Here is a 57,671-nt window from a genome sequence, read left to right as displayed (position 1 = left end):
CCTCGTCCCGCTCGGCCAGCCGCGGGCCGGGCACGCCGCGCTGGTGCGGCAGCCCCGCCGCGTCCGGCGCGGTGGCCTCGACCGGCACCCGGCGTTCGTCGCTACCCGGCGAGCCCATGGGTCCTCTTCGGTGCCCCGGCGTCGGCGGCCCCCGCGCTCGCCCGCAGCGCCGCGGCCAGTTCGGCCCGGCTGTCCACGGCGAGCTTCCGGTAGACGTTGGTCAGGTGCAGCTCGACGGTCCGCGGCGAGACGAACAGGGCGCCCGCGACGTCGCGGTTGCTCGCCCCGCCGGCGACCAGCCCGGCCACCTCGCGTTCGCGCTCGGTCAGCACGTCGGCACGCGGTTTCCGCAGCCGGCCGCCCGACTCCTCGAGCAGCTCACGGGCGAGCGCGCCGATGGAGCACCACCCCGAACAGGCGGACAGCATCGCGGCCTGGCGCAGGTGCTGGCGCGCGGCCTTGCGGTCGCCGGCACACGTCAAAGCCTTGCCCAGCAGGTACTCCACCCGCGCGTACTCGATCCGGCATGGCGAAGCCGCCAGTACCCGGACCGCCTCCGCCAGCAGCTCCGCCGCCCGTGTCCCCGACGCGACCGCGCCACGAGCGGCCAGCACCAGGCCCCGGGCGGTCGCGGTCGGCCAGCTCCCGGCGAGCTCCTGCCCACGCTCGGCGTACGCGGCCGCTTCCTGGTGCCGGCCTTGCCGGGCTAGCAGCAGCGTCGCGGCGTACCACCACGGCGCGAACACCGGGTTGCCCACGCCGGCGTCGTCCTGCCGACGGCCGGATTCGAGCAGCAGTTCCAGCGCACCGTCCACATCGGAGCGCAGGACCCGGGCCCTGGCCAGGCCGAGCAGCCAGAAGTGGCGCTCCGCCGGCGCGGCGTCCAGTTCGTCCGGACGTGCCGCGCGCAGCAGCGCTTCGGCGGCAGCCGCTTCGCCGTCGTCGCAGAGGGCGGTCGCCAGCGCGATGCGGACTTCGAGTCCCGGGCGACGTCCGGCGTTCGCCAGCGCCGCGACGCGGATGTCGGCGAGCGCACCTTCGCGGTCGCCGCTCTCCCGCAGCGCGCCGTAGCGGGCGGCCAGCGCCCGGCCGAGCCCGGCCCGGTCGCCGCGCACCGCGGCTTCGGCCACCGCCCGGTCGAGGGCGCGCAAGGCGTTCGGCGCGTCGTCGACCAGCCGCAGGGTCCGCGCGGCGGCGAGCAGGTCGGCGCTCGAGGCGGCCGCCACCGGCAGCCGGACCACGGCGCGGGCGCAGGCCGCGGCGACCTCGCTGCCGCGCCCGGCGAGCGCGAGGGCGGCGGCCCGGTCCACGAGGTCCCGGGCGCCGGGGTGGCGGGCCGCGGCCGCGCGGGGGGCGGTCGCGGCCCGTTCCCGCAGCAGGCCGCGCGCGGCCTCCCGGGTCGTGGCCGCGGCGGCGAGCGCCGCCACGGGCACCGCGGGCGAGTCCGTGCCGAGCCGCGCGGCCAGCCGGTCGACCATGCCGCCGAGCGGGGCCTGCCGCCGGCCGGCGGCGTCCGCGGCGGTGGCCGCGAGCGCGAACAGCACGGCGACCGCGCAGTGGTCACGCGGGTCGCGGACGTGGCCGGCGGCCGTGCGCAGCTCCGTCATCGCCGCTTCCGGGTCGAGCTCGAGCCGGGCGGCGGCCAGGGCCAGCCGGACGTCGAGGCGGCCCGGCTCGGCGGCGGCCGCGCGGGAGAGGTGGGCGACCGCGGTCGCCGGGTCGCCCCGGTGCTCCGCGGCGGCCGCGGCTTCGAGCGCGAGGTCGATCATCCAGCGCTCGTCGAGCCGCGGCAGCGCGCCCAGGTGCGGGGCGACCTCCGCGGCGGGCCGCGCGTCGTCGTTGAGCACCCGGGCCGCCCGCAAATGCAGGTGAGCGAGTTCTTCGGCGGGTGTTTCCGCGAGCAGGCGGGATCGGACCGACCGGTCGAGCACGCTTCCGGCGAACAGATTCGCGCGTCGAATTCCGTCGATGGCGATCCGCACCGGCCGCGCGGGCAGCCCGCACAATGCGGCCACCCTCGTCACGTTCTGTTCGTCAAGCACGGCGACGGCGGTGGCCACCGTCCGTGCCTGCGCGGACAGCCCGGCCAGCGCGTCGACCGGCCGTGCCGCGGCGACTTCCCAGCGGTGGCACCGGTCCTGCGCACCGATCTGCCCCAGTGCCCAGCTGCCGGGGCCGGGCTCGTCGGGACGGCGGCAGAGGACCAGCAGAAACCGCTCTCCGCGACCGCACCGCAGCAGGAAGTCGAAGAACCGCACCGACGATTCGTCGCACCTTTGAGCGTCTTCGACGACGATCACGACATTCTTTTTCCGCAATGGCCCGGAAAGCAGCAATGACCGCAGAGTGCGGAATTTACGGTGGAGCGCGGAACCGTCTTCCGCGGGCAGTTCCAGGGTGCGCGCAATGGCGCCACCCGGATCAGCGTGCCCGGCGAACAGTTCGGTGAGCGCGTGGAACTCGGGAGCCTCGGCGAGAGCGTCACCGGAAATGCGAATAATATTCGCGGACCGGCCCGTTTCCGACCGCTCGAAGCTCGCCAGCAGAGCACGGACGCCGCCGTCGGGCGCCCCGTCCACCAGCGCGGCCTGCGCGGACTCCGTCCACGCGAGCACCGCACACCGGGACAATGCGCCCGAATACCCGGCGAAGACCGGATTCGGAGTGGGATCCGACATGCCGCCATCGACCTTTCCTGCAAGCCCGGCAATACCGAGCCCTTTTCCCGCAGCCCCCAGAGCCGCCGAAGGACCTGACCGTCCGAAACGCTATTGACACCGCCGCCGGGATGAAAACCACCGTCGGTGCCCGATCTGTGCCACTTCCTCCACTAACAGGTGACCGTACCAGGCGCGACGCATGCTGTCAGCGAGCGCCACCACCCGGCCGGGTGACATACTTGTAGCATTACCGAGCGTCGAAAACTGGACATTTAACCAAGACTTGAGGTCCCCCTTGTTGCCCGTGGGCCGACGGGGTGAAGGGGAACCAACGAAAGTTGTCGGTCCGTCCACCGGAGGGCAACTTTCGTCGCTAGTCCGGTCCGGGAACCGCCGGTCCACCTCCGGGACGCATCCCCGGGAGCTAACGTGGGGCCCGTGTCGGACGTCACTCCAGGTACTCGAACCACGCTGCGTGAGCACCTTGGCACCCGCGTAGGGCCCAAGCACGAACTGGCGACCCTGCTCAGCCTGGCGGTGATCTTCGGCGCGCTCGACGTGGTGATCAGCATCAACAGCCATCCCACCACCGGGTGGGCGGGCCCGCGCGCCGACCTGGTCCTCCAGCTGGTGGTCGACGTCTCGGTGCTCGGGCTGCGGCGCTTCCCGAAGACGGTCGCCGGCATCGCGCTGGCGGTGACCTTCGCGACGGTGCTGGCCGACGCGCTCGCCCCCGGCCTGCTCTCGCCGGAGGACCCGGCCAGCCCGCTGATCCTGCCGCGCGTCACGTCGGTCATCGTGATCTTCCTGGTCCGGCTGGAGAGCCCGCGCGTCGCGTACGCCTTCGTCGGCGCCTTCGCGGTCATCGGCAGCGAACCGTGGGCGCCCAGCTGGACCATCACCCCGGTCGGGCTGCTCAGCACGATCGGCCCGGCGGCGGTCGTGCTGTACCTCGACGCGCGCAAGCAGCTGCTGCAGGAGCTGCGCGACCGCGCCGAGCGGGCGGAACGCGAGACGCACCTGCTGGCCGAGCAGGCCCGGTTCGAGGAACGCCGCCGCCTCGCCGCGGAGATGCACGACGTCCTCACCCACGGGCTCAGCCTGATGGTCCTGCACGCCGGGGCGCTCGGCATCAGCTCGAAGGAACCCGACGTCCGCAAGGCCGCCGAGGAGATCCGCGCCCGCGGCGCGATGGCGCTCGACGAGCTGCGCGACCTGGTCGGGGTGCTGAACACGACGTCGGCCGACCTCTCCGAGCGGATGGCGAACCCGAGCCCCCGGACCGGCTCGGCGGGCACGCCGGACCAGGCGCCCGACCCGTCGACGCTGGTCGCCGAGTCGGTCGCGGCCGGGATCCCGGTGGAGCTGGACGTCGAGGGCGAGCGCTCCCAGATGTCCCCGACGATCGCGCGCACGGTCCACCGGATCGTGCAGGAGGCGCTGACCAACGCCCGCAAGCACGCGGCGGGCGCCGAGATCCGCGTCGAACTGCGCTACCGGCCCGACGGCGTCGGCATCCGCGTGGTCAACACCCCGCCGCGGCGGCAACCGGACGAGGTCCTGGCCGGCAGCGGCTCCGGGCTGGGGCTGTCGAGCCTGCGCCACCGGGTCGAGCTGGTCGGCGGCACCCTGCAGGCCGGGCCCACCCCGGACGGCGGGTTCCGGATCGCCGCCGACCTGCCGGCGTACGTGCCGACGACGGAGAACCGCCAGAAGCCCGCGCACCGCTGACCCCCGCGGCTCCCGCAGTGTCTTGAATGAGTCATTCAGGACGCCCGAAGACCTGAATGACTCATTCAGGACGGCTGCCGGGTCGGTGCGCCCCGCCGCCGCGAAGTCCGGCTCGGGCCTGCGCGCCGGACTTCGCCGAGCGGCTCCCGCGCTCGGCCCGGGTTCGGTGCCGCGAATGACTCATTCGGGACCTCCGACGCCGCCGATGAGTCATTCGCGACGTCCGGATCGCGGGCGAGCGGGCGCGGCACCGGCGGGCCTCCACACGGGAGCCCGGGCCAGGACTGGAGATTCTCCTACTACTCCCGCGCTTAAGGTCGGGCCGACCGCGATCCTTCCGACCGAGAACGTGGGGCCCACATGAAAGGCATCATCCTGGCCGGCGGCAGCGGCTCCCGACTGCATCCGGTCACGCTGGGCGTCTCCAAGCAGCTCGTCCCCGTCTACAACAAGCCGATGATCTACTACCCGCTCTCGGTCCTGATGCTCGCCGGCATCACCGAAATCCTGCTCATCTCGACCCCGCACGACCTGCCCGCGTTCAAGCGGCTCCTCGGTGACGGCGGCGAGCTCGGCCTGAAGCTCAGCTACGCCGAGCAGGCCCACCCGAACGGTCTCGCGGAGGCCTTCATCATCGGCGAGGAGCACGTCGGCGACGACACCTCCGCCCTCATCCTCGGCGACAACATCTTCCACGGGCAGGGTTTCTCGGACGTCCTGCGCGCCGCGACCCACGACCTCAAGGGCTGCGTCCTGTTCGGCTACGAGGTTTCCGACCCGCACCGCCACGGCATCGGCGAGTGCGACGCCGACGGCAACCTGATCTCCATCGAGGAGAAGCCGGCCAACCCGAAGTCGAACCGGGCGCTCACCGGCTTGTACTTCTACGACAACGACGTCGTCGAAATCGCCAAGGGGCTCAAGCCGTCCGCGCGCGGCGAGCTGGAGATCACCGACGTCAACAACGTCTACCTCGACCGGGGCCGCGCCAGCTGCATCGACCTCGGCCGCGGCTTCGCCTGGCTCGACACCGGCACGCACAAGTCGCTGCTGGACGCCGGGCAGTACGTGCAGACGATGGAGGCCCGCCAGGGCGTCCAGATCGCCTGCCTCGAAGAGATCGCGCTGCGCATGGGCTTCATCGACGCCGACCAGTGCCACGCGCTGGGCGAGCGGATCGGGAGCTCGGGCTACGGCGAGTACGTCATGGACTTCGCGCGCCGCGCGCGGCAGCTCACCACGGTCTGAACCCCCGGAGGATCCTTCCCATGCGCATGGTGGTCACCGGCGGCGCCGGTTTCATCGGCTCGGCCTACGTCCGCAACGTGCTTTCCGGCCACTACGCCGGGTTCGAGCCGGACGAGCTGGTCGTGCTCGACAAGTTCACCTACGCGGGCAACCGCGCGAACCTGGCACCGGTCGCCGCCGACGACCGCCTGCGCGTCGTCACCGGCGACATCTGCGACCCCGAGGTCGTCGAGCGGGAGCTGGCCGGCACCGACCTGGTCGTGCACTTCGCCGCCGAATCCCATGTGGACCGGTCGATCGCCGGGTCGGCGGAGTTCGTCCGCACCAACGTCCTCGGCACCCAGACCCTGCTGCAGGCCGCGCTGGAACGCGAGGTCGGCAAGTTCGTGCACGTCTCCACCGACGAGGTCTACGGCTCCATCGACGAAGGCTCCTGGCCCGAGGACCACCCGGTCGCCCCCAACTCGCCGTACTCGGCCTCCAAAGCGGCCTCGGACCTGCTGGTCCGCTCCTTCTTCATCACCCACGGCCTCGACGTCTCGATCACCCGCTGCTCCAACAACTACGGGCCGTACCAGTTCCCCGAGAAGGTCATCCCGCTGTTCGTCACCAACCTCGTCGACGGCCTCCAGGTACCGCTCTACGGCGACGGCCTCAACGTCCGCGACTGGCTCCACGTCGACGACCACTGCCGCGGCATCCAGCTCGTCGCCGAGCGGGGACGCGCGGGCGAGGTCTACAACATCGGCGGCGGCACCGAGCTGACCAACCGGGAGCTCACCGAGCGGCTGCTCGAAATCACCGGCCGCGACCACACCGCGATCCGGCCCGTCGAAGACCGCAAGGGCCACGACCGCCGCTACTCGGTGGACATCACGAAGATCTCCACCGAGCTCGGCTACACCCCGCGGGTCGGCATCGACACCGGCCTGCGCGACACCGTCGACTGGTACAAGAACAACCGCGACTGGTGGGAGCCGCTCAAGGGCTGAGTCACTGCGTGCGCAGCTGGGGCCACAACGCGTCCCACGCGGTGTTCCGTCCACTGAAGACGGTCATCAGCTGCGGCACCACGTCCTGGTGCCGGTCGAACGCCCCGGCCACCAGCGGGCTCGCGTCGCCGACGAACAGCACGCTGTCGACGCTCTCGTCCGGGTGCCCGAAGTAGAAGTACCCGCGGTGCGCGCTGTACACGTTCGGCAGCCCGCGTTCCGCGCCGAAGAGCTGGAGGTCGGCGGCGAAGGCGTAGCTGTCGGTCATGATCGCCGTCCGGGCCCGCTGCTCGGGCGGCAGCGACGCGTAGACCTTCACGACGGCGTCGGAAAGCTGGCCCAGCTGACCGTCGGACTGCACGAAGACCTTCGCCGTCAACGGCACCAGCGGCACGTCGGGAATGCGCTCGGCCCAGGACTTCGGGTAGATCGGCAGCGCCACGAGCGCCTGGAGGACGGACACCGCGACGAGCAGCCAGCCGACCGCCTTCGCGGCCGTGGGCCACTTGACGTCCTGCAGGCCCACCGCGCCGGCCGCGAACAGCAGCGCGTACAGGCTGTAGACGTAGTAGGAGCGGCCCGACGTCAGCAGGTAGGCCACGATCAGCAGCAGGAACGCGACGCCGAGGAAGCGGTAGGGCCGCAGGTCGCGGGCGGCGAGCAGGCGCCCGAAGCCGAACAGCGCGAGCGGCACGCCGATCACCAGGCCGGGCCCGGACAGCAGCTCGAGCAGGAACGGGCCGGTGCCGGGGAACTCGGCCGCGACGACCTCGGACATCCGGGCGTACGGCCAGCCGTGCACGGCCTGCCAGACCAGCGTCGGCACGGTGGTCAGCGTCGCGACCAGCGCGCCCGCCCACAGCAGCGGCCGGCGCACGAGGTCACGCGGCCCGAAGACCAGCGACGCGGCGGCGAGCGCCACCCACAGCGCGGGCACCAGGAACTTCGTCTGCAGCGACACGGCCGTGACGAGCCCGGCGGCGAACAGCAGCCGGTCGTCGGCCACGCCTTCGCGCCGCTGCCGCGTCCACCGCACGACCAGCCAGACGATGAGCGACCAGAAGAACGGGTCGATCGAGTAGGTCGCGAGGTAGTGGCAGATCAGCGTGGCGCCGGACATCGCGTACGCCGCCGCGGCGACGGTCTGCGCGACCCGGCGGCCGCCCAGCTCGCGGGCGATCAGCGCGCTCAGCACGATCCCGCCGACGGCGGCCAGCGTGGCGGGCAGCCGCAGGGCGAGCAAGGAGCCGGGGAACAGGTGGTCCAGCCCGGCGGCCAGGAACGGCACCAGCGGTGGCTGGTCGAAGTAACCCCACGCGGGGTGGTCGCGGCCGGCCACCACGAAGTAGGCCTCGTCGAAGGAGAACCCGTAGTTCCGGCTGGCGATGAGGAGCAGGGCTCCGGCGACTCCCGCGATCAGGAGAACCGGAGTCCGCGCGAACGCCGGGCGCGTGCGGCCCGGCCGGCTGTCGGTGGTCTCACTGGTAAGGGTCATACCTCAAGTAGACCCGGATGGACCTTGCGTTCTCGACGGCCGGGAGTCATCGATCCGAGCAACAAAAGTCGCGCGGGCCGCGCGGATCCGCAACCTTCGTAGTCACTCAGAAGTGATGTTTCACTACCGAAAGTGAGGGGTACCGACCTCGGGCAGTTTCCCTAGACTTCGCCGCGAAACCGCGTCCGGCCTGGGCTTTCTCGCGATACTCCAGCCATGACCCAGGGCCGGCACATCGTCTTCTTCAGCTTTCCGGGCGTCGGGCACATCAACCCGATGCTGGGCCCGGTCGCCGCGCTCGCCGAGCGGGGCCACCGGGTCACGTTCGCCGTCGCCGAGCAGTTCACCGGCCTCCTGCGCGACAGCCCGGCCGAGGTGCTGCCGTACCACTCGGACTTCCCCGCGTCGGTCACCAAGGTCGACAGCGCCGACGACGCGGTGACGATGATCATCGACCTCATGCGCGAAGGCTTCGCGGCGCTCGAACCGGCGCTGGAGCGGCTTTCCGGCGACCGGCCCGACCTCATCGTCCACGACACGATCAGCGGGAACGCCGCGCGCGTGCTCGCCCGCGCCTGGGACGTCCCGCTCGTCGAGAGCTGTCCCGTCTTCATCGAGAACGACGACGACGAGATCCCCGGCTCGCCCCAGCCGCCCGAGGACCACCCGGCCGCCACCGACTTCGACCACCAGGACCCGCGCCTGGCCCGGTTCGGCGAGGAGTTCGGCGCGGGCGTCTCGGCGCTGCTCATCCGCCACGGCCTGGACCCGAACCTGGCGATGGAAAGCCTGACGCCGACCGGCGAAGAGCCGCGGCTGGTGTACATCCCCAAGGCTTTCCACTACGGGAGCGAGACGTTCGGCCCGCGGTACCTGTTCGTCGGCCCGACCGCGGACTGCACCGTCCTCGAAGGCCACTGGACCCCGCCGGGCGGCGACCGGCCGGTGGTGCTGATCTCGCTGGGCACGTCGATGAGCAAGGACCTCGGGTTCTTCACCGGCTGCATCGAGGCGTTCCGCGGCACGCCGTGGCACGTGGTGCTGACGCTGGGGCGCGGCGCCGACCTGGCCGCGCTCGGCGAGCTGCCGCCGAACGTCGAGGCGCACAACTGGATGCCGCACCCGTCGGTGCTGAAGCACGCGTCGGCACTGGTGTGCCAGGCGGGAATGGGCAGCGTCCTGGAGGCGCTGCGCTACGAGGTCCCGATCCTCGCGGTGTCCCACAGCGGCGAGACCCTGGCCAACGCCCACCGCGTCGCGGAGCTGGGCCTCGGCCGGCACATCCCGGTCACCGAGGCGAGCGGGCAGGTGATCTTCGACGCGGTGACGGCGATGGCGGCCGACGACTCGCTGCCCACCCGGCTCGCGGTGATGGCCAAGGAGATCGAGCAGGCGGGCGGCGCGCCCGCGGCCGCCGACGCCCTGGCAGCCGTGCTCACGCAGCAGAAGTAAGCAGTCTGCCGCGGCTTGTCGTGAGTGGGAAACAGTGTTCTAACCCTGTTTCTCACTCACGACAGCCGCGGCAGACTCGAGACCTCAGGCGGAGCGGCGGAATCCCCTCGTGGCGACGATCGCACCCGTGAGCCCGATCAGGCCGGCCGCGCCCAGCGCCGCCAGGCCGCCGACGCCCACCGGGTTGCCCAGCGCCAGGTTGCGGGACGCGTCGACCGAGTACGTCAGCGGGTTCACCGTGGCCACCGCGCGCAGCCACGCCGGCAGCGACGACAGGGGGACGTAAGCCGACGAAGCGAACATCAGCGGGAACATCACCATCGACGTGACGCCCTGCATCACCTCGACGTTGGTGATCCAGACGCCGATGGCCATGAACATCCAGCTGAGCGACCAGCCCACCGCGATGCACATGAGCCACGCCAGCAGCACGCCGGTGAAGCCGCCGCCGGGTGAGAACCCGAACAGCGTCGCGGCCAGCACCAGCATGATCGCCAGCTGCAGCGCGTGCCGCACGACGTCGGCGAGGCTGCGCGCCACCAGCACCGACGCCGACGCGATCGGCAGCGTGCGGAACCGGGCCACGACGCCGTTGCGCATGTCGTCGAGCAGCCCGACGCCCGACTGCAGCGCCACCGACAGCGAGCCCATCACCAGCACCGCCGGCATCAGGTAGTCGATGTAGGACACCCCGGCCGGGAACGAGCTGGTGCCGGCCAGGCTCGCGAACACCTGGCTGAACAGGATCAGCACGATGAGCGGCTGCAGCAGGCCCAGCAGCACCAGCGCCCGGGACGCCACGACCGCCCGCAGCGAGCGGCCGGTCAGGATGATGATCTGCATCGGCACGCTGGTGCCGCGCCACGGACCGCCCCCGCCGGGTCCGGCCACAGAGGACCGGTCCGAAGCGGACAGTGTCGTCGGTGCGCTCATGGGTCAAGCCCTCTCGGTGACTGGGTGGGAATCCCGCGGCCCGGAGAGCGCGAGGTACACGTCGTCGAGCCGCGGGTCGACCAGCGCCAGCTCGACCGGGTCGACCTTGACGTCGTCGAGCGCGCGGACCACGCGCGCGAGGTCGGTGGACTTCTCGACCGGCACCGTCAGCGCGAGCCCGGCGAGTTCGTCCACTCCGGACACCCGCGCCTCCATCCCGGCGAGGCGCACTGCGTCCGCGGCACGTTCGGCGTCGGGCTTGTCCGCCAGCGTCAGGGTGACCGTGCGCTTGCCGACCTGCGCCTTGAGCGAGGCCGAGGTGCCCGCGGCGATCACCTTTCCGTGTGCCAGCACGACGATCTTGTCGGCGAGCCGGTCGGCCTCGTCGAGCATCTGCGTGGTGAGCAGCACGGTCGAGCCGTCGCGCACGAGCTGTTCCACGATCTCCCACATGGCGATCCGGGCGGCCGGGTCGAGGCCCGTCGTCGGCTCGTCGAGGAAGATCACGTCGGGGTGGCCGACCAGGCTGGCGGCCAGGTCGAGGCGCCGCCGCATGCCACCGGAGTACGTCTTCGCCTGGCGCCCGGCCGCGTCGCGCAGGCCGAACGCGGTCAGCAGCTCGTCCGCCCGCTCCTTGGCCGCCTTGGTGGAGGCGCCGAGCAGGCGGGCGATCAGGATCAGGTTGCGGAAGCCGGAAAGCTGCTCGTCGACCGAGGCGAACTGGCCGGTGAGCCCGATGCGGCTGCGCAGGGCGACGGCGTCGCGCTGGACGTCCAGCCCGGCGACACTGGCGCGGCCCGAAGTCGGCGTCACCAGGGTGGTCAGCACGTTGACCAAAGTGGTCTTGCCGGCGCCGTTGTGGCCCAGCAGCCCGCACACGGTGCCGCGCGGCACCTGCAAGCTGACGTCGTCCAGCGCGCGGACCTTGCCGAAGGTCTTGGTGATTCCCTCGGCCTCGACGAACAGGGTCACGGCCGCTTCCTTCCGCTGCGCCGAATCGGACATGGCAACAGTTAGCACAGGAGGAATCCCCTTTTCCCTGCTCACCGCGGGACCCGAGGGGTTCGCCTAGACATGGTTGACTGCCCGCCGCGCGCGACTAGCTTTCGAGGCATGACTCCCCCGCCGGGAAGCCACCTCGCCTTCCTCACCTATCCCGCCCACGGGCACCTCAACCCGACGCTGCCCGTGGCGGCCGAACTCGTGCGCCGCGGCCACCGGGTGAGCTACGTCGTGGCGGAGCAGTACGCCGATGCCGTGCGCGCCACCGGTGCCACCGTGCTGCCGTACGAGTCCCACGTGCCGAAGTCGTGGGACACCGTGGCGATCCCGGAGAAGATCACCGGCGACGTCGTCGCGGAGGCGGGCCTCGCGCAAGCGCTGGAAGGCTTCGCGCCGTTGCGGACCGCGCTCGGCGCCTTCGAGGACGACCGGCCGGACGTCTTCGTGTACGACGCTTTCGGTTACGCCACCGGACGTCTGCTGGCGCGCAAGTGGGAAATCCCGGCCATCCTGTCGTGTTCGACGTTCGTGGCGAACGAACGGTTTTCGCCGTACGCCTCGATGGCGGGCAAGGTCCCCGCGCCCGACCCGGACCACCCCGCGCTCGCCAAGGCCGCCTCGGTGGTCGGGGACGTGCTCGCCGAGCACCTGCCCGGCACGTCCGCGGCGGAGCTCGCGGAAGCGCGTGAGGACACCAAACTCGTGTTCCTGCCGAGAGAGTTCCAGCCCGGTGGCGACACCTTCGACGACGGGTTCGCCTTCGTCGGGCCTTGCCTGGGCGACCGCGCGGGCGGCTGGACCCCGCCGGACGACCGGCCGGTGCTGCTGATCGCCATGGGCAGCTTCGGCTATCACCACCAGCGCGAGTTCTTCGCTTCGTGCCTGGAGGCGTTCGCCGGGTCGCCGTGGCACGTCGTCATGACGATCGGGCGCCTGGTCTCGCCGGCCGAACTGGGCCCGGTGCCGCCGAACTTCGAGCTGCACCCGTGGGTGCCGCAGCCGGCCGTGCTGAGCCGGGCGAGCGGGTTCGTCTCGCACGCCGGGATGGGCAGCACCATGGAGTCGCTCGCGCTGGGCGTCCCGCCGGTGGTCGTGCCCCGCACGCTGGAGCAGGAGATCGTCGCCGACCGGCTGGCCGAGCTCGGCCTCGGCGTCCGGGTCGACCCGGACGACGTCGACGCGGCGTCGCTGCTCAAGGCCGTCTCCGGCCTCGCCGAGGACGCCGGCGCGCACGAACGCGTGGCCCGGATGCGCGAGCACATCACCGACGCCGGTGGCGCCGCGGCGGCCGCGGACCGCGTCGAGGCCCGACTGACCGCCTGATCTGGGAGTGAATTCGACGTGGACACCACCGAGCTGACCGCTGCCCCGGAAATCGCCCCGGACGGCGGCGCTTCCCTGCTCACCTGGCTGGAGAAGATGCGGGCGGACACGCCCGTGTGGCGCGACGATGCCGGGGCCTGGCACGTGTTCCGGTCCGCCGACGTCCGCCGGGTCAGCACCGACGCGCAGCTGTTCTCCTCGGACACGACGCGCCTGACCTCGCCCGGCGACCAGGCGCCTCCGGGCACCCTGCTGGTCATCGACCCGCCCGAGCACCGCAAGCTGCGCCGGCTGGTCAGCCAGGCGTTCACCCCCAAGGTGGTCGCCGACCTCGAGCCGCGGATCACCGAGCTGACCCGGGAGCTGCTGGCCGAGGTCAAGCCCGACGCGACGGAGTTCGACCTGGTCGACGTGCTGGCCTACCCGCTGCCGGTGATCGTCATCGCCGAGCTGCTGGGCGTGCCCGCCACGGACCGCGCGCTGTTCCGGGGCTGGGCCGAAGCGCTGATGGCCCTGCAGGTCGACGACCCCAGCACCGGCGAGAAGCTGGCCATCGCGATCGAGGAGATGGAGGCGTACCTCAACGCCCAGATCGCGGACCGGCGCGCGCAGCCGCGTGACGACCTGCTTACCCGGCTCGTGGAGTCCTCGATCGACGGCGAGCGGCTGACCGACGAGGAGGTCGGCAACTTCACCGCGCTGCTGCTGCTCGCCGGGCACGTCACCACCACCATGCTGCTCGGCAACGTGCTGCTCTGCCTGGAGGACGCCCCCGGCGTCTACGAGCGGGTGCGGGCCGAGCCGTCGCTGGTCGAGCCGCTGCTCGAAGAGGTGCTGCGGCTGCGGCCGCCGTTCCCCCGGGTGGTCCGGGTGACCACGGCCGACGTCGAGGTGGCCGGCACGGTGATCCCCGCCGACTCGATCGTCTGGGCGTGGGTGGTGTCCGCGAACTACGACGAGCGCGAGTTCGCCGGCCCCGCGCGGTTCGACCTGACCCGCAAGCCCAACGCACACGCCGCGTTCGGGCACGGCATCCACTTCTGCCTGGGTGCGCCGCTGGCGCGGCTCGAGGGGCGGATCGCGCTGGAGCTGCTGTTCGAGCGCTTCGAGCACCTGCGGATCGCCCCGGGCGCGGACGTGCCGTTCCACGCCGGCGGCGTGTTCGGCGTCCAGCAGCTGCCGGTCACGACGACCGCGGGCTGACCCGCCGGGGAACCGCTCGCGAGCGGAAAGTGAACGCCCGGATACCGCACTACCGAAGGTGCGGTCCGGGGTGCCGTACCTCCGGTGGTGCGGACCCCAGTGTTAGCCCCCAACCCCCCGACCGGCATTGACGGGCCATACCCCGTTGGCTAGCGTACGAGACGTCGTTTGGTTTGTTTCCAACGAAACGGACCGAAGCGCAGCTGGCCGGGTGGACTCGAGGATCCTTCTGGGGAAGGGCTCGAGGTTTCCGCTGGGGTGGTGTGAATAACCCACCCGGACAGCTGCCGCCGACCCTCTTGAGGGGAGCTCGGGGGTCGTCGACGCCTTTTGTCCGTGGACAATGCCTCGAAACGTAGAACGAATCTGGGGGTTCGAACTCGATGAACACGCGTGTCGATTCCTTGGCCGAGCGGCCGGCGGCGGTACCGCACGGCCTGCCGGCCGTCGCCGAAAGACAGAACCAGAACGTCCCCGCCTTCGACTTGTCCGATGTCTGCATCGCGAATCTGGGACCCGATCTCCGGGTGATCGAGGCCAATGGCGACTTTCTCCGTCAGCTGGGCCGGACCGCGTCCGAGGTTTTCGGACAGAGCTTTGTGGACTTCGTGCACCCGAGTGCCAAACAGTTCACCCTCCAGCAGCTGGCGCGCCTGAACGAAGGCCGCCGGGACCGCTTCAGCGCCCGCCTGGTGGGCGTGCGGCCGGCCCAGCCGGTGCTCTCGGGCGGGCTGACCGGCATCGCGGTGCGCAGCCAGTCCGGCCAGGTCACCACGATCGTCGTGCTGATCAAGCCGGACCGCGCCGCGGAGACCCCGCGGCCGGCGATCGAGAAGACCAAGCTCCTCAGCGAGCTCGACGCGAAGGTCCTCGAGGGCGTCGCGGCCGGGATTTCGACCGTGCAGCTCGCTTCGAAGCTGTACCTGAGCAGGCAGGGCATCGAGTACCACGTCGGCGCGATGCTGCGGCAGTTCAAGTCGCCGAACCGCTCGGCGCTGGTCTCGAAGGCGTACTCGCAGGGCATCCTGTGCATCGGCCAGTGGCCGCCGAAGGTGACCCCGCAGTACATCCGCTGATCGCTTCCCCCAGGGCCGCCCGAGTTGGGATCGATGTCCGGTTTACACCGGTATCGACCCGGTCCGGGCGGCCCTTTCCCATGCGGCGGGAACCCTCCGGGAAATCCCCTCGAATGCGCGTCGCGAAGGGTGCGCCCGGCAGTACCCTGCGCTATCCTGCGAAGGCAGCGACCGATTTCACGACGGCGGCCGGAACTGGGAAAGGTGAGGCGCAGTGGGTATTTTCGGGAAAAAGGAAGACGATTCCAAGAAGAAGCCGTCCGACTCCAAGGCGGACAACGCCAAGGCCGATGACGAAAAGAACCGCAAGCGCCGCAGCCGCCTTCTGGGCGGCGCGTACGGCGGCGGCAGCGGCGGCTGAGCCGGCACACCGCTGACCGGTGATCGGGTGGGACGAGGGAGACCTCGGACCACCCGATTCGCGTTTTCCGGGGGGTTTGGGCGCCGATGTGCCGCGAGTTCACGGGATGTTGGTCAGTTTCCACCAGTGATCCGTGACGGCTACTGTGTGGCAACGGCGGTCGCACGGGGCGTGACCGGTGTGGGCGGTTCAGGGGGTGGTCCGGCGTGGTCCGTAGGGGTTCGGTCCGGGGTAGCCCGCGCGGGTCAGTGGCGGCCGAGCGGGCAAAGGTCGCGAACGACCCGTTCACCTCGTCCGACGTCAGGGTCCGGCACCGTCGGGTTCCCGGCGGGTATTCCGGCGGGCGCAGGTCGGCGGCCTCGCCGGCGGTTGTCTTGAATGAGTCATTCAGGTCGTGGGAGGTCCTGAATGACTCATTCAAGACGTTCGGCCGGGGTCGCCTGCACCGGACCACGTCCGCTGAAGGCGACCTCTGGCCTCCGCCCCTACCTCAGCTCGCCCGGGGCACGACCGCCTCGGCCCACTCCGGCACGTCCAGGATCTCCACCACCGCACCGGCCACGCTGACCCCCGGCGCGATCCCGACCATCAGCACGTGGTCGCCCGGTGCCAGCTGGCCCGTCCCGAGCATGTTCGCCAGCGACGCCACCTGATCACTCGCCCCCAGGTGCCCGAGGCCGCGCCCGAAGTCCCAGTTCGACTTCTCCAGCGGGATGCCCAGCATCGCCAGCAGCCCGTCCTCGACGTACTTGCGCGAGCCGTGGTTGTACGCGATGCGGGTGACCCCGTCGATGCCGATGCCCGCCTCCGCCAGCACGCGGTCGATCAGCTCGGAGCGCGTCTTCAGCAGGTTCAGGCCACTGTGGAGCATCGTGTCGCGGTTCTCGAAGCCGAAGAAGTCGATGCGCTCGGCGAAGTCCATGAAGCGGCCGATCGTCGCGCCCGGCGGGAACATCGGCTCGTCACCGCGGTGCATGCCCTCCAGCTCCGGCACCGTGATCGAGCTCGCCGACTTCAGCCTCGCGAAGCCGGATGTCGTGTTCAGCACCACCGCCGTCGCGCCGTCGCCGATGACGAAGTCGGGACGCAGGCAGCGCCAGCGGTTCACCAGCGGGGACGTCGAGTTGTCCGACGCCACCGTCATCGCCGTGCCGCCGCCGCGGGCGATCAGGTACGTCGAGGCCAGCTCCAGCGCGCCGAACATGCCGTTGCAGCCCTGGCGCAGCTGCGCCGCCAGCAGGTCGCCGCCCACCAAGTGCCGTTGCAGCCAGAACTGCGGGAACCAGCCGTCCGGGCCCGAGTGGTAGTTGTCCGCGTACAGCAGGACGTCCAGCGCCTCCGGGTCGACGCCCGCGCGGGCCACGGCTTCCTGCCCGGCCCACAGCGCCATGTCCGGGGCCGGGGTCTCACCGGCGCAGGCCGCGCCGGTCAGGCCGGACGTCTCGGCGTCCTCGGCGGTCATCCACCCCTGCTCGATCGCCGCCTCGACGCCGGTGGTCGCCGGCACATACGTACCGATCCCGCTGAGGTAGACCTCCGCCAGCTTCACTTCGCCTCCACTTTCGTTCGGAGCCACGATTCGACGGCGTCGGCCGCACGGGTCTCCCCGCCGGCCAGCGCGACCTGCTCGCTCATCCACCGGACGCGCTGGGCGACCACGGGATCGGACGCGGTCGTGGCGACCGCTTCGAGCAGTTCGTCCTCGGTGACGTCGGTGCGCGACACCACCTGGCCCAGCCCGAGGTCGGCGATGCGGGCCGCGGTCACCACCTGGTCGCTCTGGGACGGCGTCACCACCATCGGGACGCCGTAGTGCAGCGCCTCCATGGCGCTGCCCAGCCCGCCGTGGGTGACGAAGACCTTGGTGTGCGGCAGCAGTGCCGCGTGCGCGACGAACGGGTGCGCCTCGATGTTGTCCGGCAACGGACCCAGCTCGGCCGGGTCGACCCACCGCCCGAGCGTCAGCACGACGTGGTAGGGCTGCCCGGTGAAGGCGGGCACGCACTTGCGGAAGAAACCCACCTGCTCCCGGCTGCGCGAGGTGCCCAGCGAAATCAGCACGAGCGGCAGCCCGTCGGCGGGCGGGGTCCACTCCCCCGGCGGCGCGGTCCGGTCGAAGCACGGCCCGATGAACGCGAAGCGGTCACCGAAGGTCTCGCCGTGGATCTGGAACGCCTTCGGCAGGTAGACGAGGTGGTACCCGGGATCGCCTACGCCGGTGTCTACATCGGACAGACCATGGCGCGCCAGCAGCTGCCCGGCGTGCTCCACGAACGCGGCCAGCGCGGGGTCGGTGAGGTCCGGCGGCGCGGCGGCGTCCGTCTCGGCCTGGGCCTCGTTCAGGCGGAAGTGCTCGTTGGAGGCGAACTCCGGGACCGACTGCACCGTCGGCACCGAGAACTTCCGCGCGATCAGCCGCGCCGTCTCGGACGCCGCGAGGTCGTGCACGACCAGGTCCGGCGGGTCGTCGGCGAACCGACGCATGGCGGCGTCCAGCGGTGCGAGGCCCTCGCCCATGAACGCCAGCATGGCCCGCAGCGCGTAGCCGTCGGAGGCGGTGTCGCCCAGCCCGGTCGCCCACGGGAACGTCGAGGTGTAGGGCAGTACTTCGGCGCCGGTCGCCGCCACCTTCGCGGCGAACTCGTCGACCACGGCGAAGGTCACCCGGTGACCGCGGCGCACCAGCTCGGCGACGATCGGGAGGACCGGCGCGACGTGCGCGTACGCGGGGAAACTGAAGACGGCGATGTGCCTGCTCACCGCTGCATCGTCGGCCACCGTGCCCGCGGAGCGCACCGGCTACCACGCAAGTTCTGGCGATTTCCCCCCAAAACCGCTTTGAACGTTTCTACGCCGGGACGACTAGGGGCTTCCACAGAGTTTCGCGGCAAGATCCGTCACTCGCGCGCGGCGTCCTTATCCTGCAGACGAACCGCACGAGGGGGATCTCGACACCTGTTGTAAAGCAACGAAATGCACGTCATCGCGGGAAAGGGCAGACCGCGACCCCTGGGGAAGGACCTTTCATGAAGACGAGCGTTGACGACCTGGCACTGTTCGGCGGCCCGATGGCCTTCGAGAAGACCCTGGTGGTGGGGAAGCCCAGCACCGGGGACCGGGCGAAGTTCTACGAGCGGCTCGAAGTCGCCCTCGACAGCGGGCGCCTCACCAGCGGCGGCCCGCTGGTCAAGGAGTTCGAGGCGCGGATCGCCGAGCACACCGGGGCCAAGCACTGCGTCGCCACCTGCAACGGGACGATCGCCCTCGAAGTGATGGCCCGGGCGGCCGGCCTCACCGGCGAGGTCATCATGCCGTCCATGACCTACGTCGCGACCGCGCACGCGATGCGCTACCTCGGCCTGACGCCGGTCTTCTGCGACCTCGACCCGGCCACCGGGTGCATCGACCCCGAGCAGGTCGAGCGCCTGATCACCGACCGCACGACCGGGCTGGTCGGCGTGCACCTGTGGGGCCAGCCGGCCGCCATCCAGGAGCTCGAGAAGATCGCCGAGCTGCACAACCTGACCCTGTTCTTCGACGCCGCGCACGGCATCGGCTGCAGCTTCGGCTCCCAGCCCCTCGGCGGGTTCGGCAAGGCCGAGATGTTCAGCTTCCACGCGGCGAAAGTCGTCACCACCTTCGAGGGCGGCGCGATCGTCACCAACGACGACGACTTCGCCCAGCTCGCCCGCTACACCCACAACTTCGGGTGGGGCGAGGAGCACGTCACCGAGTTCGCCGGCACCAACGCCAAGATGAGCGAGGCGTCGGCGGCCATGGGGCTGACTTCGCTCGACGCGCTGCCCGCCACCATCGCCGCCAACCGCGCCCACTACGAGCAGTACGCGGCCGAGCTGGCGGGGCTGCCCGGCCTGGAGATGCACCGCTACGACGAGGAGAACCGCAACAGCTACCAGTACAACGTCGTCAAGGTCGACGAAGCGGAGTGCGGGCTGTCCCGCGACACGATCCTCGACCTGCTGCGCGCGGACAACGTGCTGGCGCAGCGCTACTTCTCGCCGTGCGTGCACGAGTGCGAGCCCTACCGCACCGAGCGGCCGGTCTCGCTGCCCGCCACCGACGCGTTCTCCCGGCGCGTGCTGACGCTGCCGACGGGCCCGTCGGTCACCAGCGAGCAGGTCCGCGAAGTCTCGGCCCTGGTGGCCTTCGCGATCGAGCACGCCTCCGAGATCCGCCGCCGCCTAGCCTCCCGCGGCTGACGACGTCTTGAATGAGTCATTCAGGTCACCGGGTGACCTGAATGACTCATTCAAGACCGCTCGGCGACCAGCTTCTCGAGGTCGGCCACCAGCTCGTGCGGGGTCGGCTGGGCCAGCGCGAGGTCGCGCAGGCGACGCGCGTTGGCCGCGAACTCCGGTTCCCCGACCAGCCGGGCCACCGCGGAGCGCAGGTCCTCGGCCGTGAAGCCGTTGTGGGTGAACAACAGTCCCGCGCCTTCGTCGACCAGACGCTGGGGACGCACGAGGTGGTCGGCGATCGGCGTGGTCACCGTCAGCTGCGGGACGCCGGCCACCAGCGCCGCGCCGTAGCTGCCGAAGCCGCCGTGGTGCACGATCGCCGCACAGCTCGGCAGCACGGTGTGCAGTGCCACCGACTCGACGACCCGGACGTTCGCCGGGACCTCGTCCAACGCCTTGCGCTGCTCCGGAACCAAGGCCGCGACCACCTCGATGTCCAAAGTGGACAAGGCGGTCAGGATCTCCGGGATCGAGACGTAGTCTCCACCGAAAGCGTCCGTGTTGGACGAACCCAGCGTCAGGCACACCCGGGGCCTCGACGGCGGTTCGCGCAGCCAGTCCCACACCACCGCCCGGCCGTTGTAGGGCACGTGCCGCACCGGCAGCCGCCGGACGCCGGAGCGCGCGCCGAGCGACTCCGGCAGCGGGTCGATGGTGGCCTGGCCGGTGACGAGCTCTTCGTCGAAGTTCACCCCGTACGGCCGGCCGGTCAGGTCGAGCCAGTCGAAGAGCGGGTCTTCCTGCTCCTCCGGCGGCTGTTCGGCCATCAGCTTGAGGAAGGTCACGCGCATCGCGCACCAGACGTCGGCCCAGCACAGCTGCCGGACGTGCGCCGCACCGCAGGCCTTGGCCGCGATCGCCCCCGCGTAGGTCAGCGCGTCCCAGACGACCAGGTCGGGCTGCCACTCCCGCGCGTGCGCGACCAGGTCCCCGACCATCTCGTCGTTGTAGATGGCGAACCCGGCCCACACGGTGAACGTGTAGCGCTGGTGCAGCGCCTCCCAGGTGTGCGACGCCGGATCGGTGTCGTTCCAGTTCGCGATGTCGGCTTCCTGGGCGTCGCGGTTCTGCTTCATGCCCTCGTGCATCGTGTTGTCCACGCCGACCGGCACCGCGGTCAGCCCGGTACCGGTGACGACGTCGGTGAACCCCGGCGACGCGGCCACCCGCACCTCGTGCCCGGCCGCGACGAGCGCCCAAGCGGCCGGGACCATGCAGTACAGGTGGGACTTCTCGTCCAGCGTCACGAACAACACGCGCACGGGAGGGGCCTTTCAGTGGTGGCCGGAGAAGGTGCCCGCGAGCCGCGTGGAGATCAGCCGCAGCACCTCGCGCTGGTGGTCGGCGAGGAAGAAGTGCCCGCCGGCGAACACGTTCAGCTCGAACTCGCCGTCGGTGTGCTCCTGCCAGGCGCGCGCCTCGGCCAGGGTGGTTTTCGGGTCGGCGTCGCCGGTCAGCACGGTGATCGGCGTGCTCAGCTTCGGTCCCGGCTGCTGGACGTAGGTCTCCGCGGCCTTGTAGTCGTTACGGATGGCAGGCAGCGCCATCCGCAGGATCTCGTCGTCGCCCAGCACGGCCGCGTTGGTGCCGCCGAGCTTGCGCAGTTCGGCGAGCACGCCGTCGTCGTCGAGCTGGTGCACGGACTCGTCACGGCGGCAGGAGGGCGCTCGCCGGCCGGACGCGAACAGGTGCAACGGAGTCACGCCGGCCGCCTCCAGCCGCGTGGCGACCTCGAAGCCGAGCGTCGCGCCCATGCTGTGGCCGAACAGCGCGAACGGCTTGCGCGTCCGCTCCGCCAGCACCTCGGCGACCCGGTCCGCGAGCTCGGGAATGGTGTCGATGCCCGGCTCCAGCCGGCGGTCCTGGCGGCCCGGGTACTGCACGGACAGGACCTCGACCGAGCGGCCGAGCCCGGCGGACATCGGGAAGTAGAAGCTGGCCGAGCCGCCCGCGTGCGGCAGGCAGAACAGCTGGACGGCACCCTCGTCCGCGTCGTGGTAGCGGCGGAGCCACAGCTCCGGGTTCTCAGTCATGCGTGAACTCCGTCCTCAGGGTGGTCTCGAGCCAGCCGCGCACGGTCTCGGCGGTGGTGACGGCGTGGTCCTCGACCATGGTGAAGTGATTGCCGGGCACGTCGACGACGGTGTCGGCGGTGTCCCAGTGCGTCTGCCATTCCCCGGGGGCCAGCCGCTCGTCGGCGACCGGGGGTTCGGACGAGCGGACCAGCAGGAGCGGCACCGACAGCTTCGCCGGCGCCCAGCCGGCCATGAGCCGGAAGTACCAGCTCATCGCCGAGAGCCGGGCGACGTCCATCGGCGCGAAGACCTCCTCGCGGTCGAACATGCCGCCGAACAGCTCGTCGCGGAACCGGTCGAGCGGCGAGTCCTCGCGCGGCAGGTAGCTGTCGAGCAGCACGACGGCCAGGGGCGGCGTGCCCCGCTCTTCGAGGAGCTCGGCGGCGGCGTGCGCGAGCATCCCGCCCGACGACGACCCGAGCAGCACGAACGGCGCGCCGGCGGCGGCCCGCAGCACCGAGTCCGCCTGGACCTCGGCGACCGCGCGCACGCTGTTCGGCAGCGCCTCGCCCTTGACGAACCCCGGCGCCGGCAGCGCGTGCACGTCGAGGTCACCGCGGAACGGCGAGGCGAACCGGGCGTACTGGTGCACCCCGGCCAGGGCCACGTACGAGCTGAAGCAGATGAGCTTCGGCGTGCGCTCCCCCGCCGCGAGCTGGACCGAACCCGGCTGCCGGGCCAGGTCGGCGGCCGCGTCGAAGGTGGGCCGCAGCAGCGCCGCGTTCTGCAGCAGCTCGAAGCCCTCCTTCATCTTGCCGAGTTCGCAGGCCGTGCGGAACAACGCGCTGAGCGTCTCCCCGGAGTCCACAGTGGACACGGTCGGCGCGGCCGAGGTGACGTTCAGCTCGGTGCGCAGGTGCGCGGCGAGGTCCGCCGGCGCCGGGAAGTCGAAGACCAGCGTCGGCGGCAGCCGCAGGCCGGTGGCCGCGCCGAGGGCGTTGCGCAGCTCGACCGCGGTCAGCGAGTCGAAGCCGGCGACGAGGAACCCGACGTCCGGGCGCACGGCCTCCGGGCCGGCGTGGCCCAGCACCGTGGCCGCGGTGGCCCGGACCAGATCCAGCAGGATCGCCTGCTGGTCCGGCTCCGGCTTCCCGGCGAGGGCGGCGCGCAGGGCGGCCTCGCCGGACACCGCGGCGGCGGCCGACGCGGCCCGCCGGGCCGGCCGCACGAGTCCCTTGAGGACGGACGCGACCGAGCCGCCCAGCCCGGCGAGGTCGAGCTTCGCCGGGACGAGCGCGGGTTCGGCGAGCGAAGTGGCGGTGTCGAACAACGCCAGCCCCTGCTCGACGGGCAGCGCGTGGACGCCGCCGCGTGACATGCGCTTGCGGTCCGCCGAGTCCAGCGCGGAGCTCATCCCGGTCTCCCACAGGCCCCAGGCCAGCGCCTGGGCGGGCAGGCCGCGGCCGGCGCGATGGGCGGCGAGCGCGTCGAGGAAGGCGTTCGCCGCGGCGTAGTTGCCCTGCCCGGGCCCGCCGAACGTGGCCGAGACCGAGGAGAAGAGCACGAACGCCGAGAGGTTCCGGTCCGCGGTCAGCTCGTGCAGGTGCCAGGCGGCGTCGACCTTGGGCCGCAGGACGGCGTCCATCCGCTCGGGCGTGAGCGAGGACAGGACGCCGTCGTCGAGCACGCCGGCCGCGTGCACGACCGCGGCGAGGTCGGGGACGTCCGCCAGCAGTTCGGCGAGCGCCGCGCGGTCCGCGGTGTCGCAGGCGGCGAGCCGGACGTCCGCGCCCAGCGCGGTCAGCTCGTCCCGCAGGTCGGTGGCGCCGGCCGCGGTCCGGCTGGTCAGCACGAGCCGCCGGACGTCGTGCGCGGTGACCAGGTGCCGGGCCAGCACGCGGCCGAGGCTGCCGGTGGCGCCGGTGAGCAGCACCGTGCCGTCCGGGCCGAACGGGCGCTTCCCGGTGGCGGCTTCGGTGGTGGCCCGGGTCAGCCGGGCGGCGAGCAGGACGCCGTCGCGGACGGCGAGCTGGGGCTCGTCGGAGAGGACGGCGGCGGACAGTACGGCGGAGGACTCGTCGAGGTCGATCAGCCGGATCCGGCCGGGGTGCTCCGACTGCGCCGAGCGGACCAGGCCCCAGAGCGGCGCGCACGCCAGGTCCGGGACGTCGTCGCCGGCCGCGGCGGCCACCGCGCCCCGGGTCACCACGACCAGGCGGGACGCGGCGAACCGGTCGTCGGCCAGCCAGTCCTGCAGCAGCGAGAGCACGTCGTGCGCGGCCGCCCGGGCGACGTCCGGCAGCTCGCCGGCGGCCGGGGTGCGGACGGCCAGCACCGCTTCCGGCACGGCCATGCCGAGGTCCACCGCGGCCCCGAGCGCGTCGAGGTCCACATAGGACTCACAGGTGACGCCGCTCGCGTCGAGCACCGGCCCGACCTTGAGATCGTCGTCGCCCACGACGGCCCACCGCCGCGCTACGGCGTCGACCGGGGCCGCCGCGACCGGCCGCCAGTCCAGCCGGAACAACGACTCCGGCGCCTTTCGGACCGGCCGCACCGCCCCGGCGGCCAAGGGACGCAGGACCAGCGCGTCGACCGACGCCACCGGCCGGCCGGCCGGGTCGGCGAGACTCAGCTTGACGGTGTCGTGGCCGTTCGGCGTCACCGTGACGCGGACCGAGGTGGCACCGCTCGCGTGCAGCGTCACCCCGCTCCAGGAGAACGGGAGGTAGTTGCGGCCCGCCCACTCGGCGACCGTGCCGAGCACGTGCAGCGACGCGTCCAGCAGCGCCGGGTGCAGGCCGGACCGGGCCGCGTCCGCGTGCTCTTCGGGCCGCAGGGCCACTTCGGCGTGGACTTCGTCCCCGAGCCGCCAGGCCGCGTGCAGGCCCTGGAAGGCCGGGCCGTAGCCGAACCCGCCGTCCGGGCCGCCGGTGTAGAGGCCGTCGAGGTCCAAGGGCTCGGCCCCGGCCGGCGGCCACTCCGTCACGTCTTCGGGGACGGGACCGGGTTCGGCGGCGAGCCGGCCACTGGCGTGCCGGGTCCACGGCTCGTCGTCCAGTCGCGAGTGGACGGTCACCGGGCGCGTGCCCGACTCGTCCGGCGCGCCGAGGACGACCTGCAGCTGGACGCCGTCACGCGCGGGCAGCGGCAACGGCGTTTCGATGATCAGCTCGTCGATGCCGCCCGCACCGACCTGCTCACCCGCGCGCAGGACCAGCTCGACGAACCCGGTACCGGGGAAGAGCGTGCTGCCCGCGACGACGTGGTCGGCGAGCCAGGGGTGGGTGCGCGGCGAGACCCGCCCGGTGCACACTACGGCGCCGTCCTCGGCGTTCGTGACCGACGCACCGAGCAGCGGGTGGTCCGGGCGGTCGAGGCCTGCCATCGTGACGTCGCCGGCCGGGGTGAGGGAGAACTCGGGCCAGAACCGCTCGTGCTGGAAGGCGTAGGTGGGCAGCGCCGACGGGTCGCCCGTTCCCCCGAGGACGGTTCCCCAGTCCACTGTGGAGCCGGTGACGTGCAGTTTCGCCATTCCGGTCAGCAGTTCCCGCGGTTCGTCGCGGTCCTTGCGCAGCAGGGCGGTGACCATCGCGTCGTCGCCGAGGCTGGTCGCGGCCATCGCGGTGAGGACGCCGTCCGGGCCCAGTTCCACGAACCGGGTCACGCCCTGCCCGGCGAGGGTGGCGACGGCGTCAGCGAACCGGACCGTCCCCCGGGCCTGGCGCAGCCAGTACTCGGGCGAGGTGAGTTCATCGGTCGCGGGTTCGCCGGTCACCGTCGAGACGATCGGGATGGCCGGCGACGCGAACGTGACGCCCGCCAGGACCCGGCCGAACTCCCCGAGCATGGCGTCCATGTCCGGCGAGTGGAAGGCGTGCGAGACGCGCAGCCGGCGGGTCTTGCGCCCGGCCCAGTGCCGTTCGACCTCCAGGACGCCGGCTTCGGCACCCGAGACCACCACGGACGCGGGGCCGTTGACCGCGGCCAGCTCGACCCCCGCGGGCAGCGTCGGGACGACCTCGGCTTCGGTCGCCTCGACGGCGAGCATCGCGCCACCGGCGGGCAACGCCTGCATCAGGCGGCCACGCGCGGCGACGACGGCGCAGGCGTCGGGCAGCGACCACACGCCCGCGACGTGCGCCGCGGCCAGCTCGCCGATCGAGTGCCCGGCGAGCCGGTCGGGGCGGACGCCCCAGGACTCGAGGAGCCGGAACAGCGCCACTTCGAGCGCGAACAGCGCGGGCTGGGTGTAGCCGGTCCGGTCGAGCAGGTCGGTGTCGATGATCTCCAGGAGCGGCCGATCGAGGTGACCGTCGAACTCCGCGCAGACCTCGGCGAAGGCTGCCGCGAACACCGGGAACTCGCGACGCAGCCCGGCGCCCATGCCGAGCCGCTGCGCGCCCTGGCCGGTGAACAGGAACGCGGTGCCGCCCTCGGCACGCACGCCCGTGCTGACGCCGGGTGCGGGCCGGTCGGCGGCGACGGCGGCCAGCCCGCGGACCAGTTCGCCGTGGGCGGCGCCGACCACGACCGCGCGGTGGGCGAAGACGGTGCGGGCCGCCAGTGCGGTGCCGATCTCGGCGGTGTGGGCCGCGACGTGACCGAGCAGCCGCTCGGCCTGCCCCCGCAGGGCTTCCGGGGTGTGCCCCGACACTGCCCACACCGTCAGCTCGCGAGCGCCACTTTCACGTGAAAGTGGCGCTTCGGGTGAGGACTCGATGATGACGTGCGCGTTGGTGCCGCTCACCCCGAATGACGAGACGCCCGCGCGGCGGGGGCGATCGTCCGGCCATGGCACGGGCTCCGACAGCAGCCGCACCGAACCATCGCCCCAGTCCACATGCGACGAGGGAACGTCGGCGTGCAACGTCTGCGGCAGCAGGCCGTGGCGCAGGGCCAGCACCATCTTCATGACCCCGGCGACGCCGGCCGCCGCCTGCGTGTGGCCCACGTTGGACTTGATCGACCCGAGCCACAAGGGACGGTCGCGGTCCTGGCCGTAGGTCGCGATGAGCGCCTGCGCTTCGATCGGGTCGCCCAGTGACGTCCCGGTCCCGTGCGCCTCGACGGCGTCCACATCGGACGGTGTCAGGCCCGCGTTCGCCAGTGCCGCGCGGATCACGCGCTGCTGCGAAGGACCATTCGGCGCGGTCAGGCCGTTCGACGCGCCGTCCTGATTGACGGCGCTGCCGCGGACGATCGCGAGCACCGGGTGCCCGTTGCGGCGCGCGTCGGAAAGCCGTTCCAGGACCAGCATTCCGGAGCCTTCGCCCCAGCCGGTGCCGTCCGCGTCGTCGGAGAAGGCGCGGCAGCGGCCGTCCGGGGACAGCCCTCGCTGCCGGCTGAACTCGACGAACGAGCCCGGCGTCGACAGCACGGTGACGCCACCGGCGAGCACGAGCGAGCACTCCCCCGCGTGCAGGGCCTGGATCGCCCAGTGCAGCGCGACCAGCGACGACGAGCACGCCGTGTCCACGGTGACGGCCGGGCCTTCGAGGCCGAGCGCGTAGGAGATCCGGCCCGAGAGCACGGAAGCGGCGTTGCCGGTGCCGAGATAGCCTTCGGCGCTCTTCGGCGACAGCGCGAGCAAGGCGGGGTAGTCCTGGCCGTTGGTGCCGGCGAACACCCCGACGGGCTGACCGCGCAGCGAGTCCGGGTCGATGCCGGCGCGTTCCAGGGCTTCCCAGGACGTCTCGAGCAGCAGCCGCTGCTGCGGGTCCATGGCGAGGGCTTCCCGGGGCGAGATCCCGAAGAAGGCGGGGTCGAACAACGCGGCGTCGTCGAGGAAACCGCCTTCTCGGGCGTACGACGTGCCTTCGCTGTCGGGGTCCGGGTCGTAGAGTGCGTCGAGGTCCCAGCCGCGGTCGGCCGGGAAGCCGCCGATGGCGTCGCGGCCTTCGGCGAGCAGCGTCCACAGCTCGTCGGGCGTGTGGACGCCGCCGGGGAACCGGCAGGCCATCGACACGATCGCGATCGGCTCGTCGTCGGTGCGGGCGGCGACGGGTGCCGGTGCCGCCGTTCCCGCGTCGCCGGCCAGGTGCGCGGCCAGGGCGTTCGGGGTGGCGTAGTCGTAGATCAGCGTGGCGGGCAGCCGCTGCCCGGTGGCCGCGGCCAGCCGGTTGCGGAGCTCGACGGCGGTCAGCGAGTCGAAGCCGAGGTCCTTGAACGCCCGGTCCGGCGCGACGGCCGCCGCGTTCGCGTACCCGAGCACGAGCGCCACCGCCGTGCGGACGACGTCGAGCACGTCGGCCGGCCGGTCGGCGGCGGGTTCGGCGGTCTGCCGGGCGCGTGGCGGGACCAGCCCGGCGAACACCGGCGGCAGGACCGGGGCGGCGCCGAGCACGTCGAAGTCGAACCGGATCGGCAGCACCGCGGGCTCCCCGGCGCGGCAGGCCGCGTCGAACAGCCGCAGACCTTCCACTGTGGACAGCGGGATCATGCCGGTGGCGCCCAGCCGGCGGCGGTCGCGGTCGGCGAGTACGTCGGTCATGCCGCCGGACTGCTCCCACAGGCCCCAGCCGAGCGCGAGCGCGGGCAAGCCGTGGTCGCGGCGGTGGCGGGCCAGGGCGTCGAGCCAGACGTTGGCCGCGGCGTAGTTCGCCTGCCCGGCCGGGCCGAGCGTGCCGGAGATCGAGGAGAACACGACGAACGCGGTCAGCTCGGCACCGGCGGTCAGCTCGTGCAGGTTCGTGACGGCGTCGATCTTGGGGCGCAGCACGGCGTCCAGGCGCTCGGGGGTCAGCGCGGACACGACGCCGTCGTCGAGAACGCCGGCCACGTGGACGACACCGGTCAGCGGCCGGTCCGCCGGGATGGTTCCCAGCAGAGTCGCCAGCGCTTCGCGATCGGCGGCGTCACAAGCCGCGACGACCGGCTCAGCACCCAGCTCGACGAGGTCCGCGACCAGCTCGGCCGCGCCGTCGGCGTCGGGACCGCGGCGGCTCGCCAGGAGCAGGTGCCGGACTCCGTACCGAGTGGCCAGGTGGCGGGCGACCAGCGCGCCCAGCGCCCCCGTGCCGCCGGTGACCAGCACCGTCCCTTCCGGACCGAACGACGCGGACGGACCGGACTCGGCCGAAGTCAGCTTGGCCAGGCGCGCCGCCCGGATCTCGCCGTCGCGCAGCAGGAACTGGGGTTCGCCGGTGGCGAGCGCGGCGGGCAGCAGCCGCGCGGCCGCCGGGTCGTCGACGTCGGCCAGCACGAACCGGCCGGGGTTCTCGGCGGCGGCCGAGCGCAGCAGGCCCCACACCGGGGCCTGCGCGAGGTCCGTCACCCCGTCGGCGACGGCGGCGCCGCGGGTCAGCACCACCAGGGTCCGGCCGTCGAACCGCTCGTCGGCCAGCCAGGCTCGCACGAGCCGCAGCGCCCGGCGAGCCGCCTCGCCGGGAGTGTCCTCCTCGGACCGGGACAGGAACGGGGCGACGAGGACGTCGGGCAGCGCGCCCGCTTCCGCGACGCTGTCGAGGTCGGGGTGGCAGCCCAGCGCGCCCAGCTCGGCGAACAGGGCGGCGCCGAGCCCGCGGTGGCCGGAACCGAGCAGGGCCCACGCCGCCGGCGCCGGCTCCCCCGCCGGAACGGGCACCCAGTCGAGCTTGAGCAGCGCGTCGCGGGTGGCGCCGCCGACCGGCTTGGGCAGATCGGGCCAGTAGGATTCGCGCTGGAAGGCGTACGTCGGCAGGGCCTGTGCCCGCGCGCCGGTGAACAGCTCGCCCCAGGCGGCTCGCGCGCCGCGGACGTACATCGTCGCGACGGCGGCCAGCGCGGTCCGGACCTCGTCGCGGTCCTTGCGCAGCAGCGAGGCGACGGTCGCGCCGGGCAGGCACTCCTCGGTCATCGCGGCGAGGACGCCGTGCGGGCCCAGCTCGAGGAACCGGGTGGTCCCGGCGTCCGCGAGCGCCGCCACGGCGGCGGCGAACCGGACGGGCTCCCGGACCTGCCGCACCCAGTAGTCCGGGGTGGTCAGTTCGTCGGTGACCGATCGCCCGGTGACCGTCGAGATGATCGGCAGCTGCGGGCGGGCGTAGGTGATCCGTCCCGCGACCTGGGCGAACTCCGCCAGCATCGGGTCCATCAGCGGCGAGTGGAAGGCGTGGGAGACGGTGAGCCGCCGGGTCCGGCGGCCGAGGGCGGCGAAATGCTGTTCGATCTCGCTCGCGGCCGCTGCTTCACCGGACACGACGACGGAGTCCGGGCCGTTGACCGCGGCGAGCGAGACGGCGCCGGTGAGCAGCGGCGTCACCTCGTCCTCGGTGGCCTGGAGGGCGACCATCGCCCCGCCGGCCGGGAGGGCCTGCATGAGCCGTCCGCGCGCGGCGACCAGCTCGGCGGCGTCGGCGAGGGAGAACACGCCCGCGACGTGCGCCGCCGCCAGCTCGCCGATGGAGTGCCCGGCGAGGTGGTCGGGCGTCACGCCCCAGGACTCCAGGAGCCGGAACAGCGCGACCTCGACGGCGAACAGCGCGGGCTGGGTGTAAGCCGTCTCGTCGAGGTGTTCGCCCGAGGCGATGACCGTCTTGAGTGGACGGTCGAGGTGCCGGTCGAACTCCGCGCAGATCTCGTCGAACGCGGTGGCGTAAACGGGAAAACGGTCGTGGAGTTCGAGGCCCATGCCGACGCGTTGCGCGCCCTGGCCGGTGAACAGGAACGCGGTCAGCCCTTCGACGACCACGCCGCGGACCAGCCCGGACACGTCGTCGCCCTTCGCGAGCGCGCGCACGCCGTCGGCCAGTTCGGCCGCATCGCCGACCAGCACGGCGCGGTGTTCGAAGGCCGAGCGGGTCGTGGCGAGCGCCAGCCCGATCGCGGCGGGGTCGCCGTCGACACCGGCGAGCCGGGCGGCCTGGGCGCGGAGCGCGGCCTCCGACCGTCCGGAAAGGACCCACGGCACAACCGAGGTGATGGTTTCGTTTTCGGGTAAGGCTTCTTCGGCCGGAGGTGCGGCCAAGAGCACGTGCGCGTTGGTACCACTCACCCCGAACGCCGAGACGCCCGCGCGGCGCACCCGGCCGTCCTCCGGCCACGGGACCGGTTCGGTCAGCACGCGGACGTCGCCGGCCGACCAGTCCACTCGGGACGTCGGCTGCTCGACGTGCAAGGTCTTCGGCAGGACGCCGTTGCGTAGCGCGAGGGCCATCTTGATGACCCCGGCGACGCCCGCGGCGGCCTGGGTGTGACCGAGGTTCGACTTGATCGAGCCGAGCCACAGTGGACGGCCCGCGGGCCGGTGCTCGCCGTAGGTCGACAGCAGGGCCTGCGCTTCGATCGGGTCGCCCAGCGACGTCCCGGTGCCGTGCGCCTCGACGGCGTCCACATCGGACGGCGAGAGACCCGCGTCGGCGAGCGCGGCGCGGATGACCCGTTGCTGCGACGGGCCGTTGGGGGCGGTGAGCCCGTTCGACGCGCCGTCGGAGTTGATCGCCGAGCCCGCGACGATCGCGAGCACGGGGTGGCCGTGGCGCCGCGCGTCGGACAGCCGTTCCAGCAGCACGACGCCGGCGCCTTCGCCCCAGCCGGTGCCGTCCGCGCCGTCGGCGAACGCCTTGCACCGGCCGTCCGCGGCCAGGCCCTGCTGCCGGCTGAAGCCGATGAACGCGCCGGGTGTCGTCATGACCGTGACACCGCCGGCGAGCGCGAGGTCGCACTCCCCCTCGCGCAGCGCGTGCGCCGCCCAGTGCAGCGCGACCAGTGAGGACGAGCACGCCGTGTCGACGGTGACGGCCGGGCCCTCCAGGCCGAGCACGTAGGAGATCCGTCCGGAAAGGACACTGGCGGCGTTGCCCGTGCTCTCGTAGCCGTCGCCGACGCCGGGCACGAGGCTGAGCAGCCCCGGGTAGTCCTGGCCGTTGGTCCCGGCGAACACGCCGACCGGCTCGCCCCGCAGCGACTGCGGATCGATCCCGGCGCGCTCCAGGGCTTCCCACGACGTCTCGAGCAGAAGCCGTTGCTGCGGGTCCATCGCGAGAGCCTCGCGGGGCGAGATGCCGAAGAAGCCCGCGTCGAACGCGCCCGCGTCGCGGACGAACCCGCCCTGGCTGACGTAGCTCGTGCCCGGGTGGTCCGGGTCGGGGTGGTAGACCGTGTCGAGGTCCCAGCCGCGGTCGTCCGGGAAGTCCGTCAGCGTGTCGGTGCCGGTTTCGAGCACCCGCCAGAGGTCTTCGGGCGTCTCGACGCCGCCGGGGAACCGGCAGGCCATCGAGACGATCGCGATCGGCTCGGGCGTGGCGGATTCGGCCTCCCGCAGCCGTTCCCGGGTCTCGTGCAGGTCGGCGGTGACCTTGCGCAGGTACCCGAGCAGCTTCTCCTCGTTCACGTCGCACCCCGCCCGCCGGGGACCCCGCGCGTCACGCGAGTCCCAGCTCGTTGTCGATGAAGTCGAAGATCTCGGTTTCGCTGGCCGTCTCGAGCTTGTGCCGCGTGTTCTCCGCCGGGCCCGTGCCGAGCCGGGTCAGCAGCGCCTGCAGCCGGCTGGTGATCCGGGTGCCGGCCAGCTGCTCGGCGGTCAGCGCGGCGAAGGCCGCTTCGATCCGGTCCAGCTCGGCCTCGGCGGCCGCGGCCGGGTCGGCCGGGCCGAGCTCGCGGCCGAGGTGCTGGGCCAGCGCCGCCGGGGTGGCGTAGTCGAACCCGAGCGTCGCGGGCAGGGACAGGCCGGTGACGGCGGCGAGCCCGTTGCGCAGCTCGACCGCGGTGAGCGAGTCGAGGCCCAGTTCCTTGAACGCCAGCCCGGCGTCCACTGTGGACGGGCTCGCGTACCCGAGCACGGCGGCGACCTCGGCGCGCACCAGGTCGAGCAGCGCGCGCTCCCGCTCGGGGCCGGTCAGCGCGTCGAGCTTCGCCCGGAGGTCCGGCTTCTCCACCGGGGTGAGCGCCCGGCGGGCCTCGGGCAGGTCGTCGAGCAGCCGCGTGGTGGTGGTGAAGACGCTCCAGTCGACGTCGGCCACGGCGACGACCGGCTCGCGGCCGCTCAGCGCCCGGTGCAGGGCGGCGGTGGCCACGTCCGGAGCCAGCGGGCGGATCCCGCCGCGTTCGGCGCGGGTGCTGTTCCCGTCCGCCATGCCCGCGCCGGCCCACGGTCCCCAGGCAATCGAGGTGGCGGGCAGGCCGAGCCCGGCCCGGTGCTCGGCGAGCGCGTCCAGCACGGCGTTGGCCGCGACGTAGTTGCCCTGCCCGGCCGCGCCGAGCGTGGCCGCGAGGGAGGAGAACAGCACGAACGCGGACAGGTCACGGTCCCGCGTCAGCTCGTGGAGGTTGACGGCGGAGTCGACTTTGGCCTTGAGAACGGTGGCAAGGCGTTGCGGTGTAAGGGAGTTCAGGACGCCGTCGTCGAGGACCCCGGCGGCGTGCACGACGGCGTCGAGGTCGGGCAGCGAGCCCAGCAGCTCGGTGGCGGCGTCGCGATCGGCGAGGTCACAGGCGGCGATCGTCACCTTGGCACCCAGCGCACTCAGCTCGGCCTCCAGTTCGGCGGCCCCGGGCGCGGCGGGTCCACGCCGTCCGGCGAGCACGACGTGCGGCGCCCCAGTGCGCGCCAGCCACCGGGCAACCTCGGCCCCGAGGGCACCGGTACCGCCGGTGACCAGCACCGTCCCGGCCGGGTTCCAGGGCTCGGCGGGCGCCTCGAGCGGGGCGCGCACGAGCCGCCTCGCGAAGGTGCCTTCCGGGCGGATGGCGAGCTGGTCCTCGCCGTCGGCTGCGGAGAGGGCGGCGACGAGCCGGGTCAGCTCGGGTTCGCCGGGGTCGGCGGGCAGGTCGGCGAGGCCGCCCCAGCGGTCCGGGTACTCCAGCGCGGCGGTCCGCCCGAGACCCCAGACCCCGGCGGCCAAGGGACGGGCGGGAGTTTCGGATTCGATCGCGACGGCGCCGGTGGTGACGGACCACAGCGGCGCGTCGAGGCCGGCATCCCCGAGTGCCTGGAGAAGGGTGGAGGTGAGCGCCAGGCCAAGGGGGACGGAGGGTTGGCCCGGGGTGGGGTGCACGGCCAGGCCGAGCAACGAGAGCACACCATCAGCAGCACCGAGACCGAGCAGTTCAGCGGCCATGGCGTCGCGATCCGGCTCGCCGAACGTCAGCTGCACCGGCTCGGCACCCGCCTCGGCCAGAGCCGGGACCACCGCCTTGACCAGCGGTTCGTCCTCGCACCCGGCAGGGATCACCACAAGCCACCGACCGGACAACCCCGCCCGCGGCCGGTCCGCAATCAGGCGCCACGACACTCGGTACTGCTTGCTGTCGACCGGCAAAGCCACCGGGACCAGCGGCTCCGGCCAGAACACCTGCCGCTCGAACGGGTAAGTCGGCAGCGCGACCTGCCGCACGCCCGTGGAAAGCGGCCTCCAGTCCACCGCCTCCCCGCTGACGTGCAGGTTCGCCAGCGCCAGCAGCGCCGTCACCGGCTCCGGGCGGTCCTTGCGCAGCATCGGGACCGAACCGTCGGCCAGTGCCGACAACGTCCCGTCCGGGCCCAGCTCGACCAGCCGGGTCACCCCGGCCTCGCGCAGCGTCTCGACCGCCCGCGCGAACCGCACCGGCTCGCGCACCTGGCGGACCCAGTACTCCGGGTCCGTGAAGTCGGCGTCCGGGGTCACCGTGGACACGACCGGGATGCGCGGCCCGGCATAGCCGATCCCGCGCGCCACCTCGGCGAAGTCCTCGAGCATCGCGTCCATATGAGCCGAGTGAAACGCATGCGAGACCCGCAAATCCCTAGACTTCACCCCGCGCGCGGTCAGCTCGGCGGCGATCTCGGCCAGCGCCGCCGCGTCGCCGGACAGCACCGTCGACGACGGCCCGTTCACCGCCGCCAGGTCCGCGCGGCCCGCGGCGACCTCGAGAACGTCCTGCTCGGTGGCCTGCACCGCGAGCATCGCGCCCCCGCCGGGCAGCGCCTGCATGAGGCTCGCCCGCGCGGCGACCAGCTTGCCCGCGTCCGCCAGCGAGAACACCCCGGCGACGTGCGCCGCGGCCAGCTCGCCGATCGAGTGCCCGGCGAGGTGGTCCGGCTTGACGCCCCACGACTCCAGCAGCCGGAACAGCGCGACCTCGAGCGCGAACAGCGCGGGCTGCGTGTACCCCGTCCGGTCGAGCGCCGCGGCGTCGCCGAAGACGACGTCCCGCAACGGCCGGTCCAACGCAACGTCCAGCACCGCGCACACCGCGTCGAACGCGTCCGCGAACACCGGGAACCGCGCGTACAGCTCCGAACCCATCCCGGCGCGCTGCGACCCCTGGCCGGCGAACAGCAGCCCGGTCTTCCCCTCGCCCGCCTGACCGGTGACGACGCCCGGGTGCCTCGCGCCCGAGGCGACCGCGGTCAGCCCGGCGAGCAGGTCGGTGCCCGTCACGACCGCCCGATGGCCGAACACCGCCCGGGCCGCCAGCGAACGCGCGACCTCCGCCGGAGCGACGTCCGACGCTTTGACGAACTCCGCGAGCCGCCGGGCCTGGGCACGCAGCACCGCCTCCGACCGGCCCGACAGCGGCCAGACGACGTCCGGCGCGGGAGCGTCCGGAACCTCCACGACCGGCGGCTCTTCGAGAATGACGTGCGCGTTCGTCCCGCTGAAGCCGAACGACGACACACCGGCCCGGCGCGGCCGCTCCGAAAGCGGCCAGGGCGTCGTGGAGGTCAGCAGCGCCACCGCGCCGCCGGCCCAGTCGATGTGCCGCGACGGCCGGTCCGCGTGCAGGGTCTTCGGCAGGACGCCGTGCTCCAGCGCGAGGACCATCTTGATGATGCCGGCGATCCCGGCCGCCGCCTGGGTGTGCCCGATGTTGGACTTCAGCGACCCCAGCCACAACGGCTGCGAGCGGTCCCGGCCGTACGTCGCCAGGAGCGCCTGGGCCTCGATCGGGTCGCCCAGCTCGGTGCCGGTGCCGTGCGCCTCGACGACGTCCACATCGGACGGTGCCAGGCCCGCGTTCGCCAGCGCCGCCCGGATCACCCGCTGCTGCGAAGGACCGTTGGGCGCGGTGAGCCCGTTGGACGCGCCGTCCTGGTTCATCGCCGAGCCGCGCAGCACCGCGAGCACCGGGTGCCCGAGCCGTCGCGCGTCCGACAGCCGCTCGACCAGCACGACGCCGGCGCCTTCGCCCCAGCCCGTGCCGTCCGCCTCGTCGGCGAAGGCCTTGCACCGGCCGTCCGCCGCGAGCCCGCCCTGGCGGGAGAACTCGACGAACGCGCCGGGCGTCGCCATCACCGTCACGCCGCCGGCCAGTGCCATCGCGCACTCGCCCGAGCGCACCGACTGCGCGGCCAGGTGCAGTGCCACCAGCGACGCCGAGCACGCCGTGTCCACGGTCACCGCCGGGCCGCCGAGGCCCAGTACGTAGGACACCCGGCCCGAGACGACCGAAGCCGCGTTCCCGGTGCCGACGAACCCGCCGAAGTCCTCGCCCGAGCCCGCGAGCACGGCCGGGTAGTCCTGCCCGTTGGTGCCGAGGAAGACACCGATGTCCGGACCACCCGAAGGGTCGACCCCGGCGCGTTCCAGGGTCTCCCAGGCGGTTTCCAGGACGAGGCGCTGCTGCGGATCCATCGCCAGGGCTTCCCGCGGCGAGATGCCGAAGAAGGCCGGGTCGAACTCCGTGACGCCGTCGACGAACGCGCCGCCGCCGGTGACGACCCCGGCAGCCGCGAGGCCCGCGACGTCCCAGTGCCGGTCGGCGGGGAAGCCCGAAACCGCGTCACCGCCGGAAAGCAGCAGCTCCCACAGGTCCTCCGGGGTCCGGACGCCGCCGGGGAACCGGCAGCCCATCGCCACGACGACGATCGGGTCCTCGGTGGACACCGCCGCGCGCTCGACGACCGGCGCGTCGCTCGTCGTGCCTGCCAGGTGCCGGGCCAGGTGCGTGGCGGTCGGGTAGTCGTAGATCAGCGTCGCGGGCAGCTCGGTCCCGGTGGCCAGGCCGAGCCGGTTGCGCAGCTCGACGGCGGTCAGCGAATCGAACCCGAGGTCGGCGAACGACTTGTCCGCGGCGACCTCCTCGGCGTACCCGAGCACCGCCGCAACCTGCCGGCGCACCAGGGTCAGCAAGTCCTCTTCGGACAGTCCGGACAGCGCCATCGGCGGGGCTTCACCTGCCGCTTCGGGCAGTTCGGTCAGCAGGCGGCTCGGGCGCACGGCGGTGAGCGCGGGACCGTAGACCGGCCAGTCGACGTCGGCGAGCGCGACCGCGACGTCCCCGGCGCCCAGCGCCCGGTCGAGCGCGGCCAAGGCGAGTTCAGGGTTCAGCGGTGCCAGACCACCGCGCCGCAGCCGGTCGCGGACGGCTTCGTCGGCGGCCATCCCGGCGTCGGCCCACGGCCCCCAGGCGAGCGAGGTCGCCGGCAGCCCGCGCGCACGCCGATACGCGGCCAGGGCGTCGAGGTAGGCGTTCGCCGCCGCGTAGTTGGCCTGCCCTGCCGAACCGACGGTGCCCGCCAGCGACGAGAACAGCACGAACGCCGAAAGTGCGCGGTCGGCGGTGGCCTCGTGCAGCAACCGGGCGGTGGTCGCCTTGGCGCGCAGCACGCGGTCGAGCTTTTCGGGGGTGAGGCCGTCGAGCACGCCGTCGTCGAGGACGCCCGCCGCGTGCACGACGACACTCAGGTCGGGCAGGGAGTCCACCAGCGCGGTGACCGCGTCCCGATCGATGCAGTCGCAGGCCACGACGGTGATCCCGGGCGCGGTCGGTGCGGCCGCGGCCGGGCCGCGACGGCTCGCCAGCACCACTCGCGACGCCCCGCGCTCGACCGCCCAGCTCGCGAGGTGGCCACCCAGCGCTCCGGTACCGCCCGTGATCAGCACCGTGCCGCTCACTGTCCACTCGGGACATTCGACGGACAGCGGTGCGCGCACGAGCCGCCGTCCGAAGACCCCGGCGGGCCGGATGGCGACCTCGTCCTCGGCGCCGTCGGCGAGCACTCCGCACAGCCGGTCGAGGCCGCGGTCGTCGAGGCGCTCGGGCAGGTCGATCAGGCCGCCCCACCGGCGCGGAAGTTCCACCGCGGCGGATCGGCCGAGGCCCCACACCTGCGCCTGCTCCGGGTGCGCGAGGGGGTCGGATCGGCCGGTCGAGACCGCGCCCCGGGTCGCGCACCACAGCGGCGCGGACCAGCCCAGCGCACCGAGGGCCTGCACCAGCGCAAGTGTGTCCTCCACCGCCAGCAGGGAAAGGATCCCGGCGGGCTCGGTCGTCGAGGCGAGCAGGTCGACGCCGGTCAGCTCCACGACGTCCGCGCCCCGGTCACGCAGGCCCGCGACGACGTCCTCGGCGCCTTCCCGGGCCACCACGAGCCAACGACCGGACAGCCGGGTCGCGGTCGTCCCGGTGACCGGACGCCAGTCGATCCGGTACCGCCAATTGTCCACTATGGACTCATCGTGGTGACGACGGCGCCACGAAGCCAGCGCGGGCAAGACGTCGCTCAGCGGCGTCTCCGACGGGATGTCCAGGGTGGCGGCCAGCTCGTCGAGGTCCTGCCGCTCGACCACGGACCAGAAGCGGTCGGCGTTGACGTCCGCGACCGCGGTGGACTCCGGTGAGGTCAGCCAGAACCGGTCGCGCTGGAAGGCATACGTCGGCAGCTCGACGCGGCGGGCGCCGCCGAGCAGCGCGGTCCAGTCGGGCGCGCCGCCGCGGACGTGCAGCTCGGCCAGCGCGGACAACGCCGACTCCCGCTCGTCGCGCGACGCGCGCAGCATCGCCACGACGGGCACGCTCGTCATCCCGGCCAGCGTCCGGTCCGGGCCCAGTTCGACGAACCGGGCGACGCCCTTGGCTTCCAAGGCCGTCACGCGGTCGGCGAACCGGACCGGCTCGCGGACGTGCCGGACCCAGTACTCCGGGTCGGTCAGCTCGGCGGGTCCGCCGGTGACGATCGGGATCTTCGGCGCCGAGAATGTCAGCCCGGACACGACCTGGCGGAACTCGGCCAGCATCGGCTCCATCAGCACCGAGTGAAAGGCGTGCGACACGGCGAGCCGCTTGGTCTTGCGCCCGCGGGACGCCAGTTCGGCCGCGGCCGCGAGCACCGCGTCCTCGTCGCCGGACAGGACTACGGAGTCGGCCGCGTTGACGGCGGCGAGGTTCACCCGCTCGCTCAGCAACGGCGTGACCTCGTCCTCGGTGGCCTGCACGGCGACCATCGCCCCGCCGGCCGGGAGAGCCGCCATCAGCCGGGCCCGCGCGGCGACCAGCTTGCAGGCGTCGGCCAGCGAAAGGATCCCGGCGACGTGCGCGGCCGCCAGCTCACCGATCGAATGCCCGGCGAGGAAGTCCGGCTTCACGCCCCAGGACTCCAGGAGCCGGAACAGCGCGACCTCGATGGCGAACAGCGCGGGCTGCGTGTAACCGGTGTCGTTCAGGGACTCGCTCGAGATCGCTTCGGCCAGCGGGAAGTCGAAGCCCGCGCACACCTCGTCGAAAGCCGAGGCGAACACCGGGAACTCGCGACGCAGCCCCGCGCCCATTCCGATCCGCTGGGAACCCTGGCCGGAGAACAGGAACGCGGTCTTGCCGGCCTTGCCCGGCGCGACACCCTCCACAAGGGACGGTGCGGGCTCACCGGCGGCCAGCGCGTCCAGTGCCGTGACGGCCTCGGAGACGTCGGCGGCCAGCACCACGGCCCGGTGCTCGAACGCCGAACGTTCGGTGGCCAGGGACAGCGCGGTGTCGACGAGCGGCAGATCCGAATGCCCGAGCAGGTGTTCGCGCAGCCGGGCGGCCTGCTCGCGCAGGGCTTCACCGGACCGCGCGGACAAGGCCAGTGGCACCGGTCCGGCAGGCAAAGAAGCCGGCGAGGCAGGCGCCGCGTCGTAGCTCTCCAGGATCACGTGCGCGTTGGTCCCGCTGATGCCGAACGAAGAAACGCCGGCCCGGCGCGGAGTCTCCCCCGCCGGCCACGAAACATTGTCGGTGAGCAGCTCGACGGACCCGGCCGACCAGTCGATGTGCGGCGACGGCTCGTCGACGTGCACCGTGCGCGGCAGCAGCCCGTGCCGCATGGACAGCACCATCTTGATCACCCCGGCGACGCCCGCCGCGGCCTGGGTGTGGCCGATGTTGGACTTCACCGAGCCGAGCCAGAGCGGCCGGTCGCGGTCCTGGCCGTAGGTCGCCAGCAGCGCGTGCGCCTCGATCGGGTCGCCCAGGGTGGTGCCCGTGCCGTGCGCCTCGACGGCGTCCACATCGGACGGCGTGAGCCCGCCGCTCGCCAGCGCGGCCCGGATGGCCTGCTGCTGCGCCGGGCCGTTGGGCGCGGTGAGCCCGTTCGACGCGCCGTCGGAGTTGACCGCGGACCCGCGGACCACGGCGAGCACCGGGTGCCCGTTGGCCAGCGCGTCGGACAGCTTCTCGACGAGGACGAGACCGACGCCCTCGGACCAGCCGGTGCCGTCGGCCGCGGCCGCGAACGGCTTGCACCGCCCGTCGGGCGCGAGCCCGCGCTGGCGGCTGAACTCGAGGAACATGCCGGGGGTCGACATCACCGTCACACCGCCGACGAGCGCCAGCGAGCACTCGCCGCGCCGCAGTGCCTGGGCCGCCCAGTGCAGGGCGACCAGCGACGACGAGCACGCGGTGTCCACGGTGACCGCCGGGCCCTTGAGGCCGAGCTGGTAGGCGACCCGGCCGGAGATCACCGCGGTCGAGTTGCCCGTGAGCAGGTGCCCTTCGACGCCGTCGGGCAGCGCGGTCAGGCCCGAGCCGTAGCCGGTGGACGTGCCGCCGACGAAGACGCCCGCCTTCGTGCCGCGCAACGCCAGCGGGTCGATCCCGGCGCGTTCGATGGTCTCCCACGCCGTTTCGAGCAGCAGCCGCTGCTGCGGGTCGGTGGCCAGCGCCTCGCGGGGGCTCATCCCGAAGAAGCCGGGGTCGAACTCCGCCGCGTCGTAGACGAACCCGCCCTCGCGGACGTAGCTGGTGCCCGCCTGCTCGGCGTCGCCTGAGTACAGCGCCGCGGGCCAGCCGCGGTCGGTGGGGAAGCCGGACATGCCGTCGCCGCCGGCGGCCAGCAGCTGCCACAACTGCTCGGGAGTACGGACGCCGCCGGGGAACCGGCAGCCCATGCCGATCACCGCGACCGGCTCGGCGTCCCGGTCCTCGACCTCGCGCAACCGCTGGTTCGCCGCCCTCAGGTCGGTGGTGACCTTCTTGAGGTAGTCGAGCAGCTTCTTCTCGTTGTCGGAGGTCACGCCCCGAACTCCTTGTCGATCAGGTCGAACAGCTCGTCGGCGGACGCGGCCGCGACTTCGTCGTCCAACTGCGGTTCTTCCGGGGCGGTGCCGGTCCACCAGGCGAGCAGGCTCTGCAGCCGTTCGGTGATCTCCTCGCGACCCTCGTAGCCTTCGGGCAGCGAAGCGAGCGAACTGCGCAGGTCCTCGACCATGCCGTTCGCCGACGGTGCCGGCGGCGCGATCTCTTCGAGCAGGTAGCCCGCCAGCTCGGCGACCGTCGGGTAGTCGAACACCAGCGTCGCGGGCAGCCGCTTCCCGGCGACCGCGCCGAGCCGGTTGCGCAGCTCGACCGCGGTCAGGGAGTCGAAGCCCAGTTCGCTGAACGCCTTCCCGGCGTCGATGTCCACTGTGGACGCGTGGCCGAGCACGGCAGCGACCTGGCCGGCCACCAGGTCCACCACCAGGTCTTCGCGGTCCGCGACCGGCGTCACGGCCAGCCGATCGGCCAGGCCGGCCGGCTCGGCCTTCGCGACGGACGCGGCCGCCCGTCGCGCCGGGGCGCTGACGAGCCCGCGGAACAGCGGGGCCACCGCGCCCGAGGACGCCAGCGCGGCCGGGTCGACCCGCATCGGCACCACGGCCGCCTCGCCGGACGCCACGCCGGCGTCGAGCAGGGCGAGGCCGAGCTCGGCGGACAGCGGCAGCAGCCCGGCGCGGGCCATCCGGCCCAGGTCCGTCTCGGTCAGGCCGCTGGTCATGCCGACGGCGGCCGACCACGGGCCCCACGCCAGGGCCACCGCGGGCAGCCCGAGGGCGTGCCGGTGGGTGGCGAAGGCGTCCACGAAAGCGTTTGCGGCCGCGTAGTTCGCCTGTCCCGCGCCGCCGAACAGCCCGGCGGCGCCGGAGAACAGCACGAACGCGGCGAGGTCGGCGTGGCAGGTCAGCTCGTCGAGGTGCACCGCGGCGTCGACCTTGGGCCGCAGCACCTTGTCGAGGCGAGCGGCGTCCAGCGAGCCGACGACGCCGTCGTCGAGCACCCCGGCGGTGTGCATGACGGCCCGCAGCGGGTGGTCCTCGGAGATGCCGTCGAGCAACGCGGCCAGTGCGTCGCGGTCGGCCGCGTCGCACGCCGCCACGGTGACGGTCGCACCCAGCCCGGTCAGCTCGTCCCGCAGCTGTTCGGCTCCCTCGGCCGCGAGGCCGCGGCGGCTGGTGAGCAGCAGGTGCCGCGCGCCGTGCCCGGTGACCAGGTGGCGGGCCAGCAGCCCGCCGAGGCCGCCGGTGCCGCCGGTGATCAGGACCGTGCCCTCGGGGTCGAGCGGCGCGGGCACGGTCAGCACGACCTTGCCGACGTGCTTGGCCTGCTGGAGGTGCTTGAACGCCGCCGGGGCGCGGTGGACGTCCCACGCGGTGACCGGGATCGGCCGCAGCACGCCCTGACCCAGCAGGCCGAGGACCTCCCGCAGCATCTCGGCGATGCGGTCGGGCCCGGCCTCGATGAGGTCGAACGCCTGGTAGGCGACGCCCGGGTGGGCCGCCGCGACGTCGGCGGAGGCCCGGACGTCGGTCTTGCCCATCTCCAGGAACCGGCCGCCGCGCGGCAGCAACCGCAGTGACGCGTCCACGAACTCGCCGGCCAGCGAATCGAGCACGACGTCGACGCCCCGGCCGCCGGTGGCCGCGAGGAACCGGTCCTCGAAGTCCAGGGTCCGCGAAGAGGCGATCCGGTCGTCGGCGAGGCCGTGCTCGCGCAGCGCGCCCCACTTGCCGGCGCCCGCGGTGCCGAACACATCGGCGCCGAGGTGCTTCGCCAGCTGGACCGCGGCCATGCCGACGCCGCCGGCGGCCGCGTGGACGAGCACGGTCTCCCCCGCCTGCACGCGGCCGAGGTCGACCAGCGCGTAGTACGCGGTGAGGAACACGATCGGCACGGACGCCGCCTCGGCGAACGACCAGCCGTCCGGGACGCGGGCGACGAGCCGCTGGTCGGCGACCGCGACCGGCCCGAACGCGCCGGGGAACATGCCCAGCACGCGGTCGCCGGCGGCGAGCCCGGTGACCCCGGGGCCGACCTCGGTGACCACGCCCGCGCCTTCCAGGCCCATCGCGCCGGCCTCGCCGGGGTACATGCCGAGCGCGTTGAGGACGTCGCGGAAGTTCACGCCCGCCGCGCGGACGGCGATCCGCACGTGCCCGTCCGGCAGCGGTGCGGCGACCTCGGGGCACGGCAGCAGGGTGAGGTTCTCCAGGGTGCCCTTGTCGACGATGTCCAGCCGCCAGTGCCCGTCCTTCGGGGCACTGAGCACGCCGCCGGCCGCTTCGGCGCGCACCAGCCGGGCCGCGTGCGGTTCACCGTCGCGCAGGGACACCTGCGGTTCGCCGGTGGCGAGTGCGGCCGGGACCGCGCCGTAGGACGCTTCCTTGCCGTCGACGTCGACCAGCAGGAACCGCTCCGGGTTCTCGGCCTGGGCCGAGCGGACCAGGCCCCAGACGCCGGCGTTGGCCAGGTCGGTCACCTCGCCGCGGTGGGCCACCGCGCCGGAGGTGACGAACACGAGCTTCGCGCCTTCCAGCACGTCTTCGGCCAGCCAGCGCTGCACCGTGTCCAAGGCCAGTCCGGTGGCCGCCCGGACCGCACCCGGGAGGTCCGCCGTCCGGCCGGACGGGGCGAGCGGCGCGAAGACGACCTCGGGCGGCGTGGCCCCGCCGGTGATCGCGGCCACCAGCGCGTCGATGTCCACATAGGACGCCAGCGGGCCGGACGTGCCGAGCTGGACACCGAGCTTGTGCTGGTCCGGGCCGAGCACAGCCCAGGACCCGGTGTCCGGGTCGGCTCCGGTGTCCAGGGGGACCCAGTCCACCTGGAACAGCGAGTCGCGCAGCCCGCTGGGTTCGGTCGTCAGCTGGTCCGCGGACACCTGGCGCATGGCGAGGGAGTCCACCGTCGCGACCGGGTGCCCGGCGGCGTCGGCGATGGTCAGCGCCAGTGCGTCCGCTCCGGCCAGGCTGAGCTTGACGCGCAGGGCGTCGGCGCCGGACGCGTGCAGGGTGACGCCCGACCAGGAGAACGGGAGCCTGCTCTGCCCGGACCCGGCCAGGGGCAGGTAGAGCAGCGCCTGCAGGGCCGCGTCGAGCAGGGCCGGGTGGAGGCCGAAGCGGCGCGCGTCGTCGCGGGCCGAGTCGGGCAGCGCGATCTCGGCGAAGACGTCGTCGCCGGACCGCCAGGCCGCGGTCAGGCCGCGGAAGGCGTCCCCGTAGGCGAAGCCGCCCGCCGCGTAGGTGTCGTAGAAGTCCTCCACCGCAAGGGGTTCCGCCTTCGCGGGCGGCCACTCGGACAGGGGTTCGCCAGGCTCACCCGCTTCGACGGCGAGCAAGCCGGTGGCGTGCAGGACCCACTCCTCGGTGCCCTCGATCCGCGAGTGCGCGGTGAAGGCCCGGGTCCCGTCCTCGGCGGGCGTGCCGACCGAGCACTGCAGCTGGACGCCGCCGCGCGCGGGCAGCACCAGCGGCGCGGCCAGCGTCAGCTCCTCCACGCGGGCGCAGCCGGCCTGGTCCGCGGCGCGGACCGCCAGCTCCAGGAACGCGGTGCCCGGCAGCAGGACCTGGCCCATGACCTCGTGCCCGGCCAGCCACGGGTGGGTGGACAGCGCGAGCCGGCTGGTGAACAGCAGTTCGTCGGCCCCGGCCACGGAGACCGCCGCCCCCAGGAGCGGGTGGTCGACCGCGGTGAGGCCGGCGGCGGTGACGTCGCCCAGCGGCATGCCGGACAGGTGCGGCCAGAAACGCTGGTACTGGAACGCGTACGTCGGCAGGTCGATGCGCTGTGCGGCCGTCCCGGCGAACACCGCCGTCCAGTCCGGGCTCTGCCCGTGGACGTGCAGTTCGCCGACGGCGGCCAGTACGGTGGCCCGCTCGTCGCGGCCCTTGCGCAGGGTGGGCACCACCACGGCCGCTTCGACCATCGGCGCGAGGACGGCGTCCGGCCCGATCTCGACGAACCGGTTGACGCCCAGGCCGTGCAGGGTCGTGACGGCGTCGGCGAACCGCACCGCCGCACGCACCTGGCCGACCCAGTACTCCGGCGTCAGCACGGACGTGACCGCACCGGTCACCGTGGACACGATCGGCAGGCTCGGCTCGGTGAAGGTGATCCGCTCGGCCACCTTCGCGAACTCGGCCAGCATCGGATCCATCAACGGCGAGTGGAACGCGTGGGAGACCGTGAGCCGCTTGGTCTTGCGGCCCAGTGCGGTGAAGTGCCGCTCGATTCCGTCGAGGTCGGCGCCGGAGACCACGATCGACGTCGGCCCGTTGATCGCGGCGATGCTCACCGTGTCCGTGAGCAGCGGCGTGACCTCGTCTTCGGTGGCCGACACGGCGAGCATCCCGCCGCCACGCGGCAGGGCCTGCATCAACCGGCCGCGCGCGGCGACCAGCCGGCACGCGTCGGAGAGGGAGAACACCCCGGCGACGTGCGCGGCGGCCAGTTCGCCGATCGAGTGGCCCGCCAGGTACTCGGGGTGCACGCCCCACGACTCCAGCAGCCGGAACAGCGCCACCTCGACCGCGAACAGCGCGGGCTGGGTATAGCCGGTCTCGTTCAGCAGGTCTTCGTCGCCGAAGACGACGTCCCGCAGCGGCCGGTCCAGCTCGGTGTCGAAGTGCGCGCACACCGCGTCGAACGCCTCGGCGTACACCGGGTGCTCGGCGTACAGCTCGCGGCCCATGCCGAGCCGCTGCGCGCCCTGTCCGGTGAACAGGAACCCGATCCGGCCTTCGCCGGTCACGCCGCGGGTCACCGTGGGCCCGTCGAGGTCGCGCAGCCCCTGCAGCAGCTCTTCGGGGTCGCTGCCGACGAGCACGGCGCGGTGCTCGAAGGCTGAGCGGCCAGTGGCGAGCGACCAGCCGACGTCGGCCGGCCGTTCCCCGGCGATGTGGTCGGCAAGCTGGGCGGCCTGAGCCCGCAACGCCGCCTCGGACCGTCCCGAAAGGACCCACGGCACCGGGCCGGAGCGCGTCGGTTCGACTCGGGCGGGCTCGATGTCCGGTGCCTGCTCGACGATCACGTGGGCGTTGGTGCCGCTCACGCCGAACGACGAGATCCCGGCGCGGCGGGGGTGCCCGTTCGGCGCCCACGCGACGGCGTCGGACAGCAGCCGCACGTCGCCCGTGCTCCAGTCCACATGGGACGAAGGAGTGTCCGCGTGCAGCGTCTTCGGCAGCAGGTCGTGGCGCAGCGACAGGACCATCTTCATGATCCCGGCCGCGCCGGCGGCGGCCTGCGTGTGCCCGATGTTGGACTTGACCGAGCCGAGCCACAGCGGCCGGTCGCGATCCTGCCCATAGGTCGCGAGGACGGCCTGCGCCTCGATCGGGTCGCCGAGGACCGTGCCGGTGCCGTGCGCCTCCACAGCGTCCACTTCGGACGGCGCGAGACCCGCGTCGGCGAGCGCGGCGCGGATGACTCGTTGCTGCGAAGGACCGTTCGGGGCGGTCAGGCCGTTCGATGCGCCGTCCTGGTTGACCGCGCTGCCGCGCACCAGCGCGAGCACCGGGTGCCCGTTGCGGCGCGCGTCGGACAGTCGCTCGAGGAGCACCATCCCGGCGCCCTCGCCCCAGCCGGTGCCGTCGGCGTCGTCGGAGAACGCCTTGCAGCGGCCGTCGAGCGCGAGGCCGCGCTGGCGGCTGAACTGGATGAACCCGGACGGGGTCGACATGATCGTGACGCCGCCGGCCAAGGCCAGCGAGCATTCGCCCGACTGCAGCGCCCGCGCGGCGAGGTGCACCGCGACCAGCGAAGACGAGCAGGCCGTGTCGACCGTGACGGCCGGGCCCTCCAGGCCGAGCGCGTAGGAGATCCGGCCGGACACCACGGATCCCGCGTTGCCGGTCATGGTGTAGCCCTCGACGCCTTCGTCGTCGCCGAGCGCGAGCAGCGGGGTGTAGTCCTGCCCGTTGGAGCCGGCGAAGACGCCGACCGGACCGCCGCGCAGCGATGCCGCGTCGATCCCGGCGCGTTCGATGGCCTCCCAGGCCGTTTCGAGCAGCAGGCGCTGCTGCGGGTCCATCGCCAGGGCTTCCCGCGGGTTGATGCCGAAGAACGCGGCGTCGAACCGGCTGGCGCCGTCGAGGAACCCGCCGCGGCGGGTGTAGGACGTGCCCTGGTGGTCGGGGTCGGGGTCGTAGAGCGCGTCGAGGTCCCAGCCGCGGTCGTCGGGGAAGTCGGTGATCGCGTCCGCGCCGCCGGACAGCAGCGCCCACAGGTCCTCCGGCGAGCGCACGCCGCCGGGGAACCGGCACGCCATCGAGACGATGGCGATCGGGTCGTCCTCGACGCTCCTCGGCGTGACGTCCACTGTGGACGTCGTCTCGGCCGGTTCGCCCAGCTCGCCCCTGAGGTGCGTGACCAGGGCGGTCGTGGTCGGGTAGTCGAAGATCAGCGTCGCGGGCAGCTTGAGCCCGGTGGCGGCGGACAGCCGGTTGCGCAGGTCGACCGCGGTCAGCGAGTCGAACCCGAGGTCGGTGAACGCGCGGTTCGGCTCGACGTCGCCCGGTCCGGCGTAGCCGAGCACCCCGGCGACCTGGGTGCGGACGAACTCGAGCACGTCACGTTCGGTCAGCCCGACGCTCTGGGTCTTCTCCCCCGCGGTCTCGATCGCCGCGCGTGCCTCGGGGATGCCGAGCAGCAGCGGGCTCGGCCGGACGGCGGTGAACGACGGCACGTACCGCGCCCAGTCGACGCCCGCCACGGTCAGCGTCGTCTCGCCGTGGTCGAGAGCCTGCTGCAGCGCCGAAATCGCCAGTTCCGGGTCGAGTGCGTGGATACCACCGAGGCGCTGCCGTTCGGCGACGGCGGCCGCGTCGGCCATCCCGGTGTCGGCCCAGGGGCCCCAGGAGATCGACGTCGCGGCCAGCCCGAGCGAGCGCCGGTGTTCGGCGAGCGCGTCGAGGTAGGCGTTGGCGGCGGCGTAGTTGCCCTGGCCGGGCCCGCCCCAGACACCGGCGGTCGAGGCGAAGGAGACGAACGCCGACAGGTCGAGGTCGCGGGTCAGCTCGTGCAGGTGGAACGCGGCCAGCGCCTTGGGCTTGAGCACACTCGCGAGACGGTCGGGAGTGAGCGAGGACAGCACACCGTCGTCGAGCACACCGGCGGCGTGGACGACGGCGTTCGGCGGGTACTCGGCCACGAGCGCGGCCAGCGCGTCGCGGTCGGCGACGTCGCAGGCCACGACGGTCGCCTGCGTGCCGAGCCCGGCGAGTTCCTCGCACAACTCGGCCGCGCCCGGGGCGTCCGCGCCGCGGCGGCTGGTGAGCACCAGCCGCTCGGCGCCGCGGCCGGCCAGCCAGCGGGCGACCTTCGCGCCCAGGCCACCGGTACCGCCGGTGATCAGGACCGTTCCTTCCGGCGTCCATTCACTGGCCGCAGGCGCGGAACCGAGCGGGGACCGCAGGAGCCGGCGGGCGAAGACCCCGGACGCGCGGACGGCGACCTGGTCTTCGTCCCCGGTAAGCGCGGCGACGACCCGGGCGAGCGCGCGCTCGTCGAGGTCCGCGGGCAGGTCGAGCAGGCCACCCCAGCGGCCGGGGTGTTCGAGCGCGGCGACGCGGCCGAGGCCCCACGCGGGTGCCTGGGCCGGGTTGCGGAGCGCGTCGGCCTTGCCGGTCGAGACGGCGCCGCGGGTGAGCGTCCACAAGGGAGCTTCGAGGTCGTTGAGGGCTTGGACCAAGGTGAGGGTGTCGACAAGCCCGCGATAGGACTCGTCGGTGCCCAGCAGGGACAGGATTCCCGCCGGTTCGACGTCCCCGATCCGCTCCGCGAGGGTGGCGCGGTCGATGCCGACCTCGGCTTCGACGGTGACGACTTCGGCACCGAAGCGATCCAGCGGCACCGCGGTCTCGTCGTCCGGGCGGCGCACGACGAGCCAGGTTCCCTGGAGCGTCGGCGAGGCGTCGACGGTGACCGGCTGCCAGCCGACGCGGTACCGCCAGTTGTCCACTGTGGATTCTTCACGCCGTTGCCTGCGGTAGGCGGCCAGTGCGGGGAGCAGACCTTCGACGGCGGGCGCGTCCAGCCCGAGGGTCTTCGCCAGCTCGCCGGCGTCGTCACGTTCGACGGCCGACCAGAAGCCGGCGTCGGCGGCGTCCGAGGCCGCGGCGACGTCGCCCGGGCCGGGCAGCGTCGGCCAGTACCGCGCGCGCTGGAACGGATAAGTCGGCAAATCCACAGTGGATCCACCGGCCAGGACCGGCGAGAAGTCCACTTCGGCCCCGCGGGCCCACAGCTCGCCGGCCGAGGTGAGGAAGCGGACGAGGCCGCCTTCATCGCGGCGCAGCGAACCGGTGACGACGGCGTCGTCGAGGGTCCCGGCGATCGCGGTACCCAGCACGGGGTGCGCGCTGGACTCGACGAACACGCCGAAGCCCTGCTCACCGAGCGCCAACGTGGCCGGCGCGAACAGCACCCGCTGCCGCAGGTTCCGGTACCAGTAGGCGGCGGTCAGCTCGGTGGTGTCGAGCCAGTCGCCGGTGACGGTCGAGTAGAACGGGACCCGGGCTTCACGCGGCGACACCGGCGCGAGGACGTCCAGGAGCTCGGCCTCGATGGCTTCGACGTGCTCGGAGTGCGACGCGTAGTCGACCTGGACCTTGCGGGCCCGGACGCCGTCGGCGGTGTAGCGGGCCACCAGCGCGTCGACCTGGTCCGGGTCGCCGGAGACGGTCACCGCGGCAGTGCCGTTCAACGCGGCCACGGACACGCCGGGCGGCAGCTCGATGTCCTCGGCCGGCAGCGCCACCGACGCCATCGCGCCCCGGCCCGCCAGCGACGTCCGGATGACCTGGCTCCGCAGGGCCACGACCCGGGCACCGTCCTCGAGCGACAGTCCACCGGAGACACAGGCCGCGGCGATTTCACCCTGGGAGTGCCCGATCACGGCGTCCGGCCGGACGCCGTAGGACTCCCACAGCGCGGCGAGCGACACCATGACCGCCCAGCAGGCCGGCTGCACGACATCGACTCGCTTCAGCAGCTCGGCGTCACCGAGGACGTCGAGCAGCTTCCAGTCCACGAACGGCTCGAGCGCGGTGGCGCATTCGGCGAGCCGGTCGGCGAACACCGGCGCGGCCTCGGCGAGTTCGAGGGCCATCCCGACCCACTGCGAGCCCTGGCCGGGGAAGACGAACACGGTCTTGCCGGGCGTCCCGGCGACCCCGCGCACGGCGGGATCGGCCAGGCCGGCCAGCAGCGCGTCCCGGTCGGCCCCGACGACGACGGCCCGGTGCTCGAACGCCGACCGCGTGCCGGCCAGCGACGACGCGACGTCGTGAATGTCCTCCGTGGACAGCACCGCGGCCAGCCGTTCGGCCTGCTGCTGCACGGCGTCGGCGGTCCGGCCGGACAGCAGCAGCGGCACGGTGGACCCCGAGCGCTCGGGCCGTTCGACGGTCTCCTCGGAGAACTGCTCCAGGATCACGTGCGCGTTGGTGCCGCTCATCCCGAACGACGACACACCGGCGCGACGCGGCTGTCCCTCCGGCCACGGCCGGGTCTCGGTGAGCAGGCTGACGTCGCCTGCCTCCCAGTCGACGTGCGGCGACGGGACTTCGGCGTGCAGCGTCTTGGGCAGCAGGCCGTGGCGGATGGCCTGGACCATCTTGATCACGCCGCCGACGCCGGAGGCCGCCTGTGCGTGCCCGACGTTCGACTTGAACGAGCCCAGGTACACCGGCCGGTCCACGGGCCGCTCACGGCCGTAGGTGGCGATGATGGCCTGCGCCTCGATCGGGTCGCCCAGCTTGGTGCCGGTGCCGTGCGCCTCGACGACGTCCACATCGGACGGTGTCAGCCGCGCGTTGGCCAGGGCCCGCCGGATGACTCGCTGCTGCGACGGCCCGTTCGGGGCGGTGAGGCCGTTCGACGCGCCGTCGGAGTTGATCGCGGAGCCCTTGATCACCGCGAGCACGCGGTGGCCGTTGCGCTCGGCGTCGGAAAGCCTTTCCAGCAACAGCATCCCGGCGCCCTCGGCCCAGCTCGCGCCGTCGGCGTCGGCCGAGAAGGGCTTGCTGCGCCCGTCCGCGGCGAGTGCCCGCTGGCGGCTGAACTCCACGAGCGAGACCGGGGTGGACATGACGGTCACGCCGCCGGCGAGGGCGAGGGTGCAGTCGCTCTCCCGCAGGGACTGGCAGGCCCAGTGGATCGCCACCAGCGACGACGAGCACGCGGTGTCGATCGAGACCGCGGGCCCTTCGAGGCCGAAGGTGTAGGCGACGCGGCCGGACAGCACGCTCGGCGAGTTGCCGGTGCCGAGGAAACCTTCGAAGCTGTCGGTCGCGGCGCCGAGCAGGCCGCCGTAGTCCTGGTAGGTGATGCCCGCGAAGACGCCGGTGCGGCTGCCGCGCAGCGTGGCCGGGTCGATCCCGGCGCGTTCCATCGACTCCCAGGACACTTCCAGAAGCAGGCGGTGCTGCGGGTCCATCGAGACGGCCTCGCGGGGACTGATCCCGAAGAAGCCGGGGTCGAACGCGCTCGCGTCGTGCAGGAACCCGCCCTCGCGGGCGTAGCAGGTGCCCGGCGCGTCGGGGTCGCTGTCGTAGAGCGCCTCGAGGTCCCAGCCGCGGTCGGTGGGGAACGGCGAAATCGCGTCGCCGCCCTCGGCGACCAGCCGCCAGAGGTCGTCGGGGTCGGCGATGCCACCGGGGTAGCGGCAGGCCATGCCGACGATCGCGATCGGCTCGTCGACCCGGGTGACGACCTCGGTGCTCTCTTCTTCTTCGCCGAACAGCTCGGCGTGCAGCGCCTTCGCCAGCGCGACCGGGGTCGGGTGGTCGAAGACGGAGGTCGCGGGCAGGCGCAGGCCGGTCGCGGTGGTGAGCGCGTTGCGCAGCTGGACGGCGGTCAGCGAGTCGACGCCCAGTTCCTTGAACGCCCGGTCGGCGCCGACGGCCTCCGGTCCGGAGTGGCCGAGGACCAGCGCGGCTTCGGTGCGGACGATGTCGAGCAGCGCCCGGTGCCGGTCGGTTTCGGGCAGCCGGGCGAGCTTCTGGTGCAGCGCGTTGCCGGCGTCGGCCACCTGGGCGACCTGGCGGCGGGCCTTGACCTTCGCCGGGGCCTTCTCGACGGTGCGGAGCGCGCCCCTCGTACCCAGCAGGTCGAACGTCTCACCGGGACGGCAGGCGAGCGCGCTGCGCGCGACGGCTTCGAGCACCGCGGTCTGCGCCGCGACCAAGCCGTCGCCGCCCGCGGCGGTCAGGACCACGAGGTCGACGTCCAGCTCGGCGAGGTTGAAGGCGATGTCCGCGCGGTCGCGCAGCTCGGCCGCGCCCTCGGCGAGTCCGATGTGGACGGCGGTGGTGACGTCCGGGACGTCCCGCAGCGCTCGCGCCAGTTCGTAGCGGTCGGCGGGGTCGCAGGCGATCACGTCGGCACCAGGCTGCGGTTCGGCACCGAGCACGACGAGCCGCTGGACGCCCCGGTCCTCGAGGAGGTGCCGCGCGACGGCGGCGCCCAGTTCGCCGGACGCTCCGGTGAGCAGCACGGTCCCCTCGGGCTTCCAGGCCTCCGGCGTGACGGAGGTGGTCCGGGGCTCGTAGGCGACGCCATCACGGATCGCGAGCCGATCCGCACCGGGCTCGACGGCGGCGCCGTCGACGAGGGCGAACCGGCCGGGGTGTGCGGTGAGCAGCGGCTCGACCGCACCCCAGACGGCGGCTTCCACGACGTCGGGGACTTCGCCATCGCGCACGGCGACCGCGCCACGGGTGACGAAGATCAGCCGCGAACCGGCGAACCGCGGGTCGGCCAGCCAGGATTCGGCCAGCGCGAGGGCACGCTGCGCCGAAGCCCAGACGGCCCAGGTGAGGTCATCGGTGTCCTCGGGCCGGCAGGAGGCGAAGACGACCTCGGGGATGTCGCCCGCAGCCGCGAGTTCGGCGAACTCCTGGTAGGTGGGAAGCTCGCCGAGCCCGAGCCCGGAGAGGTCCCCGAGCCCGGCGGCGCGCGAGAGGTCGCGGGTCTGCTCGCCACCCGCGAGATCGCCGGGCTCCCCGGCAGTCGCCGCCGAGGCACCGGCAGTCTCCGCGAGGTCCCGCTGCTCCCCGGCGGCCGGTCGTGAGTGGGAAACCGGGTTAGAACCCTGTTCCTCACTCACGACCCACTCGACGCGGTGGTGCGTGGCGGCGGGCGCCGACCGGGTCATCGGGCGCAGGACCACCGATTCGGCCACGGCCACGACCTGGCCGGTCGGGTCCGCCAGGGTCAGCTGGACGGCGTTGCCCACCGGCCGCAGGCGGACCCGCAGCTCGGTCGCGCCGGTCGCGTGCAGGCTCACCCCGGACCACGAGAACGGCAGGAGGCCGTCCCCGGGCAGGTCGGCGAAGGCCAGCGCGTGCAACGCCGCGTCCAGCAACGCCGGGTGCACACCCCAGCCGTCGGCGGACGTCCCCGCCGGCAAGGCGACCTCGGCATACACCGAGTCGCCCGCGCGGTACGCCGCTTGCAGCCCCTGGAACGTCGGCCCGTAAGCGAACCCGGCCGCCGCGCGCTGGGCGTAGAAGTCCTCGATCGGCAGCGCGCCCGTGGGCGGCCACACCGTCAGATCGTCCGATGTGGACAGACCGGTGGCCAGGAAGCCGGTCGCGTGCCGCACCCAGTCCTCGGTGCGGGTGTAGATGCCGAACGCGCGCCGTCCGGCGCCGTCCGGGGCTTCGACGCGGACCTGCACCGGGACGCCGCCACGCTCGGGCAGGACCAGCGGGGCCGCCAGGACCAGCTCTTCGACCTGGTCGCAACCGGCCTCGTCGGCCGCGCGCAGCGCCAGCTCCACGAAGCCCGCACCGGGGAACAGGATCTCGCCGTCGACGCGGTGCTCGGCCAGCCACGGCGAAGCATCGGCCGACAGCAGCCCGGTCAGCAGGACGCCGTCCGCACCCGCCAGTTCCACGGCCGCGGAAAGCAGGCCGTGCCCGGCGCCGGACTGCCCGAGCGACGCGGGATCGCCGTCGACGTCCGGAACCTCCAGCCAGTACCGCTCGCGCTGGAAGGCGTAGGTGGGCAGCTCGACCCGCACGCCGTCGCGCAGCACCTCGGCCCACGCGACCCCGCCGCCGTCGACCTGCAGCGTGGCGAGCGCGGACAGCAGCGTGCGGACTTCGGGCCGGTCGGCCCGCAGCAGGGGCACCGCGACCACGTCGTCGTCCAGGCTCTCGGCGACCATCGCGGAGAGGACCCCAGCCGGGCCCAGTTCGAGGAACCGCGTCACGCCGCGCCCGGCCAGCGCGCCGACGCCGTCGGCGAACCGGACGGTGGCGCGAACCTGCCGGACCCAGTACTCCGGGTCGCCCAGCTCGGCGGCCGTGGCCACCTGGCCGGTGACGTTCGACAGCACCGGCACCGTGGGCTCGTGGTAGGTCAGCCCCGCCGCGACCGCGCGGAACCCGGCGAGCATGCCGTCCATCCGGGCCGAGTGGAACGCGTGGCTCACCCGCAGGCGCCGGGTCTTCTCGAACCCCGCGGCGACGGCGAGCACGGCGTCTTCGTCGCCGGAGAGCACGACCGACGACGGCCCGTTGACCGCCGCCAGCGAAACCCGGTCGGTCAGCAGCGGCGTGATCTCGTCTTCGGTGGCCGCGACGGCCACCATCGCCCCGCCCTCGGGCAAGGCCTGCATCAGGCGCGCGCGGGCGGCGACGAGTGTGCACGCGTCCTCGAGGGACAGCACTCCCGCGACGTGCGCGGCGGCGAGTTCGCCGATGGAGTGCCCGCCGACGAAGTCCGGGCGCACGCCCCAGTCTTCGAGGAGCCGGTACAGCGCCACCTCGACCGCGAACAGCGCGGGCTGGGTGTATTCGGTCCGGTCCAGCAGCTCGCCGTGCTCGATGACGCCGCGCAGCGGCCGGTCCAGCTCGACGTCGAAGTGCGCACACACCGCGTCGAACGCCGAAGCGAACGCCGGGAACTCGCGGTACAGCTCACGGCCCATGCCGATCCGCTGCGCGCCCTGGCCGGTGAAGAGGAACGCCGTGCGGCCGGGCGCGGCCGTCCCGCGCACCACCGCGGCGGACTTGGTCCCCTCCGCCAGTGCCGCGAGGCCGGTCCGCAGTTCGGCGTCGTCCCCGGCCAGCACGACGGCGCGGTGCTCGAACGCCGAGCGGGTGGTGGCCAGGGACCAGGCCAGATCGGCCGGGTCGGTCTCCGGAAGACCGAGCAGCCGCGCGGCCTGCGCCCGCAGCGCCGCCTCCGACCGGCCGGACAGCGCCAGCGGGACGAGCCCGGTGCGCCGCGGCCGCGGCAGCTCGGGTCCGATCCCGGGTGCCTCTTCGACGATGACGTGCGCGTTGGTGCCGCTGACCCCGAACGCCGAGACCCCGGCGCGGCGCGGACGATCGTCGGCCGGCCACGGCATCGCTTCGGTCAGCAGCGAGACACTGCCCGCCGTCCAGTCCACTTCGGACGAGGGCTGCTCGGCATGCAAGGTCTTCGGCAGCAGCCCGCCTTGGAGGGCGAGCACCATCTTGATCACCCCGGCGACCCCGGCCGCGGCCTGGGTGTGCCCGAGGTTGGACTTCAGTGAGCCGAGCCACAGCGGGCGCTCGCGGTCACGGCCGTAGGCGGCCAGCAGGGCCTGCGCCTCGATCGGGTCGCCGAGCCGGGTACCGGTGCCGTGCCCCTCGACGGCGTCCACATCGGACGCCTCGAGACCGGCATCGGCGAGCGCCGCCCGGATCACCCGCTGCTGCGACGGGCCGTTCGGGGCGGTGAGGCCGTTGGACGCGCCGTCGGAGTTCACCGCGGTGCCGCGCACCACGGCGAGCACGGTGTGCCCGAGCCGCTGGGCGTCGGAAAGCCTTTCCAGTACGAGCATGCCGACGCCTTCGGACCAGCCGGTGCCGTCGGCGCCGTCGGCGAACGCCTTGCAGCGGCCGTCCGGTGCGAGGCCGCGCTGCCGGCTGAACTCGACGAACGCGGCGGGGTTGGCCATCACCGCGACGCCGCCGGCCAGCGCCAGCGAGCATTCGCCCGAGCGCAGGGACCGGGCGGCCAGGTGCAGCGCGACCAGCGACGACGAGCACGCGGTGTCCAGCGTGACGGCCGGGCCTTCGACGCCGAGGTGGTAGGCGATCCGTCCGGAAAGGACACTGCCGGCGTTGCCGGTGAGCAGGTGCCCGCCGAGTCCTTCGGGGGCTTCGCGCAGACCGGCGGCGTAGCCCGAGACGCCCGCGCCGACGAACACGCCGGACGCGCTCCCGGCCAGGGACCGCGGGTCGATGCCCGCTCGTTCCAGGGCTTCCCAGGAACTTTCGAGCAGCAGCCGCTGCTGCGGGTCGGTGGCCAGCGCCTCGCGCGGGCTCATCTCGAAGAAGGCTGCGTCGAATTCGCCGGCGCCGGTCAGGAACCCGCCGTCGCGAGAGTAGCTCTTGCCCTCGGCGTCGGGATCCGGGTCGTAGAGACCTTCGACGTCCCAGCCGCGGTCCTCGGGCCAGGAAGAGATGGCATCGCCGCCGTCGGCCAGCAGCCGCCACAGTTCTTCCGGCGAGGTGATTCCGCCGGGCAGGCGGCAGCTCATGCCGACGATCGCGATGGGCTCGTCGGCGTCCTGCGCGCGCTGGACCGGGACAACGGCGTCCGCGGTGCCGAACAGCTCGCCGGCCAGGAAGTCCGCGAGGACGGTGGCCGACGGGTGGTCGAAGACGAGCGTCGAAGGCAGCTTCAGCCCGGTGACCGCGCTCAGGCGGTTGCGCAGCTCGACGGCGGTCAGCGAGTCGAAGCCCAGGTCGCGGAAGGGCCGGTCCACCGCGACGGACGCCGGGTCGGCGTGCCCGAGGGCGGCGGCGGCTTCGCGCTGGACGAGGTCCAGCAGTTCGTCGGCGGACAGCTCGCGGCGCCGGGTCTCCTCGACCGGGACGTCGAGCGCGGCGCGGACCTCGGGCAGGTCGCCGAGCAGCGCGCTCGGGCGGACCGAAGTGAAGCCGGGCGCGAACCGCGCCCAGTCGACGTCGGCGACGGTCACGGCGGTGTCGCCTGCGTCGAGGGCCTGCCGCAGCGCGGTGATCGCCAGCTGCGGGTCCAGGGGCCGGAGGCCGCGGCGGCGCAGGTGGTCCTCCGCGCCCTCGTCGGCCAGCATGCCGCCGCCCGCCCACGGGCCCCAGGCCACCGACGTCGCGGCCAGCCCGGCCGCGCGGCGACGGCGGGCGAGGCCGTCGAGGTAGGCGTTCGCGGCCGCGTAGGCACTCTGGCCGCCGCTGCCCCAGACACCCGCGATGGAGGAGAACAGCACGAACGCGTCGAGCTCGCGGTCGCCGAGGACGGCGTCCAGGTTCTCGGCGCCGGCCAGCTTCGCGGCGGTGAACCCGGCGAACTCGGCCACGCCGAGCCCGGACAGGGGCGCGGACTGGGCGACCCCGGCGGCGTGCACGACGGCCCGCAGCCCGTCGATGCCGCCGACCAGCGCGGCGACGGCTGCGCGATCGGTGACGTCGCAGGCCGCGATGGTCACGGTGACGCCGAGCGCGGTCAGTTCGTCGCGCAGTTCCGGCGCGCCGGCGGCGTCGAGGCCCCGGCGGCTGGTCAGCACGAGGTGCTCGGCTCCGGTGCGAGCCAGCCAGCGGGCGACCTCGGCGCCGAGCGCTCCGGTGCCGCCGGTGATCAGCACGGTGCCGCGCGGCCGCCACGAGCGGTCTCCCGCAGCTGGTCGTGGGTGGGTGAAAGGGGGGTGACCGGGGGTGTGGCGCACGCCCCCCGGCCCCCGCGCGGGGGGGGGGGGGGGGGGCGCG

21 protein-coding genes (1 of these 21 running past the window's edge) are annotated in these 57,671 nt (G+C 73.2%); 9 read left to right on the top strand and 12 right to left on the bottom strand.

Translation table 11 applies throughout. The features are described from left to right. Positions 1 to 118, bottom strand: the 5' end (the start) of a protein-coding gene (locus tag QQ657_RS45840; RefSeq protein WP_284748691.1) for an AAA family ATPase. The gene continues 2,651 nt to the left of window position 1, outside the view; only the first 118 of its 2,769 coding nucleotides appear in the window; the start codon lies at positions 116 to 118; the stop codon falls past the left edge of the window. Beyond that, complete coding sequence (locus tag QQ657_RS45835) at positions 102 to 2,678, bottom strand: LuxR C-terminal-related transcriptional regulator (protein WP_284748690.1); 2,577 nt, start codon at positions 2,676 to 2,678, stop codon at positions 102 to 104. Before QQ657_RS45835 ends, QQ657_RS45840 begins: the two co-directional genes overlap by 17 nt. 420 nt (positions 2,679 to 3,098) lie before the next feature. On the opposite strand from QQ657_RS45835, the gene QQ657_RS45830 reads away from it, so the two are divergent. The 3 genes from QQ657_RS45830 to rfbB all read left to right on the top strand — a co-directional run bounded on the left by QQ657_RS45830 (position 3,099) and on the right by rfbB (position 6,631). Beyond that, positions 3,099 to 4,391 (top strand): sensor histidine kinase, encoded by a 1,293-nt coding sequence (locus QQ657_RS45830; RefSeq protein WP_284748689.1) that lies wholly within the window; start codon positions 3,099 to 3,101, stop codon positions 4,389 to 4,391. A 360-nt stretch (positions 4,392 to 4,751) separates the two neighbouring features. Then, complete coding sequence (gene rfbA / locus QQ657_RS45825) at positions 4,752 to 5,639, top strand: glucose-1-phosphate thymidylyltransferase RfbA (RefSeq protein WP_284748688.1); 888 nt, start codon at positions 4,752 to 4,754, stop codon at positions 5,637 to 5,639. Between the two features lie 20 nt (positions 5,640 to 5,659). Further along, entirely contained in the window at positions 5,660 to 6,631 is a 972-nt protein-coding gene (gene rfbB / locus QQ657_RS45820) for a dTDP-glucose 4,6-dehydratase (RefSeq protein ID WP_284748687.1), read from the top strand. Position 6,632: 1 nt separating this feature from the next. On the opposite strand, the gene QQ657_RS45815 is transcribed toward rfbB, so the two are convergent. After that, entirely contained in the window at positions 6,633 to 8,126 is a 1,494-nt protein-coding gene (locus tag QQ657_RS45815; protein WP_284748686.1) for an ArnT family glycosyltransferase, read from the bottom strand. A 216-nt stretch (positions 8,127 to 8,342) separates the two neighbouring features. Here QQ657_RS45815 and QQ657_RS45810 point away from each other — a divergent pair, with 216 nt between their 5' ends. After that, complete coding sequence (locus tag QQ657_RS45810; protein ID WP_284748685.1) at positions 8,343 to 9,578, top strand: macrolide family glycosyltransferase; 1,236 nt, start codon at positions 8,343 to 8,345, stop codon at positions 9,576 to 9,578. Between the two features lie 84 nt (positions 9,579 to 9,662). Here the strand turns inward: QQ657_RS45810 and QQ657_RS45805 are convergent, their stop codons facing one another. Further along, positions 9,663 to 10,511, bottom strand: a complete 849-nt coding sequence (locus tag QQ657_RS45805) for an ABC transporter permease (protein WP_284748684.1) — start codon at positions 10,509 to 10,511, stop codon at positions 9,663 to 9,665. A 3-nt stretch (positions 10,512 to 10,514) separates the two neighbouring features. Further along, positions 10,515 to 11,483, bottom strand: a complete 969-nt coding sequence (locus QQ657_RS45800) for an ATP-binding cassette domain-containing protein (RefSeq protein WP_284748683.1) — start codon at positions 11,481 to 11,483, stop codon at positions 10,515 to 10,517. Positions 11,484 to 11,624: 141 nt separating this feature from the next. Here QQ657_RS45800 and QQ657_RS45795 point away from each other — a divergent pair, with 141 nt between their 5' ends. From QQ657_RS45795 to QQ657_RS45780, 4 genes are all read left to right on the top strand, one after another. Beyond that, positions 11,625 to 12,836, top strand: coding sequence for a macrolide family glycosyltransferase (locus QQ657_RS45795; RefSeq protein ID WP_284748682.1), 1,212 nt, complete (start codon positions 11,625 to 11,627; stop codon positions 12,834 to 12,836). 96 nt (positions 12,837 to 12,932) lie between these two features. Further along, complete coding sequence (locus tag QQ657_RS45790; RefSeq protein ID WP_434056847.1) at positions 12,933 to 14,039, top strand: cytochrome P450; 1,107 nt, start codon at positions 12,933 to 12,935, stop codon at positions 14,037 to 14,039. A 383-nt stretch (positions 14,040 to 14,422) separates the two neighbouring features. Then, positions 14,423 to 15,115, top strand: coding sequence for a helix-turn-helix transcriptional regulator (locus tag QQ657_RS45785; protein ID WP_284748680.1), 693 nt, complete (start codon positions 14,423 to 14,425; stop codon positions 15,113 to 15,115). A 214-nt stretch (positions 15,116 to 15,329) separates the two neighbouring features. Then, positions 15,330 to 15,476 (top strand): hypothetical protein, encoded by a 147-nt coding sequence (locus QQ657_RS45780; protein ID WP_284748679.1) that lies wholly within the window; start codon positions 15,330 to 15,332, stop codon positions 15,474 to 15,476. A 490-nt stretch (positions 15,477 to 15,966) separates the two neighbouring features. On the opposite strand, the gene QQ657_RS45775 is transcribed toward QQ657_RS45780, so the two are convergent. Beyond that, on the bottom strand, positions 15,967 to 17,025 hold the full coding sequence (locus tag QQ657_RS45775; protein WP_284748678.1) for a ketoacyl-ACP synthase III family protein: 1,059 nt from the start codon (positions 17,023 to 17,025) through the stop codon (positions 15,967 to 15,969). Next, positions 17,022 to 18,236, bottom strand: coding sequence for a macrolide family glycosyltransferase (locus QQ657_RS45770; protein ID WP_284748677.1), 1,215 nt, complete (start codon positions 18,234 to 18,236; stop codon positions 17,022 to 17,024). Before QQ657_RS45770 ends, QQ657_RS45775 begins: the two co-directional genes overlap by 4 nt. A 266-nt stretch (positions 18,237 to 18,502) precedes the next feature. Between QQ657_RS45770 and QQ657_RS45765 the strand changes: the two genes are divergently transcribed. Then, the gene (locus QQ657_RS45765; protein WP_284748676.1) at positions 18,503 to 19,696 is read left to right on the top strand and encodes an aminotransferase class I/II-fold pyridoxal phosphate-dependent enzyme; all 1,194 of its coding nucleotides are present in this window, start codon (positions 18,503 to 18,505) and stop codon (positions 19,694 to 19,696) included. A 50-nt stretch (positions 19,697 to 19,746) separates the two neighbouring features. Here QQ657_RS45765 and QQ657_RS45760 read toward each other — a convergent pair whose 3' ends face one another. The 5 genes from QQ657_RS45760 to QQ657_RS45740 all read right to left on the bottom strand — a co-directional run. Beyond that, positions 19,747 to 20,997: an activator-dependent family glycosyltransferase gene (locus tag QQ657_RS45760; protein ID WP_284748675.1), complete on the bottom strand. Its 1,251-nt coding sequence runs from the start codon at positions 20,995 to 20,997 to the stop codon at positions 19,747 to 19,749. 12 nt (positions 20,998 to 21,009) lie between these two features. Then, complete coding sequence (locus tag QQ657_RS45755; RefSeq protein ID WP_284748674.1) at positions 21,010 to 21,768, bottom strand: thioesterase II family protein; 759 nt, start codon at positions 21,766 to 21,768, stop codon at positions 21,010 to 21,012. Then, complete coding sequence (locus QQ657_RS45750; RefSeq protein WP_284748673.1) at positions 21,761 to 32,062, bottom strand: type I polyketide synthase; 10,302 nt, start codon at positions 32,060 to 32,062, stop codon at positions 21,761 to 21,763. The genes QQ657_RS45755 and QQ657_RS45750 overlap by 8 nt, the downstream gene beginning before the upstream one ends. Before the next feature lie 31 nt (positions 32,063 to 32,093). Beyond that, positions 32,094 to 40,922 (bottom strand): type I polyketide synthase, encoded by an 8,829-nt coding sequence (locus QQ657_RS45745; protein ID WP_284748672.1) that lies wholly within the window; start codon positions 40,920 to 40,922, stop codon positions 32,094 to 32,096. Beyond that, positions 40,919 to 57,671: type I polyketide synthase (locus QQ657_RS45740; RefSeq protein ID WP_434056846.1), on the bottom strand; the 16,753-nt coding region annotated here is incomplete at its 5' end. The genes QQ657_RS45740 and QQ657_RS45745, both read right to left, overlap by 4 nt.

It is taken from the genome of Amycolatopsis ponsaeliensis (genome assembly GCF_030182635.1).
Taxonomy (GTDB): domain Bacteria; phylum Actinomycetota; class Actinomycetes; order Mycobacteriales; family Pseudonocardiaceae; genus Amycolatopsis; species Amycolatopsis ponsaeliensis.
Note: the sequence above shows the minus strand (reverse complement) of the source record. Positions and strands in the feature narration are given on the sequence as shown.

Bases quoted from the DNA above. Each gene is read 5' to 3' on its own strand.
- QQ657_RS45835 (WP_284748690.1), bottom strand. From the start codon at position 2,678: ATGTCGGATCCCACTCCGAATCCGGTCTTCGCCGGGTATTCGGGCGCA.
- rfbA (WP_284748688.1), top strand. From the start codon at position 4,752: ATGAAAGGCATCATCCTGGCCGGCGGCAGCGGCTCCCGACTGCATCCG.
- rfbB (WP_284748687.1), top strand. From the start codon at position 5,660: ATGCGCATGGTGGTCACCGGCGGCGCCGGTTTCATCGGCTCGGCCTAC.
- QQ657_RS45815 (WP_284748686.1), bottom strand. From the start codon at position 8,126: ATGACCCTTACCAGTGAGACCACCGACAGCCGGCCGGGCCGCACGCGC.
- QQ657_RS45810 (WP_284748685.1), top strand. From the start codon at position 8,343: ATGACCCAGGGCCGGCACATCGTCTTCTTCAGCTTTCCGGGCGTCGGG.
- QQ657_RS45805 (WP_284748684.1), bottom strand. From the start codon at position 10,511: ATGAGCGCACCGACGACACTGTCCGCTTCGGACCGGTCCTCTGTGGCC.
- QQ657_RS45795 (WP_284748682.1), top strand. From the start codon at position 11,625: ATGACTCCCCCGCCGGGAAGCCACCTCGCCTTCCTCACCTATCCCGCC.
- QQ657_RS45790 (WP_434056847.1), top strand. From the start codon at position 12,933: ATGCGGGCGGACACGCCCGTGTGGCGCGACGATGCCGGGGCCTGGCAC.
- QQ657_RS45785 (WP_284748680.1), top strand. From the start codon at position 14,423: ATGAACACGCGTGTCGATTCCTTGGCCGAGCGGCCGGCGGCGGTACCG.
- QQ657_RS45765 (WP_284748676.1), top strand. From the start codon at position 18,503: ATGAAGACGAGCGTTGACGACCTGGCACTGTTCGGCGGCCCGATGGCC.
- QQ657_RS45755 (WP_284748674.1), bottom strand. From the start codon at position 21,768: ATGACTGAGAACCCGGAGCTGTGGCTCCGCCGCTACCACGACGCGGAC.